This window comes from Streptosporangium sp. NPDC004631, assembly GCF_053601935.1.
The window spans coordinates 285,198-342,868 of the sequence record NZ_JBSGCR010000003.1 but is presented as its reverse complement, the minus strand read 5'-3'; the positions used below and the strand labels follow the sequence as shown (position 1 = coordinate 342,868).

50 protein-coding genes, 1 tRNA gene and 1 pseudogene (2 of these 52 cut by a window edge) are annotated in these 57,671 nt (G+C 71.5%); 35 read left to right on the top strand and 17 right to left on the bottom strand.

All coding sequences use genetic code 11. The features are described 5' to 3' along the window. A protein-coding gene (locus ACWEF2_RS04890; RefSeq protein WP_453811969.1) for a serine/threonine-protein kinase crosses the window boundary here: on the bottom strand, positions 1-1,147 show its 5' portion. Its footprint begins 524 nt before the window's first position; the window shows 1,147 of its 1,671 coding nt (coding positions 1-1,147); it begins with the start codon at positions 1,145-1,147; its stop codon lies off the left edge, out of view. Positions 1,148-1,332: 185 nt separating this feature from the next. Here ACWEF2_RS04890 and ACWEF2_RS04885 point away from each other — a divergent pair, with 185 nt between their 5' ends. Together ACWEF2_RS04885 and ACWEF2_RS04880 are read left to right on the top strand one after the other, a co-directional pair. Continuing rightward, positions 1,333-2,022 (top strand): response regulator transcription factor, encoded by a 690-nt coding sequence (locus ACWEF2_RS04885; protein WP_453811967.1) that lies wholly within the window; start codon positions 1,333-1,335, stop codon positions 2,020-2,022. 181 nt (positions 2,023-2,203) lie between these two features. Continuing rightward, complete coding sequence (locus tag ACWEF2_RS04880; RefSeq protein WP_453811965.1) at positions 2,204-5,536, top strand: DUF4153 domain-containing protein; 3,333 nt, start codon at positions 2,204-2,206, stop codon at positions 5,534-5,536. Between the two features lie 96 nt (positions 5,537-5,632). On the opposite strand, the gene ACWEF2_RS04875 is transcribed toward ACWEF2_RS04880, so the two are convergent. Next, on the bottom strand, positions 5,633-6,937 hold the full coding sequence (locus ACWEF2_RS04875) for a glycosyl hydrolase family 8 (RefSeq protein WP_453811963.1): 1,305 nt from the start codon (positions 6,935-6,937) through the stop codon (positions 5,633-5,635). Positions 6,938-7,369: 432 nt separating this feature from the next. Between ACWEF2_RS04875 and ACWEF2_RS04870 the strand changes: the two genes are divergently transcribed. Continuing rightward, positions 7,370-7,780, top strand: coding sequence for a Rid family hydrolase (locus tag ACWEF2_RS04870; RefSeq protein ID WP_453811961.1), 411 nt, complete (start codon positions 7,370-7,372; stop codon positions 7,778-7,780). Between the two features lie 30 nt (positions 7,781-7,810). After that, on the top strand, positions 7,811-9,022 hold the full coding sequence (locus ACWEF2_RS04865; RefSeq protein WP_453811959.1) for a hypothetical protein: 1,212 nt from the start codon (positions 7,811-7,813) through the stop codon (positions 9,020-9,022). Positions 9,023-9,097: 75 nt separating this feature from the next. On the opposite strand, the gene ACWEF2_RS04860 is transcribed toward ACWEF2_RS04865, so the two are convergent. Next, complete coding sequence (locus ACWEF2_RS04860) at positions 9,098-9,709, bottom strand: LysE family translocator (RefSeq protein ID WP_453811957.1); 612 nt, start codon at positions 9,707-9,709, stop codon at positions 9,098-9,100. A 67-nt stretch (positions 9,710-9,776) separates the two neighbouring features. On the opposite strand from ACWEF2_RS04860, the gene ACWEF2_RS04855 reads away from it, so the two are divergent. Further along, positions 9,777-12,575 (top strand): helix-turn-helix transcriptional regulator, encoded by a 2,799-nt coding sequence (locus tag ACWEF2_RS04855; RefSeq protein ID WP_453811955.1) that lies wholly within the window; start codon positions 9,777-9,779, stop codon positions 12,573-12,575. A gap of 319 nt (positions 12,576-12,894) precedes the next feature. On the opposite strand, the gene ACWEF2_RS04850 is transcribed toward ACWEF2_RS04855, so the two are convergent. Then, positions 12,895-13,263, bottom strand: coding sequence for a response regulator transcription factor (locus ACWEF2_RS04850; protein WP_453811953.1), 369 nt, complete (start codon positions 13,261-13,263; stop codon positions 12,895-12,897). 358 nt (positions 13,264-13,621) lie between these two features. On the opposite strand from ACWEF2_RS04850, the gene tnpA reads away from it, so the two are divergent. From tnpA to ACWEF2_RS04795, 11 genes are all read left to right on the top strand, one after another. Further along, a complete protein-coding gene (gene tnpA / locus ACWEF2_RS04845; protein ID WP_453811951.1) occupies positions 13,622-14,044 on the top strand; it encodes an IS200/IS605 family transposase in 423 nt (140 codons plus the stop codon). After that, complete coding sequence (locus ACWEF2_RS04840; RefSeq protein WP_453811949.1) at positions 14,037-15,221, top strand: RNA-guided endonuclease InsQ/TnpB family protein; 1,185 nt, start codon at positions 14,037-14,039, stop codon at positions 15,219-15,221. Before tnpA ends, ACWEF2_RS04840 begins: the two co-directional genes overlap by 8 nt. A 234-nt stretch (positions 15,222-15,455) precedes the next feature. Then, positions 15,456-16,514 carry an NlpC/P60 family protein gene (locus tag ACWEF2_RS04835; RefSeq protein ID WP_453811947.1) on the top strand — a complete coding sequence of 353 codons (1,059 nt, stop codon included), beginning with the start codon at positions 15,456-15,458 and terminating at the stop codon, positions 16,512-16,514. 93 nt (positions 16,515-16,607) lie between these two features. Continuing rightward, positions 16,608-16,679, top strand: a tRNA-Arg gene (locus ACWEF2_RS04830). A 609-nt stretch (positions 16,680-17,288) separates the two neighbouring features. Continuing rightward, complete coding sequence (locus tag ACWEF2_RS04825; protein WP_453811945.1) at positions 17,289-18,233, top strand: ABC transporter permease; 945 nt, start codon at positions 17,289-17,291, stop codon at positions 18,231-18,233. Then, the gene (locus ACWEF2_RS04820; protein WP_453811943.1) at positions 18,230-20,161 is read left to right on the top strand and encodes a dipeptide/oligopeptide/nickel ABC transporter permease/ATP-binding protein; all 1,932 of its coding nucleotides are present in this window, start codon (positions 18,230-18,232) and stop codon (positions 20,159-20,161) included. Before ACWEF2_RS04825 ends, ACWEF2_RS04820 begins: the two co-directional genes overlap by 4 nt. Beyond that, the gene (locus tag ACWEF2_RS04815; protein WP_453811941.1) at positions 20,158-20,946 is read left to right on the top strand and encodes an ATP-binding cassette domain-containing protein; all 789 of its coding nucleotides are present in this window, start codon (positions 20,158-20,160) and stop codon (positions 20,944-20,946) included. Before ACWEF2_RS04820 ends, ACWEF2_RS04815 begins: the two co-directional genes overlap by 4 nt. Then, the gene (locus tag ACWEF2_RS04810; RefSeq protein ID WP_453811939.1) at positions 20,943-21,758 is read left to right on the top strand and encodes an SDR family NAD(P)-dependent oxidoreductase; all 816 of its coding nucleotides are present in this window, start codon (positions 20,943-20,945) and stop codon (positions 21,756-21,758) included. Before ACWEF2_RS04815 ends, ACWEF2_RS04810 begins: the two co-directional genes overlap by 4 nt. Beyond that, complete coding sequence (locus tag ACWEF2_RS04805) at positions 21,755-22,537, top strand: SDR family NAD(P)-dependent oxidoreductase (protein ID WP_453811937.1); 783 nt, start codon at positions 21,755-21,757, stop codon at positions 22,535-22,537. The genes ACWEF2_RS04810 and ACWEF2_RS04805 overlap by 4 nt, the downstream gene beginning before the upstream one ends. Positions 22,538-22,542: 5 nt before the next feature. Continuing rightward, positions 22,543-23,361, top strand: a complete 819-nt coding sequence (locus tag ACWEF2_RS04800; protein ID WP_453811935.1) for an SDR family NAD(P)-dependent oxidoreductase — start codon at positions 22,543-22,545, stop codon at positions 23,359-23,361. 71 nt (positions 23,362-23,432) lie between these two features. After that, positions 23,433-25,106: a thiamine pyrophosphate-binding protein gene (locus ACWEF2_RS04795; RefSeq protein WP_453811933.1), complete on the top strand. Its 1,674-nt coding sequence runs from the start codon at positions 23,433-23,435 to the stop codon at positions 25,104-25,106. Here ACWEF2_RS04795 and ACWEF2_RS04790 read toward each other — a convergent pair. Further along, complete coding sequence (locus ACWEF2_RS04790; RefSeq protein ID WP_453811931.1) at positions 25,103-25,801, bottom strand: IclR family transcriptional regulator; 699 nt, start codon at positions 25,799-25,801, stop codon at positions 25,103-25,105. The genes ACWEF2_RS04795 and ACWEF2_RS04790 overlap by 4 nt on opposite strands. 97 nt (positions 25,802-25,898) lie before the next feature. Here ACWEF2_RS04790 and ACWEF2_RS04785 point away from each other — a divergent pair, with 97 nt between their 5' ends. The 13 genes from ACWEF2_RS04785 (at position 25,899) to ACWEF2_RS04725 (ending at position 42,598) form a co-directional block, all read left to right on the top strand. Then, a complete protein-coding gene (locus tag ACWEF2_RS04785; RefSeq protein WP_453811929.1) occupies positions 25,899-26,861 on the top strand; it encodes an MBL fold metallo-hydrolase in 963 nt (320 codons plus the stop codon). Beyond that, positions 26,854-28,473, top strand: coding sequence for an FAD-dependent monooxygenase (locus tag ACWEF2_RS04780; protein WP_453811927.1), 1,620 nt, complete (start codon positions 26,854-26,856; stop codon positions 28,471-28,473). The genes ACWEF2_RS04785 and ACWEF2_RS04780 overlap by 8 nt, the downstream gene beginning before the upstream one ends. Before the next feature lie 64 nt (positions 28,474-28,537). Next, a complete protein-coding gene (locus ACWEF2_RS04775) occupies positions 28,538-28,933 on the top strand; it encodes a Rid family hydrolase (RefSeq protein WP_453811925.1) in 396 nt (131 codons plus the stop codon). Positions 28,934-29,056: 123 nt separating this feature from the next. Next, on the top strand, positions 29,057-30,322 hold the full coding sequence (locus tag ACWEF2_RS04770; protein ID WP_453811923.1) for a 3-isopropylmalate dehydratase large subunit: 1,266 nt from the start codon (positions 29,057-29,059) through the stop codon (positions 30,320-30,322). Beyond that, positions 30,319-30,846, top strand: coding sequence for a LeuD/DmdB family oxidoreductase small subunit (locus ACWEF2_RS04765; protein WP_453811921.1), 528 nt, complete (start codon positions 30,319-30,321; stop codon positions 30,844-30,846). Before ACWEF2_RS04770 ends, ACWEF2_RS04765 begins: the two co-directional genes overlap by 4 nt. After that, on the top strand, positions 30,843-31,724 hold the full coding sequence (locus tag ACWEF2_RS04760; RefSeq protein ID WP_453811919.1) for an isocitrate lyase/PEP mutase family protein: 882 nt from the start codon (positions 30,843-30,845) through the stop codon (positions 31,722-31,724). The genes ACWEF2_RS04765 and ACWEF2_RS04760 overlap by 4 nt, the downstream gene beginning before the upstream one ends. Before the next feature lie 150 nt (positions 31,725-31,874). Further along, positions 31,875-33,437, top strand: a complete 1,563-nt coding sequence (locus tag ACWEF2_RS04755) for an ABC transporter substrate-binding protein (protein ID WP_453811918.1) — start codon at positions 31,875-31,877, stop codon at positions 33,435-33,437. Between the two features lie 29 nt (positions 33,438-33,466). Beyond that, positions 33,467-35,470 (top strand): oxidoreductase, encoded by a 2,004-nt coding sequence (locus ACWEF2_RS04750; protein WP_453811916.1) that lies wholly within the window; start codon positions 33,467-33,469, stop codon positions 35,468-35,470. A 59-nt stretch (positions 35,471-35,529) separates the two neighbouring features. Next, entirely contained in the window at positions 35,530-37,605 is a 2,076-nt protein-coding gene (locus ACWEF2_RS04745; protein ID WP_453811914.1) for a hydantoinase/oxoprolinase family protein, read from the top strand. Continuing rightward, complete coding sequence (locus ACWEF2_RS04740) at positions 37,602-39,473, top strand: hydantoinase B/oxoprolinase family protein (protein WP_453811912.1); 1,872 nt, start codon at positions 37,602-37,604, stop codon at positions 39,471-39,473. Before ACWEF2_RS04745 ends, ACWEF2_RS04740 begins: the two co-directional genes overlap by 4 nt. After that, a complete protein-coding gene (locus ACWEF2_RS04735) occupies positions 39,466-40,269 on the top strand; it encodes an alpha/beta fold hydrolase (protein WP_453811910.1) in 804 nt (267 codons plus the stop codon). The genes ACWEF2_RS04740 and ACWEF2_RS04735 overlap by 8 nt, the downstream gene beginning before the upstream one ends. Beyond that, a complete protein-coding gene (locus ACWEF2_RS04730) occupies positions 40,269-41,309 on the top strand; it encodes a phosphotransferase (protein WP_453811909.1) in 1,041 nt (346 codons plus the stop codon). The genes ACWEF2_RS04735 and ACWEF2_RS04730 overlap by 1 nt, the downstream gene beginning before the upstream one ends. Further along, a complete protein-coding gene (locus ACWEF2_RS04725; RefSeq protein WP_453811907.1) occupies positions 41,306-42,598 on the top strand; it encodes an aspartate aminotransferase family protein in 1,293 nt (430 codons plus the stop codon). The genes ACWEF2_RS04730 and ACWEF2_RS04725 overlap by 4 nt, the downstream gene beginning before the upstream one ends. A gap of 163 nt (positions 42,599-42,761) precedes the next feature. Here the strand turns inward: ACWEF2_RS04725 and ACWEF2_RS04720 are convergent, their stop codons facing one another. After that, entirely contained in the window at positions 42,762-44,060 is a 1,299-nt protein-coding gene (locus ACWEF2_RS04720; RefSeq protein WP_453811905.1) for a pyroglutamyl peptidase, read from the bottom strand. A gap of 101 nt (positions 44,061-44,161) precedes the next feature. Beyond that, complete coding sequence (locus ACWEF2_RS04715) at positions 44,162-44,380, bottom strand: hypothetical protein (protein ID WP_453811903.1); 219 nt, start codon at positions 44,378-44,380, stop codon at positions 44,162-44,164. Positions 44,381-44,462: 82 nt separating this feature from the next. Here ACWEF2_RS04715 and ACWEF2_RS04710 point away from each other — a divergent pair, with 82 nt between their 5' ends. Further along, positions 44,463-45,461: an RNA polymerase subunit sigma-70 gene (locus ACWEF2_RS04710; RefSeq protein WP_453811902.1), complete on the top strand. Its 999-nt coding sequence runs from the start codon at positions 44,463-44,465 to the stop codon at positions 45,459-45,461. Positions 45,462-45,580: 119 nt separating this feature from the next. Then, positions 45,581-46,036 carry a DUF6069 family protein gene (locus ACWEF2_RS04705; protein WP_453811900.1) on the top strand — a complete coding sequence of 152 codons (456 nt, stop codon included), beginning with the start codon at positions 45,581-45,583 and terminating at the stop codon, positions 46,034-46,036. Between the two features lie 186 nt (positions 46,037-46,222). Here ACWEF2_RS04705 and ACWEF2_RS04700 read toward each other — a convergent pair whose 3' ends face one another. Together ACWEF2_RS04700 and ACWEF2_RS04695 are read right to left on the bottom strand one after the other, a co-directional pair. Next, positions 46,223-46,369, bottom strand: a complete 147-nt coding sequence (locus ACWEF2_RS04700; protein ID WP_453811980.1) for a hypothetical protein — start codon at positions 46,367-46,369, stop codon at positions 46,223-46,225. Between the two features lie 38 nt (positions 46,370-46,407). After that, positions 46,408-46,737 (bottom strand): annotated as a pseudogene (locus tag ACWEF2_RS04695) (helix-turn-helix domain-containing protein); the annotation flags it as partial. 266 nt (positions 46,738-47,003) lie between these two features. Between ACWEF2_RS04695 and ACWEF2_RS04690 the strand changes: the two are divergent. Continuing rightward, on the top strand, positions 47,004-48,167 hold the full coding sequence (locus tag ACWEF2_RS04690) for a cytochrome P450 (protein ID WP_453811898.1): 1,164 nt from the start codon (positions 47,004-47,006) through the stop codon (positions 48,165-48,167). Between the two features lie 268 nt (positions 48,168-48,435). On the opposite strand, the gene ACWEF2_RS04685 is transcribed toward ACWEF2_RS04690, so the two are convergent. Genes ACWEF2_RS04685 through ACWEF2_RS04675 form a run of 3 tightly spaced genes read right to left on the bottom strand, consistent with a single transcriptional unit; the run spans position 48,436 to position 49,537 of the window. Beyond that, on the bottom strand, positions 48,436-48,825 hold the full coding sequence (locus ACWEF2_RS04685) for a hypothetical protein (RefSeq protein WP_453811897.1): 390 nt from the start codon (positions 48,823-48,825) through the stop codon (positions 48,436-48,438). Beyond that, the gene (locus ACWEF2_RS04680) at positions 48,822-49,232 is read right to left on the bottom strand and encodes a hypothetical protein (protein WP_453811895.1); all 411 of its coding nucleotides are present in this window, start codon (positions 49,230-49,232) and stop codon (positions 48,822-48,824) included. Before ACWEF2_RS04680 ends, ACWEF2_RS04685 begins: the two co-directional genes overlap by 4 nt. Next, positions 49,229-49,537 carry a hypothetical protein gene (locus tag ACWEF2_RS04675; RefSeq protein ID WP_453811893.1) on the bottom strand — a complete coding sequence of 103 codons (309 nt, stop codon included), beginning with the start codon at positions 49,535-49,537 and terminating at the stop codon, positions 49,229-49,231. Before ACWEF2_RS04675 ends, ACWEF2_RS04680 begins: the two co-directional genes overlap by 4 nt. Positions 49,538-50,184: 647 nt before the next feature. Between ACWEF2_RS04675 and ACWEF2_RS04670 the strand changes: the two genes are divergently transcribed. Both ACWEF2_RS04670 and ACWEF2_RS04665 read left to right on the top strand, forming a co-directional pair. Next, the gene (locus ACWEF2_RS04670) at positions 50,185-51,063 is read left to right on the top strand and encodes a hypothetical protein (RefSeq protein WP_453811891.1); all 879 of its coding nucleotides are present in this window, start codon (positions 50,185-50,187) and stop codon (positions 51,061-51,063) included. Between the two features lie 108 nt (positions 51,064-51,171). Beyond that, entirely contained in the window at positions 51,172-51,927 is a 756-nt protein-coding gene (locus ACWEF2_RS04665) for a GntR family transcriptional regulator (RefSeq protein WP_453811889.1), read from the top strand. A 71-nt stretch (positions 51,928-51,998) separates the two neighbouring features. On the opposite strand, the gene ACWEF2_RS04660 is transcribed toward ACWEF2_RS04665, so the two are convergent. Then, positions 51,999-52,343, bottom strand: coding sequence for a hypothetical protein (locus ACWEF2_RS04660; protein ID WP_453811887.1), 345 nt, complete (start codon positions 52,341-52,343; stop codon positions 51,999-52,001). 120 nt (positions 52,344-52,463) lie between these two features. Beyond that, the gene (locus ACWEF2_RS04655) at positions 52,464-52,760 is read right to left on the bottom strand and encodes a hypothetical protein (protein ID WP_453811885.1); all 297 of its coding nucleotides are present in this window, start codon (positions 52,758-52,760) and stop codon (positions 52,464-52,466) included. Positions 52,761-53,148: 388 nt separating this feature from the next. Here ACWEF2_RS04655 and ACWEF2_RS04650 point away from each other — a divergent pair, with 388 nt between their 5' ends. Beyond that, on the top strand, positions 53,149-54,264 hold the full coding sequence (locus tag ACWEF2_RS04650) for a DUF5685 family protein (RefSeq protein WP_453811883.1): 1,116 nt from the start codon (positions 53,149-53,151) through the stop codon (positions 54,262-54,264). Positions 54,265-54,267: 3 nt separating this feature from the next. On the opposite strand, the gene ACWEF2_RS04645 is transcribed toward ACWEF2_RS04650, so the two are convergent. From ACWEF2_RS04645 to ACWEF2_RS04635, 3 genes are all read right to left on the bottom strand, one after another. After that, positions 54,268-54,408 carry a hypothetical protein gene (locus ACWEF2_RS04645; RefSeq protein WP_453811881.1) on the bottom strand — a complete coding sequence of 47 codons (141 nt, stop codon included), beginning with the start codon at positions 54,406-54,408 and terminating at the stop codon, positions 54,268-54,270. Positions 54,409-54,507: 99 nt separating this feature from the next. Further along, on the bottom strand, positions 54,508-55,719 hold the full coding sequence (locus tag ACWEF2_RS04640; protein ID WP_453811879.1) for a PP2C family protein-serine/threonine phosphatase: 1,212 nt from the start codon (positions 55,717-55,719) through the stop codon (positions 54,508-54,510). A 402-nt stretch (positions 55,720-56,121) separates the two neighbouring features. After that, a protein-coding gene (locus ACWEF2_RS04635) for a DUF4407 domain-containing protein (RefSeq protein ID WP_453811877.1) crosses the window boundary here: on the bottom strand, positions 56,122-57,671 show its 3' portion. 955 nt of this gene lie beyond the right edge of the window; 1,550 of the gene's 2,505 nt are visible here — the last part of the coding sequence; the start codon falls outside the window, past its right edge; the stop codon is at positions 56,122-56,124.

Below are 57,671 nucleotides of genomic sequence, written 5' to 3'. Positions count from 1 at the left end.
ACGCGCCGGGCTTCTCGCTGAGCCCGGCGGGCACGGTCGGCTCGACCGGGGCCGGGGCCGTACGGTCCGAGACGAGGTGGACCACGCCCACGGTGGCCGCGATGACGGCCACCACCACGGCCACCTCGGCCGCGGCCCACAGCGCGGTGCGTCCCCGGCGTGTCCCCGGCGGGGCCGGAGCGGGGGCGGATGTGGAGTCGGCCGGCTGTGCGAGGAGGGCGAGATCCTTTCCGGGCGCGGGCGCGGGCGCGGGCGCGGGCGTTGGTGGGGACGGGGCGACCGGACGGCCGAGGGCGATCTCCTGGAGGGACCGGGCGACCTCCTCGAAGGGCGGCCGGTTCTCGGGCTGGGGGGCGAGCATGAGCATCAGCAGCGGGCCGAGCCGCCCGGCCCGCTCCGGTGGCCTGGCCGCTTCGGTGAGCACCCGGCCGATCGCCGCGATGGCGGTCTCGGCGGGGTGCGGGGGCAGGCCCTCGACGGCGAAGTAGAGCGTGGCGCCGAGGGACCACAGGTCGGAGGCGGGGCCGCCGCGCTCGCCGCGCAGGCGCTCCGGGGCGATGTAGTTGGGTGAGCCGACCAGGTGGTCGGTACGCCCGGCCGTCGCCTCGCCGCCGCCCTCGCCGTCGCTGTCGCCGCCGCCGTTGCCGTCGTCCTCTACGACGGCGACGCCGAAGTCGGTCAGGACGGCCCGGCCGGTCCGGGTGAGAAAGACACTGCCCGGCTTGACGTCCCGGTGCACCACCCCGGCGGCGTGCGCCACGGTGAGCGCGCTGAGAACCCCCGCGCCGATTCGAGCCACCTGGCGTACCGGCAGTGGCCTTCGCCGACGGACGGTCTGCTCCAGGGAGGCGCCCGACAGCAGCTCCATGACGAGCCAGGGCCGGTCCTCTTCGACGATCACGTCGTGGACCGTGACGATGGAGGGGTGTTTGAGCCGGGCGGCCAGGTTGGCCTCGCGGAGCGCGGCCGCGCAGACCTCCTGTCGCCCGAGGGGGGCGAGGTCCGGCGGCAGCCGTACCTCCTTGACCGCCACGTCGCGGCCGAGCAGCTCGTCGGCGGCGAGCCACACCGTGCCCGTACCGCCCTCGGCGAGGGGGTTGAGCAGTCGGTAGCGGTCCGCTAGCAGTCGAGTGTCGATCCCGTTCACCCCGTTCGCCGTCCCATCGCGGACAGAAACATAGTCACTTAGCGGCACATGGACCAATAAGTGAGATGACATGGTGGCCGTGGCCCCTGGCTTCGGTGAGAGGTTTCGCTTCGGGGCGGAGGGTGCGCAAAACCTTCACAATTCACCGGGGGTTGTCTGCACAGGTCCGGTCTACGCTGCGGGACATGACACCCCCTCAGCAACGACGTGTCCTGGTGGTGGAGGACGACGAGACGATCGCGCGGGCCGTACGGCACCGGCTGGCGGCGGAGGGTTTCGACGTCCAGGTCGTCGGGGACGGCGAGGGGGCGCTCGCCGCCCACGCCAGATCCGGCGCCGACGTGGTGGTGCTCGACCGGCTGCTGCCCGGCCTCGACGGGCTGGAGGTGTGCCGGCGGATGCAGGCGGCCCGGCCGGTGCCGGTGCTCATGCTCACCGCGCTGGGAGAGGAGACCGACCTGCTCGTGGGGCTCGGGGTCGGGGCCGACGACTACATGGCCAAGCCGTTCAGCATGCGTGAGCTGGTCGCCCGGGTGCACGCGCTGCTCCGGCGGGTGGAACGGGCCTCGCAGCTCGCCGTGGCGGACACCGTCATCCGCGCCGGAGACATCGAGATCGACACCGCCGAGCGCCGCGTCTACGTGCGGGGAGCCGAGGCGCAGCTCACCCGGACCGAGTTCGACCTCCTGTGCCGCCTCGCCGAACGGCCGGGGCAGGTGTTCGAGCGGGAACGGCTGCTCGCGGACATCTGGGGGTTCTCCGAGGCCGCCGCCACCCGTACAGTCGACAGCCACGTGCGCGCGCTGCGCCGCAAGCTCGGTCCCGGCGTCGTCAGGACCGTGCACGGAGTCGGCTACGCCCTCGTCCGCAGGTGAATCGGCCCCGTCGTCCCCCTGTCATCGGCCGGTGAGCACCGGGTGGGGGTGTGAACCGATCCGCGCTCCCGTCCGCAACCGGCTCCGGCCGCCCCGTCATCGGCCGGGGTGAGCGCCCGGTGGGGGCCGGGTGCGAACCGATCCGCGTTCCCGTCACTCGAACACTGGGATGAGTCAACCATTGAGACCCCTCGACTTCCTGGGCCGGATCAAGGTCAAGCTCGGCATGGTCATCCTGCTGGCCGTGGTGGCGGCGTTCGTGGTCAACGAGGTCGGCATCAACGCCGGTTACTCGCGCAACGTCCGTGTCGCGGTGGCCGCGGTCCTGGCCCTGATCATGGTGCAGCTGCTCGCGCGGGGGATGACCAAGCCGCTGCGCGAGATGGCCGCCGCCGCGCAGACCATCGCCAAGGGACGGTACGGCCTGCGCGTCTCCGCCACCTCGCGCGACGAGGTCGGCGAGCTCGCCCGGGCCTTCAACGCGATGGCGGCGGACCTGGGCGAGGTGGATCGGCAGCGGCGGGAACTGGTGGCCAACGTCAGCCACGAGCTCCGCACACCGATCACCGCGCTCCGGGCCGTGCTGGAGAACGTGGTGGACGGCGTCTCGACGCCCGACCCCGCCACACTGGGCACCGCGCTGGCCCAGACCGAGCGGCTCGGCCGGTTGGTCGCCCAGCTCCTGGACCTGTCCCGGCTGGACTCCGGGGCCCGGCGGATCGAGCTTGAGGAGGTCGAGCTCCGGCCGCTGTGCGAGCAGGCGCTGCGTGAGGCCGTACTCGCCAGGGACGGGGTCACGGCCCGCTGCGAGGTGCCCGAGGGGCTGAGCGCCCGCGCCGACCCCGACCTGCTGGCCCAGGTGCTGGCCAACCTGCTGGACAACGCGGTACGGCACGGCCCCGACCGCGGGGTCGTGGTGCTGGCGGCGGTCCGCGAGGGAGCCGGGGTACGGCTGCGGGTAACCGATTCGGGGCCCGGGATTCCGCCCGAGGATCGGGCACGGGCGTTCGAGCGCTTCTCCCGGCTGGACGCGGGCCGGGCCGCCGACGAGGGTGGCGCGGGGCTGGGCCTGGCCATCGTCAAGGAGATCGTTGAGCTCCACGGCGGGTCCATTCATGTTGAGAACGGCGTCGGTTGCCGCATCGCGGTAGACCTTCCAGAAAGGAGCGCCATGGGTACTTCGTCCGACCCCACTCCCACTCCCACTCCGGTCTCCGACTCCGCCCCGGTTCCTGACCCCGCCCCCATCCCGGTCCTCGCCCCCACCCCCGTCGCTGCTTCTGCTCCTGCCCCCACCTCTACCCCCGACCCCGCATCCCCGGCATCCGATGCCGCCGGAATCCCCTACGCCTCTCCCGAGATCCCCCCGGCTCCCCCGGTCTCTCCGCATTCGCTCGCCCCCGCGCCGCCCCCGCAGGGAGCCCCTCCGCCTTTCATCCACGAGCCCGTGCTGTACGCCGCGCCCTCCCGGCGGGCTCCGGGGCGTAACTGGGCGGGAGCGTTCGCCGGACTCGCCGTCGGCGGCTTCTTGGGGCTGTTCGGCGGCCTGGCGCTCGGAATGATCTTTGGGATCCTGGACCCCGTCCTGGGGGCACTGGTCGGTGCCGGTGTCATAGTCGCCGGAGGGTTCATCGGAACGGTCGTCGGCACCACCCCTTTTCCCTCCACAAACCCGGCAGCCCCCTCCGCCGGTCCGGGCGGTCCCTTCATGAATCCGGTCGGCTCTCCCACGGTTCCGGGTGGTCCCCTCACGAATCCGATCGGCCCTTCCACGGTTCCGGCCGACTCCCCTGTCCCGGCCGGCGGCAGACCGGTGGCACCCCACACGGGGACGGTGGCATACCCGGTGGGGCCCCCGGCTGGTCCGTCGCAGGGGCAGGCCGGAGGGGGACATGCTCCGGGGCCGGCCGTACCCGGCCCGGAGGGGGCGCGTCCGGCGCAGGGGGCGTCCGGTTGGGGAAGTGGGCCGCCGCGACGGGAGACGGTCCAGAGTGAGGGGGCGAGGGGCGGCTCTGCCGGGGGGTACGTGGCGCCGCCGGTGTTCCCCCGGCCGAACCTGCCGCCCACTCCTCGCTGGATGCTGCCGGCATGTGCCGCCGTCGGGCTGCTCGCGGCGCTGGCGCTGCCCTACAGCGACGTGGGGCTGGGGTTCGTGCTCGTCGCCGTAGCCCTGGGGGCGGCGGTCCTGCCGGCCGCGCGCAGGCGGATCACCCCGTGGTCGGCGGGGCTGGCGGTGCTCGCCTACGCACTGGTCGCCATGGCGATGTTCAGGGACGCCGACTGGCTCGTCGGGCCGCTCCTGCTCGCCGGGTTCCTGCTGGCCGCGCTCGCCTTGTCGGGGGCCGGGCGTGGCTGGTTCGGGATGGCCAGGGGGGGAGCGTCGGTGCTTCTGGGAGTGCTGCCGGTGCCGTGGTTCCTGGCGGCGCCGGTCAGAGACATGTCGCTACGCAGGAAGGTGGTGCCGGTGCTGCTCGGGGGCGGCCTGGCGCTCGTGCTGGTGCTGCTCTTCGGGTCGCTGTTCGCCTCGGCGGACCCCGTGTTCGCCAAGCTCGTCGAGCAGGTCTTCCTGGCGCAGGACTGGGCGCAGTCGATGCCGCTGCGGATCCTGCTGTTCGCGGGCTTCGCGGTGGTGGCCGCATCCGCCGTGCTCGTGGCCCTGCGGCCCGTGGCCCAGGTGCCCACCCCGGCTCCGCGGCTCACGGTGAGCCGAGGCCTCTGGGTGATCCCACTGATCGCGCTCAACCTGCTGTTCGCGGTGTTCGTGGCGATGCAGGTGACGGTGCTGTTCGGCAGCACCCGGTGGGTGGTGTCCGCGGCCGGCCTGACCTACGCCGAGTACGCCCGCTCCGGGTTCTTCCAGCTTGTCGTGGTCAGCGTGTTCGTGCTGGCGATCGTGGCCGTCGCCTCGTGGGTGATCGAGCTGCGGGGGCGGGAGCGGTGGCTGATGGCCGGGTTGCTCGGCCTGCTCTGCGCGCTGACCGTCGTCGTTCTGATCTCCGCCCTGCACCGGTTGGACCTCTATGTCGACGCTTACGGTTTCTCCCGCCTGCGTGCCACGGTGGAGGCGGTGATCTGGTGGCTGGGCGCGGTCTTCGCGCTGGTCCTGGCCGCGGGCGCGGTAAGGCTCACCCGGCATGGCCGCGCCGGATGGCTGCCCAGGGCACTGGTCGTGACGACCGGGGTGGCGCTGCTGGCCTTCGCGGTGTGGAACCCGGACCTGCGGGTCGCCGAGACCCAGGTCACCATCCGGGGGGTGGGCCGGCTCGACCAGGAGTATCTGAGGGACCTCGGGGCGGAGGCCGTACCGGCGCTGGACCGGCTGCCCGAGCCGACGCGCAGCTGCGTGCTGCGGAACCTCGTCGTGGTCGACCGCCTGCTCACCCCCGATCCGTGGAACGGCTGGAACCTCGCCAGGGAACAGGCCAGGGAGGTGCTTGAGCGGCGGCCGTACCGCACCGAGGTCTCCTGCTCCCCGGACTCCCTCTCCCGGCTGGACATCCCCAGCCAGAACTGACCACGATCCGGAGGATACGGCCTCCGCCGCCGCGGGAGCCGTACCGTTCCCGCAAGGTCAGATCTCACGAGGTCGGGCAGGGGCAGGCCGGTGGGGTCAGGGCACCCAGCGGTTGCCCGAGACGGTGATCATGACCTGGAGCTGGACGCTCGCGGCGAAGTAGTCGTTCGCGTCGAAGGTTGTGGCCGCCATGGTCTTCCACAGGGCGTCCAACCACGCCTGGCTGGACGGTTCGGTCATCGCGGCGACCGCGAACGGCGCGGTGAAGGCGGGCTCGGGGTCCTTGCCGATCGGCGTGCCGTCCAGCTCGTAGCCCGCCGCGATCCTGTCCGGATCGCCGCCGGTCCTGCCCTTGATCCAGGTGGTGAGTTTCCGTGCGGCGGCGAGTGACCTGGCGTCGCCGCTGGTCAGCGCGTCGTCGCCGATCCGCCACGGGTCGCGCAGCGCGTTCCAGTAGTAGGCGCCGTCGTGTCTGTCCTCCAGCGCCCTGCCCTTCACGGGACGGCCGTCCCTGACGAAGTCCGGCAGCAGGCCGGTGCCGTGCCGCGCCTGGAGGGAGGCGATCAGATCCTGGTGCGCGGCCCTGACGGTCGCCCAGCCGGGGTCGCCGGTGGCCTTCTCGAACGCACGGAAGCGGTCGATCATCCAGTCGGATGAGCGGCTGAGCCGGTGGAGCGGGTCGTCGGGGGTGGCCCAGTCGCCGAGCGTCAGCAGGTGGGTCTCCGCGTTGATCTCGGACGCCTTGACGGCCTCGATGCGCTTGACGGCGAGCCGCCGGTAGTCGTGGATCCCCGTACTGCCCCACTGGCGGTCGGCCAGCAGCAGGCCGTAGGCGACGTCGAGGTCGCCGTCGGTGGCGGAGTCGCCGCCGTTGACGCTCTTGCAGGAGGCGTTCTGCTCTGCGGCGAGCAGGTCCGGGTTGCCGCTGGAGGGGTGGGCCAGGACGTAGTCGACAAGGCCGTCGAAGATCTTCTTGGCGTCGGGGTCGGCTCCGGCCATGGTCGCGGTGATGACCATGCCGTAGCCCTGGGCCTCGGCCACGTACGGATGGTCGGCGTCGGGGGAGATCACCTGGAAGGAGCCGCATCCGTTCCTGACGAACGCGGCCTTCCAGCGGCCGTAGGCGTCGATCACCGTCCGGTCGAGCGTGGCCTGGTCCCCGCTGGGCCGCAGCGCCCCGGCCACGTAGCGGGTCGTGTGGGCGCCGAAGGGGACGGCCACTCCACCGGGGGCCGTCGTGCCGCGTGTGGGTTCGGTCCTGTCCGGGGCCGGCGTGCCCGAGGGGGCGCCGTCCGTGGCCGCGGGCGCGTGGGCGGAGGGGGACTCGGTGGCCGGTACGGCCGAGCACCCGGCCGCCAGCAGGGCCGTGGCGGCGAGGGAGGCGAGAACGCGGGTGTGCACGGTGAGATCCTCTCTGAGAGCTCTCCGGACTGACGGGAATCTCGTGACGCGGGCCACCGGAGAGCCGAGGGAAGGGGCGGAGGCGACGGCAGAGCGTACGAGACGCCCGTGGGGTGCGCCAAATTCCCGTCGACTCCCGATTCCCGCTGAACCTCCACCATGTTCCTCCCCGGTGACCCCGGTGACCCCGGTGACCCCGGTGACCCCGGTGGTCGGATCCGAGTGTGTCGTTCGATGTCCTGATCGGGACCGGCCCCGTCCGGCGGGCGGCAGCCGGTGGTCCGGCGCGATCGGCGGGGAACCGGTGGCGCCCGGTGTCCCACCCGCCTCCCACCCCGTGCGCCGCCTTCCACAGGTGAAGGCTCATGCCGGGGGTGGATGACGACTACGGTGTCGATCTGATGGCCACGTGTTTCCAATGTCCGATCACCGATGACACTGAGTGGGAGCGGTCACATGGGCGGCAGGCTGGAACCGCGGACGGACGAGGACGCGGCCCCCGTCGAGGCGTACTCGCGGGGCCTTGTGGTCGGCGATTTCGTCCACACCCCGGGCCTGGGCCCGCTGGACCCCAAGACCGGTGAGGTCGTCGGCGCGGACGTGGCCGAGCAGACCCACCGGGTGATGCGCACCCTCGGCGCGATCCTCGCGGCGCACGGTCTCGGCTTCGACGACGTGGTGAGGTCGACCGTCCGTCTGCGGTGTCTCAAGCGTGACTTCACCGCCCACAACGAGGCGTACAAGTCCTACTTCACCCAGCCGTGCCCGGTCCGTACGACCGTCGGCTCCGACCTGACGGACATCCTCGTCGAGATCGACTTCGTGGCCTGCAAGGCACGTTAGAGTCTGACCGACTGCGTGGGAGGACGGGGTTTGGACAGCTCGCTATACGTCTACGTCGAGGACGTGCGGGGGGAGGGCCTGTCGCTGGTCCTCGACCGGATCGCCGGATACGGCGTGGCGGGCGTGACCGTCGCCGCCACGTGCCGCCGCGCCCGTGACATCACCCCGCACGGCCGGCCCCGGGTGACGATCCGCGGGGACGGAGCGTACTTCTCCCCACCTCCGGACCTGTTCGACGGGCTACGCCTGGTCCCGCCCGTCCGGGACGGGGCCGAGGAGGAGCCACTGGCCGAGCTCCGGTCGGCCACCGCCGAGCGCGGCCTCAAACTGCACGGATGGACGGTCTTCCTGCACAACACCGCGCTCGGCCTGGCCAACCCCGACGTCACCGTGCGCGACTGCTTCGGAGACCGAGGCTCACCCGCCGACCTGTGCCCCTCCCACCCGGACGTCCGCCGCTACGCGGTCGCGCTGGGCCGGGCCGTGGCCAGGCAGGGGATGGACAGCGTGGTCGCCGAGGCGCTGCACTTCGGCGCCTTCGGCCACGGCCGACACCCCGAGCGCGGCTCCGTCCCGCTCGGGCCGATGGACGTGTTCCTGTTCGGTCTCTGCTTCTGCGACTTCTGCATGCGCCGGGCGATCGACCTGGGCGTCAACGCCGAGGTCGCGCGTGAGGAGTGCGCCAGGATCGTGGGGAGTGTTCTCGACGGCGATCCGCCCGCGCGGGGCGAGGTGACCCGGGCGGCGCTGACGGCCTACGCCGGACCCGAGGTGGTCGCCTACGCCCGAGCCCGCTCGGAGGCGGTGACCTCGCTGGTCTCCGAGGTCTCCGCCGCCGTCTCCGCCGAGGGCTCCAGCCTCGTCTTCCTCGACGCGACCGGCCTGGTGAAGGGCCACGCCGACGGCCTGCCCGCATCCGGGCTCGCCGCGCACGACTCCTGGCAGCTCGGTGTGGACCTGGTCGCCCTGGGAGACCTGGTGCCCGCGCTCGGCGTGCTCGCCTACGCCCACGACGTCGCCCGGGTCGCCGACGACGTGGCCGCCTATCGCCGCTCGCTCGGCAAGGGCAGGGAGCTGCGGGTCGTGCTCCGTCCCGGCCTGCCCGACACCGACTCGGCCGACCGGCTCGCCGCCAAGGTCCGGGCCGTGCGGGCCGCGGGGGCCGACGCGGTCGACTTCTACGCGTACGGGCTCGTGCCGTACCCGATCCTGGACCGCATCCCCGGCGCGCTCTCGGGCTGACCGGCTCCTGGGTCAACGGCCCGGACGGCGTGTTTCAGGTTGAGCGGCGGCACGTCTCAAGCTGAACGGCGCGTTTCAGGCCGAGCGGCCGGACAGCGCGGTCACCACGCCGAGCCCCAGATAGACCGCCCCGCTGAAGTAGCCCAGCACGTTCGAGTGGGCGCGCAGCCGGCTCCCGAGCGCGCCCGCGCCCGCGGCGTAGATCATGTCGGAGATCAGGCCGAGGATGAGCAGCGTGCCGCCCAGGACGACGATCTGCAACGGCACCGAACCCGCCTCGGGGTGCACGAACTGTGGCAGGAAGGCCAGGAAGAACAGAACCACCTTGGGGTTGAGCACGTTCACGACCACGCCCTCCAGGAAGATCGCCCGCAGCGGCTGCGGCGGGGTCTCCCGGGTGGTGAGCTCCTGCCTGCGGGTCAGTGCCCGGATGCCCAGATAGACCAGATAGACCACACCGGCCCACTTGATCAGGTTGAAGAGCGCGGCCGAGCGGGCGACCACGTAGGAGAGACCGGCCGCCGCCGCGGCGATGTGCACCAGGGTGCCCACCTCCACCCCGAACGCGCTCGCGATCCCGGCCGCCCGGCCCTGCGCGATACCCCGCGCGGCGATGTAGAGGTGGTTCGGTCCCGGGACCAGGACCAGGGCCAGAGATGCCACCATGAAGATCAGAAACGTGGACATGGAGATCACGGTTTCGACCCTAGGGCCACGTGGTCCCGGTGGTGAGGGCCATTGACGGGTGGCTTCGGTGAACCATTTCGATTCGCCGTCGGTGCGCCGTGACATACTCGCCGACGTGGGGCGGCAGATGGCACAGGGTGCTCTGATCGGACGGTCGGCCGAGCTCGACCGGCTGACCGCCGTGCTCGGCGCGGCCACCAGAGGGCTGGCCGGGGTCGCCCTGGTGGGAGGCGACGCGGGCATCGGCAAGAGCCGGCTGGTCGCGGAGCTGGCCAAACGGGCCGGGGACGACGGCTTCGCCGTACTGGTGGGACAGTGCGTCGAGCTCGGTGACGCCCTGCCGTACCTCCCGCTGGCCGACGCCCTGCGCGGCGCCCAGGGAGAGCTGCGTGCGGAGATCGACGCCCGGCCGGCCCTCGGCAGACTGCTGCCCGGAGGCACCGACCCCGGCACGGAGAGCACGTCGGGCCTGACCCAGCAGCAGCTCTTCGGCTCGATGCTCGGCTTCCTGGCCGCGCGGCCCGTGCTGCTGGTCCTGGAGGACCTGCACTGGGCCGACCACTCCACCCGTGACCTGCTGGCCTTCCTCAGCCGGATGCTGCAGACCGAGCGCGTCTGCCTGGTCGGCACCTACCGCACCGACGACCTTCACCGGCGCCACCCGCTCCGCCGGGTCCTCGCCGAGCTCAAACGCCTGCCGTCGGTGACGTCCATCGAGCTGAGCCCGCTCGACCGCGGTGAGATGACCGACTATCTGGTCGCCCTCGGCGGCGCCGACGCCCGGACGATCGACGAGGTCGTCGCCCGGGCCGAGGGCAACCCGTTCTACGCCCAGGAGCTCCTGGAGGCCGTGACCGAGGGCTGCTCGATGACCGACGGCCTGGCCGGGCTTCTGCTCTCCCGCGCCGAGCTGCTCCCCGACGCCGCTCAGCGGGTGCTGCGGGGCGCGGCCGTCGCGGGACGCCGGGTCGACCACGACCTGCTCCAGGAGGCTTCCGGCCTGGAGGACCTGGCCTTCGACGAGGCCATGCGTGAGATCGTCTCGCGAGGGCTGCTCCGCCTCGACGGGGAGTACGGCTACGCCTTCCGGCACGCCCTGCTCCAGGAGGCGGTCTACACCGACCTGCTCCCCGGTGAGCGGACCCGGATGCACTCGGAGTTCGCCCGCCTGCTCACCGCCCGCGAGGGCGCCGCGGCCGAGCTCGCCTACCACTATCTGGCGGGCCACGACCTGGCGGAAGCCATGTCCGCGTCGGTCGAGGCCGGGCGGAGGGCCGAGCGCCTCGGCGCTCCCGCCGAGGCCCACCGCCACTTCGAACGGGCGCTCGGCCTCTGGGACCGCGTCTCCGACGCCGAGAGCCTCGCCGGCATGGACCGCGAGCGGCTCGCGCTGCGCACCGCGGCGGCGGCGGCCGACATGGGAGACAACCACCGAGCCATCGCCCAGCTGCGCGATCTGCCCGCGTCCGCTGAGATCGGCGAACGACTCGCGTACTACCTGTATGACTCCGACGCGGCCGAGGCGGCGATCGTGGCCGCCGAGGCGGCCGTGGTGGCGGCTCCGCCGGGCAGCCCGGTTCTGGCCCGGGCGCTGGCCACCCTCTCCCGCACGGTCTCCTGGACCCCAAGGCACGCCGAGGCCAGGCCGCTGGCCGACCGCGCGCTTGAGGTCGCCAGGGCCACCGGGGCGAGTGACGCGGAGAAGGGCGCGATGATCATGCTGGCCTCCTGCGCGGAGTACGAAGGCGACATCCCCCTGGCGGAGAAGCTGTTCGGCTCCATCGCCTTCCAGGACTCCGGCGACCTGGCCATCGACCTGCGTGCGATCTTCCATCACGCCCGGATCCAGTACGAACGCGGCGCGATGGCCGGAGCCGCCACGACAGCGGAACACGGTGTGCGGCTGGCCCTGGAGACCGGCCTCTCCTGGAGCACCTACGGCACCGACCTGCGGTTTCTCCAGTTCATGATCCACTATATGGCGGGGGACTGGACACAGGCCTGGAGCATGGCCGCCGGATTCGGCGCGCGCGTCGGCAGGATCCCCGAGGCCATCCTCTCCTCCTTCGCGCTGTTCGTCGAGGTCGCCATGGGGGCGCCCGAGGTGGAGGAACGGCTGAACTGGCTGCGGCCGTTCTGGTCCGACTCCCTCGTCGCCTACATGTCCCGGGGCCTGGCCGCCGAGCACGCCCTCTGGCGGCAGGAGGCCGAACTCGCCCTGGAGCACACCACCGCGGTTCTCGACGCCATGGACCCCGCCGAGGTGGGCAACATCCGGATCGGCGCCGTCGCGCTCTGGGCCCTGGCCGACCTGGGGCGTGCGGACGGGGCCGACGAGTTCCTGGCTCGGGCGCGGGAGGCGGCCCGGGTCGGGATGGGCGTTGAGGGACAGGGCTGGATGGCCCGGGCGGAGGCCGAATGGCACCGCGCACACGGCCGCGTCGACATCGGGGCATGGCGCAGGGCGGTCGAGGTGTTCGACTCCGGCTTCGTCTACGAGGCCGCCCGCTCGCGGTGGCGGCTGGCCGAGGCGCTACTCGCCTCGGGAGACCGGTCCTCGGCGCTGAAGGAGTGGCGCCGCGCCGTCAAGGCCGCCACGTCGCTGGGGGCCCGTCCTCTGAACGAGGCACTGGCGGAACTGGGCCGTCGCGCCCGGTTCACCTCGGCTCAGCAGGGGGTGCTCACCGGCAGGGAACAGGAGGTGCTCGCCCTGGTCGCCGAGGGCCTGGCCAACCGGGAGATCGGCGAGCGGCTGTTCATCGCCCAGAAGACGGTCAGCGTGCACGTCTCCAACATCCTGGGCAAGCTCGGCGTCTCCTCCCGCACCCAGGCGGCGGCCGTGGCCCGCAAAGCGGGCCTGGTCTGACCGCGAGGATGTAGGCGACCGCCCCCCGGTCCACCTTTCTCAGGCCTCCCGGCTCCGTTCGCCCTCCTTTGGCCTTCCGGCCGCCCCGCCCGGTTCACCCTTCCCGGATCTCCCGGTCCGTTTCACCCTTCCCCGGACTCCCGGCCTGGTTCGCCTTTCTCAGGCCTCCCGGTCCGGTTCACCCTTCCCGGGTTTCCCGATCTCTTTTCGCCTCCTAGTCTCCCGATCCTTGTCCGCCGCCGGTACGGCGAGTGCTGTCACGGCCCTGGTCGGCGCCGATGAACGGCGTGCGACCCGGTGAACATCACTGGTAACCACGTCAGCCGCTGTGAGCGGCGAGGGCAAGGTCTCGGACAACCTGGATGAGCTCGGCAGGGTCGAACGGCTTGGTGAGGTAGGCGTCGACCCCGATGTCCATCCCCCGCCTTCTGTCGTCCTCCTGGGCCCGCGCGGTGATCAGGAGGACCTTGATGTGCCTGGTCTCCTCGTTGCCGCGCAGCTTGGTGGCCGTCATCCAGCCATCGAGCCTGGGCATCATCACGTCGAGGGTGATCACATCGGGCATCACGTCCAGTACCCGTTTCAGACAGTCCTGCCCATCCGATGCGGTCTCCACCTGAAACCCCTCCAGGGTCAGGTTGACCGCGATGAGCTGTCGGATGACCTCGTCGTCATCCACTACCAACACTTTGCCCAGAAGCTCGCCCACGGGCGTGAGGCTAACTCCTCCGGGCCCGGTCACGTGCGGTTTTCGACGGATGTCGCGCGGCTATCCAAGGACGACAGGTTTTCAACGATGGCGAGCTCCGCTGTTCCCTCCCCAAACCTTCGCGTCCCCCACCGCAGCCCCTCGGGCACCCCTCCGCTCCTCCGGCACCGCGCCGGTCTCCATCAACTCCTCCTGAGGGGGCCGTCGTCTTTAGGTGACGGGGGAATCGGGGGCGGGAGGGCCGCCAAGGCCCGAGCGTGCTCTGACCGGTCAGGTCTGCGCATCAGAGTTCTCCGTTCATCGCACGTTAGATAGATGACGCTGTTATAACGCTCGTGTGACTCGTCAGGTGCGCACCTCCCCCGGCGCGGCGTACGACCTCGGGTACCGCGTGGTGTGGTGCCCGAAGTATCGCCGCCCCGTTCTGGGCGGCCGTGTCAAAGACCGCCTGGAGGAGTTGATCCACGCCAAAGCCGCCGAGCACGGCTGGGAGATCGTGGCGCTGGAGGTGATGCCCGACCACGTGCACCTGTTCGTCAAGCCGCACCCGAAGAACTCGCCGTCGTACGTCGCCGGCCGGTTCAAGGGCTTCACCTCCCACCACCTGCGCGCCGAGTTCCCGCACCTGCGCTCCCAGCTGCCCACCTTGTGGTCACGGTCGTACTTCGTGGCCACGGTCGGCGCGGTGTCCGCCGAGACGGTGCGGCGCTACATCGAAACGCAGTACGAGCGCGTCCCCAAGGAGGGCGATCGTGCGTAGGTCGTTCACGTTCCCGCTGCGCCCGACCGCCAAGCAGACGGCCGCGCTGACGGCGTGCCTGGACGATCACCGCGCCCTGTACAACGCCGCGCTGGAGCACCGCCGTACCGCCTACGCCAAGGCAGGCGTCACCGTCCGCTACGGCGACCAGTCCGCTGATCTGAAGCACATCCGCGCCGCCGACACCGACGGTCAGGGCCGGTGGTCGTTCTCCTCCCAGCAGACCACTCTGCGCCGCCTGGACAAGGCGTTCGCCGCGTTCTTCGCCCGCGTCAAAGCCGGGCGCACGCCGGGCTTCCCCCGCTTCAAGGGCAAGGGGTGGTTCGACACCGTCGAGTGGCCCAAAGACGGCGACGGCTGCCGGTGGGACTCCCGGCCCGAACACCCGTCCGCGACGTTCGTGCGCCTTCAGGGCGTCGGCCACGTCCGTGTACACCAGCACCGCGCCGTGCGCGGCACCGTCAAGACGATCAGCGTGAAACGGGAGGGCACCCGCTGGTACGTGATCTTGTCGTGCGACGGCGTGCCCGCCGAACCTCTGCCCGCGACCGGCGCGGTTGTCGGGATCGACATGGGCGTCGCGTCGCTGGTCATCACCTCTGACGGCGAGTACTTCGACAACCCGCGTCACCTGGCGGCCTCCGCCGACCGGCTCGCCGACGCGCAGCGGGACCTGGCCCGCAAGAAGCGCGGCTCCAGGCGCCGCCGCAAGGCCGCCGCCCGGGTCGCGGCCCTGCACGCCAAGGTGCGCCGTCAGCGCCTGGACGGCGCGCACAAGGCCGCCAACGCGTTGGTGCGCGCCTACGACGTGATCGTGCATGAGGATCTGCGGATCACCGGCATGACCCGGTCGGCGTCCGGCACGATCGACGCCCCAGGGCGGAACGTCGCCGCCAAGTCCGGCCTCAACCGTTCGATCCTGGACGCGGGCTGGGGGGTGTTCCTGACGATCTTGTCGTACAAGGCTGAAAGCGCCGGTCGAGAGCTGATCGCGGTGAACCCCGCCCACACCTCCCGCACCTGCCCGCGCTGCGGGCACCGTGCGAAGGAGAACCGCGTCAGCCAGGCCGAGTTCCGGTGCGTGTCGTGCGGGCATGCCGCGCACGCCGACGTGAACGCGGCGATCAACATTCTCAGGGCAGGGCTTGCCCTTCGCCGGGCCGCGCAGGCGGCTTAGCGAGAAGCCGCTCCCTTCAGGGAGCGGAGGAGTCACCTCCTCCGGTACTTTCCCAGCCGGTCTCCACCTCACTTCGGTGCTTCCCCCTCCGCCTCTCCAGGGCTCCCTCCTCCACTCTCCCGGGGCTGTGGACAGCCCGAAGTTTTCCCCAGAACCGGATTCGGCTCCTTGCCGATCACGCCGTCTCGCCGATCCTGGGGCCTCGATCGTTCATCGAGCCCAGGGAGGCCATGCGTGATCACAACACTCATCACCGTCACCGTCCTCACGGCGGCCCTCGCGGGGGTCCATCAGGCGTCGGCGACCCACCCCTGCCCGACAGCCGCCACCCACTGGATCAGGCTGCTCTCCGGAGCCGGGTTACCGGACGGCGTCCGGAGACGGTTCGAAGACAACGTCCACATCGCGCCGACCACCGGCCGGGAGACCAACCAGGTCGGCAAGGCCGGCGGAAGCCCTGAGAACACTGAAATCGACAAGGACGACAAGGCCGGGGGGATCGGCGAGGTCGACGAGAGCGGCGAGGAGGGCAAGATCGGCGGGTCCGATGAGACCGGCAAAACCGGCGAGGTCGAGGAGAAGGGGGAAACCGGCGAGGTCGGAGAGATCGACGAGGCCGGCAGGGCGCCTTCCGGGCGCAGGCCAGAGACCGCCTCCGCCACCGCCGCAAGCGGCACCCCCCGCCACCCCCTCGGCCGCACCTTCAGCGGCATCCCCAACCCCGGCCGCGTCCGCGGCGCCCCCTGCGGTGACACCTCCGACGGGGATCACACGCAGCCGGTCGGTGCCGCCACCTCTTCCGAACCCCCTTCCTCGGAGAACGGGGAGAACGGGGGCGTCGCGGGGGCCGCCGACAGGGTGGTCCGCCTGTCGGTCACGTCCCTGCGGCGCTCACGCCGGCTCTTTCCCGGGCAGCTGGCGGCCGCTGCTGCGCTTCGCCAGGTTGGCAGGCCGTACGTCTGGGGCGGTGGTTCAGGCACAGGTCCGACCGGCGGCGGCTTCGACTGCTCGGGGCTCGCCCTGCACGCCTGGTCGAAGGCGGGGGCCAGGCTCCCTCACTACACCGGCAGCCAGTTCAGGCAGGGTCTCCGGGTGCCGTTCTCCCGGCTCCGTCCCGGAGACCTGGTCTTCTTCGGCGGGGGCGTCGGAGACCCCACCCACGTGGGTGTCTACCTCAAGAACGGCATCATGGTCCACGCCCCCAAGACCGGCGACGTGGTCAGGGCGACGAAGTTCACCACCTCCGCCTACTACCGCGCCCACTATCGCGGAGCCGTCCGCCCGGAGTCCTGACCTCCCCGGTGACAGCCGGTGCCCCCGAGATCACCTACTTCGCGCTTCGAGTGTCGGTTCCCCTCCAGATGCTGGTAACCTAATCACTCGTTGGCCCCCTTAGCTCAGGGGATAGAGCACCGGCCTCCGGAGCCGGGAGCGCAAGTTCGAATCTTGCAGGGGGCACCCAAGCCAGGTCGGTCCGAACACGGGCCTGACCTGGGGTCGGAACGCCGAAACGGGCGGGACTCCAGTTTCACTGAGTCCCGCCCGTTCTCGTTGCGCTCGCTGCCTGTGGGCCGGTCGTGGGCCGACTATGGGCCGGTTGAAGAAGACAGTCCGCCCTGGGCCACCTCGGCCCCGTCGACGACGGGCAGTAACCCGACAAGGCGCTACTCGCCGCGTAACAGCCGGTGTCCGCACTTCGGGGGAGGCCCCCGGCCTCGGGAACTTCACGAGCTCCAGCATGTCTCCTCCACCATCGCGATCAATCTGATCCGCCTGGACGACTGGGGGAACGGCCGCCTCCTCGACCGAGGCCACACACGTCACCCGCCGGTGGCCCCGGCTGCCTTGGGCACCCCTGGCGCGCCGCGGGCCGGGCCGCCTTGATCAACCTGTCGTGTCACACGCGACACGACAGCAACAAATCTATATTCGGATACTCGTTGTGCATAGCGAGAAATTCGCGTACCGTCGGCCTCACCTTTCCGGCTTGTCCGGATCAGGAGCCCGGGTGTGTGCCTGGGCGGCGACACCGATGTCGAGGCTCAGCAGGGAGGTGAGGGGTGCCCCATGATCCGCGCCGTCCTCGTCCGGCTGCTCACCACGGCCGGCCTGCTGGTCGTGGTCAGCGTAGGGACATTCATCCTCGTCAAACTCGCTCCGCAACGGCCGGAGCAGTTCATTCTCGGTCCCGACGCGCCGCCCTCGGCGGTCGCGGCGCTCCACCGCGAGCTTGGGCTTGGCGACCCATGGCTGTCCCAGTTCTTCACCTGGTTCAAAAACGCCGTCATCGGTGACCTCGGCACCTCGTGGGTGAGTGGGCGTTCGGTGTCCAGCACCATCGCCACAGCCGCCGTGCCGACGATGACGATCCTGGTGCTCTCGCTGGTGTGGTGCGTGCTCGCGAGTCTCGCCGTCGGCCTGTTCTCCACCCTCAACCATGGCGGTGTCGTCGACCGTGTGCTCAGCGCCCTGTCCGCCGTCCTTCACGGCACCCCCGGTTTCTGGCTGGGCATCCTGCTCGTCACGGTGTTCGCCCTGAACTTCGGCCTGTTTCCCGCTACCGGGTTCGTCAGTCCCGCCGAGTCCCTCACCGGAGCGTTCCAGTCGACGCTGCTGCCGAGTCTGGCCCTCGGGCTGTCGAGCGCCTCGGTGGTCGGGCGGTTCCTGCGGGCCTCGATGATCGGCGAACTCGGCAAGGAGTATGTCCGCTCGGCCATCGGCCAGGGCCACAGCCGCTGGTACGTCCTACGCCACCACGCGCTGCGTAACGCCCTCGGCCCGGCGATCACCCAGGTTGGCTTCCAGGTGGTGGTGATGCTCAGTACCGCCGTGGTCATCGAGCGGGTGTTCGGCATCCCCGGGCTCGGCTCCCTCGCGGTGACCGCCGCGGCCCAGAACGATCCCCCCACGCTGATGGGCACGGTTGTCACTTTCGCGCTCATCGTGCTCGTGGTGAACATCGTGGTCGACCTGCTCTACAGCTGGGCCAACCCGAAGCTGAGGAGCGCATGAGCGCCGACGCCGGCTCCCTCGCCCAGGTCGGGCGGATGTTCCGCCGCAACCGTGTCATCGCCTTCGCCGGCGGAGGTCTGTTCCTCGTCCTGGCCCTCGGCCTGCTGGCGCCGTGGATCGTTCCCTATGACCCGGTGGCCCAGGACCTGTCCTCCTCGATGCTCACGCCGAGTCCGAGCCACTGGCTTGGCACCGACGACCAGGGCCGCGACCTGTTCAGCCGTCTGCTCTACGCCGTGCGCATCGACTTCCTCGTGGCGATCATGGCCGTGACGATCGGCGTCGTGGTGGGCACGCCCCTCGGCATGCTCCTGGGCGGCTCGCGCCGAGGTGTCGACCGGGTCGGCTCGATCTTCGTCGACGCCGCGCTCGCGGTGCCGCCGCTGGTGTTCGTCCTGGCCGTCGTCGCCATCACCGGCCGGGGCCTGTTGCCCGCCATGGTCGGTTTCGGCCTGGTGTTCGCACTGCCGATGCTGCGGGTGATCCGCGGTGAGGTGTTGCGGGTGCGGCGAGAGGTGTTCGTCCGCGCCGCCCACGTCACAGGGCTGTCCCACCGGAGGGTGCTGTGGCGGCACGTGTTCCCCGAGGTGATCCCGGCGATCATCGTCCAGATCACCGTGCTGTTCCCCGCGGCGTTCCTCGTCGAGGCGTCCCTGAGCTACCTCGGCCTGAGCGTTCAGCCGCCCCAGGCGAGCCTCGGATCGATGCTCCAGAGCGCCCAGCAGGTGGCCCTGTCCGCGCCGTGGCAGGTGATCGCGCCCGGCCTGGCACTGCTGGTCATCGCGGTGCTGTTCAACCTCATCGCCGACTCGCTCAGCGAGGAGCTCACCCCGCGTCCCTCGGTGGCGCACCTGCTGCGCACGGCCCGGGGCCCGCGCTTCGTCCCCGCCCCCGACACGGCCGCCCGGTCGGACGCCGACCCGGCCCTGGTCCTTGAGGACGTCCACATCTCCATCGACGCGCCTGCCGGGCCGCGGCCCGTGGTGCGCGGGGTGTCGCTCAGCGTCGGCCGTGGCGAGATCGTGGCGCTCATCGGCGAGTCCGGCTCCGGTAAATCGCTCACCGCGATGACCCCGCTCGCGCTGCACCCCGCGGCGGCCCGGGTGGTCGGCGGCACGGTGCGCGTGCGGGGGCACGAGGTGGTCGGCGCGACGGCGGAGCGGCTGCGCGCACTGCGCGTCCACGAGGTGGGGCTGGTCCAGCAGGACCCCCTGGCCTGTCTCGACCCCAGCCACACCGTCGGCGAGCAGGTGACGGCGGTGTTGCGCCTCACCCAGGGCTTGCGCGGCAAGGCGGCCCGCACCCGCGCGGTCGAACTGCTCACCGAGGTGGGGATCACCCGCCCGGACAGCCGCCTGAGCCAGTTCGCCCATGAGCTGTCCGGCGGTATCGCCCAGCGGGTGATGATCGCGATGGCCCTTGCCCGTGACTCCCAGCTCATCGTCGCCGACGAGCCGACCAGCGCTCTCGACGCGACCCTGCAGCGCCAGGTCCTCGACCTGCTGCGCGGCCTGCGCGACAGCAAGGGGATCGGGATCCTGCTGGTGACCCACAGCATGGGCGTGGTGTCGTACGCCGCGGACCGGGTGTGCGTCATGTACGCCGGAGAGATCGTGGAGAGCGGGCCGACCGCCGAAGTGCTGGCCCGCCCGCGTCATCCCTACACCCAGGCCCTGCTCGCGGCCGTGCCGCGCAATCGGCCCCGCACCGAGCGGCTCCCGGTGATCCCCGGCGAGGCGCCCAGCCTGACCGCGGCGCCGGTTGGCTGCGCCTTCGCGCCACGCTGCTCCGTGGCCGTGGCCTCCTGCACCGAGGGGGACGTCCCGGTGTTCCGTGACGGCGAGCACACGTGGAAGTGCCCGCACGACGAGCGCGCCTGGAAGTTCATGCGTGACAAGCGCGACCAGATCCGGGAGGCGAGCGCGTGAAGCCGTTGCTGGAGATCGACGACTTGGTCGTCCGTTACCCTCACCGGCGTGGCGGTGCCGAGCCGCCCCCGGCGGTGGACGGAGTGACCCTGCGGGTGCGCGAGGGCGAGGCCGTCGGCCTCGCCGGCGAGTCCGGGTCGGGCAAGACGAGCACCGCGATGGCCGTGCTCGGGCTGGCCCCCATCACCGGTGGCACGGTCACCGTCGGTGACTGGGAGGTGCATCGCTTCGGCGGCACCGTGCCCCCGGCGTACCGGCGCGACGTCCAGGTGGTGTGGCAGGACCCCTACGGTTCCCTCACCCCGCGCATGACCGTGGGCGGCATGCTCGCCGAGCCGATACGGCTGCACTTCGGGCTCAGGGGGCCGCAGCTCACCGCCCGGGTCGAGGAGCTCCTGTCGCAGGTGAACCTGCCCCGGGAGAGCGCCCAGCGCTATCCGCACGAGTTCTCCGGCGGACAGCGGCAGCGGGTCGCGATCGCCCGGGCCGTCTCGATCCGGCCACGGCTGATCGTCCTCGACGAGCCGGTCAGTGCCCTCGACGTGCTGACCCAGAGCCAGATCCTCGCGCTGCTGGAGGAGCTGCGCGAGGCGACGGGCGTGGCCTATCTGCTCATCTCCCACGACCTCGCGGTGGTCCGCTATCTCACCGAGCGCGTCGTCATCCTCCACGGCGGGAAGGTCATGGAGGAGGGGCCGGTCGACCAGGTGTGCGACGCGCCCCGGGACGCCTACACCCGCACGCTCGTGGGGTCGGTCCTCGACCCCGAGGTGCGTGCCTCGTGACCGGCGCGCCCCCGCCCGCGACGCAGGACGGGCCGCTCACCGCGCTGTCGGGACGCCACATCCTGGTCACCGGCGCGGCCAAGGGCATCGGCCGTGCCACGGCCGAGCTCCTTCTCGACCACGGTGCCGTGGTCACCGCGGCCGACCTGGACGAGCGGGTTCACGAGCTCGCCGCCCGCGGCGCGCTGACCGCGGTCGGCGACGTGAGCGACCCGCGGACCGTCTCCGGCCTCGTGGGCCGCGCGGTGTCGGAGCTGGGTCCACTCGACGGCGCGGTCGTCAACGTCGCGATGTCCCGGTACGGGCCCATGCACGCGCAGGAGCCGGAGGACTTCGACTTCACCATCGCCGGAACGCTGGGCACCGCCGTCGTGGGCTTGCGCTGCGTGCTCGACGGGCTGGCGCCCTCGGCCTCGGTGGTGCTCGTCTCCTCCGGTGGCGCGCTCAAGGGCGAGCCCCGGCGAGGTGCCTACGGTACGGCCAAGGCCGGGCTCGACGGGTTCGTCCGCGCGATGGCCGTCGACCTGGCACCCGCGGTGCGCGTCAACGGGGTCTCCCCGGGCCCGATCCGCACCGATGCCAACGTCAGGGCGCGTGCCGAGCACGGTGAGCGGGCGGCCGCCCGTCGCACGCCGCTGGCCAGATGGGGCGAGGCCCATGAGGTGGCCCCCGTCATCGCGTTCCTGCTCTCGCCGGCGTCGGGCTACGTCGTCGGCGCCATGGTCTCCGTCGACGGCGGTCTGGCCGCCGGGAGCCAGCTTTTCCCGCCTCTGCCGCGACTGTCGGCCGCCGCGCCACGGGAGGACGCGTGAGCGCCGTGAACCGGCCCGCCGGCGGCCCGGCCATCGTCACAGGCGCGGCCACGTCTCTCGGCCGGGCCACCGTGCGCCGCCTCGCGCGGGCCGGCCGCGGTGTCGTGGCGGTCGACACGTCCGCCGTGGAGCCCGATGCCCTGGTCGCGCCGGGCGGGTCCGGCGACCAGGTGGCCGTGTTGGTCGCGGACCCGGCCGACCCCGGCACCGGCGAACGCATGCTCGCCCTGGCCCGGCGGCGGTTCGGCACCCCCGAGAGCCTCGTGGTGGTCACGGAGCACCGGGCGCGGAGCCGTTTCTCCGGGCAGGCCGCCGACGCCCTGCGCGCCATGGCCGGCGATGCCCTGGCGCCCGCGCACCGCGGGCTCCGAGCGGCGTACGAGGGCCTGGCCGAGGGGGGCGGTGTGGTCTTGACCCATGGCGGCCCGGGCGCCGGCCACGCCGGGGAGGCGTGGGCGTTCCAGGTGGTCCGCGACGCCCTGGCCAACCTTGTGCGCGGCGCCGCGGTCGAGATGTGCGAGCGCGGCATCCGCGTCAACGGTGTGGCGCCCGGGCTCATCGACCACGGGCGGGACGCCGTCACGCCGGGCCGCCCCGGCGACCGCGCGGTCCCGCTCGGCCGTCCCGGCCGGCCCGAGGAGGTCGCGGAGGTCATCGCGTTCCTCTGCTCGGCCGACGCGGGCTGGGTGGACGGCGTGGTCATCCCGGTCGACGGCGGCCTGCAAGCCGCCGGACTCGGCCTTCCCGGCCTGCCGCGCACCGACGACTCCCAGGAGTGATACCCATGGGCACCGACATCTCCGCGCCGAGAGGCCGTTTCGACTCCAAGGTGGCCGTCGTCACCGGCGCCGGCACGGGGCTCGGTGCCACCTTCGCCGCGCATCTGCACCGCGAGGGCGCCCTCGTGCACCTGGCCGACATCGACGAGCGGGGTCTGGCCGACAACGTCGCGGCGCTCGGTGAGCGCGCCGTCGCCCACCACGCCGACCTCACCGACGAGTCGGCCGTGGCGGCCATGGTCGCACGGGTCCTCGAACTCCACGGGAGGATCGACGTTCTGGTCAACAACGCCGGCGGCGAGCCGCTCTCCGCGACCGGCCGCATGCCCGGTTCGTATCCCGACATCGAGAACGTCGACCTTGAGCACTGGCAGCGCACCTTCGACATCAACCTGCTCACGACGCTGCTGTGCTGCAAGCACGTCGTGCCCGCGATGCGCCGCCAGAGCTATGGCCGCATCGTCAACATCTCCTCGGGCGCCGCGACCGGCACCTCGCACCAGGGGGTGAGCCGGGCGTACAGCAGCGCCAAGGCGGGCGTGCTCACCCTCACCCGCCACCTCGCCCGTGAGGTCGGCTCACACGGTGAGATCACCGTCAACAGCGTCGTCCCCGGGCTCATCCTGTCCAAGCCGATGCTGCGGCGTTCGTTCGCCGAGATGCCTCCCGGGCGGCGCGAGGGCCTGGTCGCCAAGACCGCGCTGGGGCGCCTCGTCGAGCCCGATGAGATCGCCCGCGCCGTGAGCTTCCTGTGCAGCGACGACAGCAGTGGCATCACCGGCCAGGCCCTGTGGGTCAACGCCGGCTCCTACATGGTGTCCTGACCCGCCCCCGCGAAGCTCGGCCGCCGTCGCCCCGGCCGGACGCCCCAGGCCAATCCGTAATCGGAGGAACTGTGAGCCCCACCGTCAACGAGATGATCGCTCATGAGCTCGCGCAGCTCGGTACCCGGGCCTGCTTCGGGCTGATGGGAGAGGACACCGCCCACCTCACGGCGGCCCTGGTGGCCGAGGGCGTGCGGTACTACTCCGCGCGGCACGAGGCGATCGCGGTGGGCATGGCCGACGGGTATGCCGCGGCCACCGGCCGGCTGGGCGTCTGCGCCATCACCCGTGGTCCCGGATTCCTCAACGCGCTCACCGCCGCCACCACCGCCGCGCGGGCGCACCTGCCACTACTGATCATCACCGGTGAGGCCCCGACCAAGCGCTGGTACCTTCCGGACCTCAAGGTCGCCGACCAGCGGCGGGCCGCCGAGGTGGCCGGTCTGGTGTACGCCGAGGCGCGCACGGCCGACGAGGTCCCCGACGCTCTGCGGTCCGCGCTTCAGGCCGCGCTGTCCAACCGGGCCGCGGTGCTGTCGGTGGTGGCCAACGTGTTCGACGAGCCCGCGGGGAAGGGCTGGCCGCTCGGGGAGATCCGCCCTGACGCGCTTCCGTCCGTGGCCCCCGACGCGGCCCTCGTTCGGCGGACGGCCGCGCTGTTGACGTCGGCCGAGCGACCCCTGCTGCTCGCCGGACGCGGTGCGCTGCAGCCGGGGGCCCGGGAGCTCATGCTTGAGCTCGCCGAGCGCACCGGCGCCCTCGTCGGCACCTCGGTCCCGGCCAAGGATCTGTTCCTCGGCAGCCCGCTTGACGTGGGGGTGCTCGGCGGGTTCACCAGCGAGCCGTCCGGTGAGGTGCTGGGCGACCTCGACTGCGTGCTGGCGGTCGGCGCGAGCCTGACAGACTTCACCAGCGCCGAGCGCACCCTGTTCCGGCAGGCGACGACGGTGCAGGTGACGGTGGACGCCGACGCCTTCGACGCCTACTACCCCGTGGAGGTCAAGGTCCACGCCGACGCGGTGTCGATGCTTGAGGCGTTGCTCACCGCGATCCCGGCGCGGCACGCCGGGCCCACGCCGGCGCTTCACGCGCCCGAGGTCCTGGCCCGGTTGTGTGCCCCGCGGTACGACGGGCCCGATGAGAGCGACGGCACCGGGGTCGATCCGCGCGTGCTGCTCAGCACCCTTGACGCGATGCTGCCGCGGCGGCGCCAGATGGTGCTCGACCTCGGACGCTTCAGCGCCGGGCCGATGCGCTACGTGCGCACCAGTGGGCCGCGCAGCTCGCGGTTCGCCGCCGACTTCGGGGCCATCGGCTGTGCCCTCGGCCCGGCACTGGGCACCGCGGTGGCCTGTCCTGACTCGCCGACCGTCCTGTACGCCGGTGACGGCGGGTTCATGCTGACGCTGTCGGACCTGGTCACGGCGGCTCGTTACCGCCTCCCGCTGGTGATCGTCGTGATGAACGACCGCGCCTTCGGTGCCGAGCGGAACGTCCTCGCGGCACATGGGTTCTCGCAGGAACTGGCCGAGCTGCCCGACACGGACTTCGCCGCCGTCGCCAGGGCGATGGGTCTCGACGCGGCCACGATCCGTTCGGCCGACGACCTTGGCGCCCTCGGCGAGCGCCTGGCCCACCTCGACGGACCGCTGCTGCTGGACTGCAAGCTGCGCCCGGACCGCCCGGTGCGTTACTTCAAGCTGCCCGGCGGCCCGAAGACCGAGGCCGGGCCGGTAGCCGGTTAGGCGAGCTCGGCGGCGATCCGGTCCGCCGCGACCTTGACCTCGGCTCCGATTTCGGGGTGGTTGCACTGGCTGTCGAGGCCCACGACCGCGATCGCGCCGGCGAGCTCGCCCCGGCTGGTGATGGGCGAGGCCACGGCGGACAGGCCGGTGATGACCTCTCCGGAGGACGTGGCGTACCCCCGGGCGCGGCAGAGCGTGACCTCGCGACGCTCCCCGTCCCGGGGTGGCTCGCCGGCCAGCAGTGCCACCCCGGGGGCGCCGTGGTCGATCGGGTGGCGGGTGCCGGGGCGGTAGGACACGTGGGCGGTGGAGTACCGCGGCTCGACGCTTGAGATCGTCACGGCCTCCTCGCCCTCGCGCACCACGAGGAACGCCGTCATGCCGACGGAGTTGGCCAGCGCGATGAGCTCGGGCATGGCGGCCGCCTGCAGCGGGCGCGAGACGCTGCGGGCCAGCACCGACAGACCGAACCCGGGCTCGTAGCGGCCCCCGGCGCGGCGCCGGACGAGCCGGTGGTCTTCCAGCGTGCGGAGCATGCGATAGGCGATCGAGCGGTGCACGCCCAGGCCGATCGCGAGGTCTTCGAGGCTCTGGGGTTCGTTCGCCTCCGCGACCGCCTCAAGCAGCCGGATGCCCCGGTCGAGGGTCTGCGAGTGCGGCGCGGTCGCGGGGGAGTCCTGTCGGGGTCGAGCCATGACGAAGGTTGTCCTCACTGTCGAGACTGTCGAGCTGTTTTACGATACGATCTCTATCATAGAGAGAAATATACCGACTATAGAGAAATGAGCAAGTGTGGTTAAGTCATTCGCGTCGTCCACGGACCTCGCCGACAAGACCGAGAACCTGGAAGTGCTGGCCGAAGGCGTCTACGCCCTCACCGCGGAGGGCGACCCCAACGTCGGGGCCATCGAGGGTGAGGACTTCGTCGTGGCCTTCGAGGCGCGGGCCACGCCGGTCGCCGCACGCGACTGGCTGACCCGGCTGAGGGAGCACACCGACAAGCCGGTGCGCCATCTGGTCCTGTCGCACTACCACGCGGTGCGGGTGCTCGGGGCGAGCGCGTTCCAGGCCGAGTCCGTCGTGGCCCACGAGGCGACCGCGCGCCTCGTGGCCGAGCGCGGCATGGAGGACTGGGAGAGCGAGTACCGCCGCATGCCCAGGCTGTTCAAGGAGCCCGGCTCGATCCCCGGACTGACGGTCCCGGACATCACCTTCACCGACCGCATGACCATCGACCTCGGCGGCGACCGGGGTCCGCTCGTGCTCCAGTACTGCGGCCGCGGCCATACCGCCGGCGACATCGTCGCCTGGCTGCCCCGGCGGCGGATCCTGTTCGCCGGTGACCTCGTCGAGGCGCGGGCGGCTCTCTACACCGGTGACGCCTTCCACCGCGACTGGTCGGCGGGTACGCTCGACACGGTGGCGGCGCTCGGTGCCGACGTGCTCGTCGGGGGCCGGGGCGCCGTCGCGCGGGGCTCGCGGGAGGTCGGCGCCGCGATCGAGCAGACCCGCGACTTCCTCACCGTCATGCTCGCCGAGGTGGGCCGCGTGCACGCCGCCGGCGGCGGCGTCAAGGACGCGTTCGAGTCGGCGCACGCCGCGCTCGAACCGCGCTACGGCACCTGGCCGATCTTCGAGCACACCATGCCCTTCAACGTCCAGCGGCTGTGGGACGAGTTCGACGGCATCGACTGGCCGCGGATCTGGACCGCGGAGCGGGATCGCCAGGTGTGGGACCAGATGCACGGTGACTGACGCAGACACCCCGTCCGCTCGTGTCTGTGACCCCGTGGTGGTCGTGGGCAACGGGCCGGTCGGGCAGACCGCCGCGCTCCTGCTGGCCCGCTGGGACATCCCCGTGGTTCTGCTCGACCGCCGGGACGAGCGCGATCTCGTGGGGTCCAAGGCCATCTGCCAGCAGCGCGACGTCCTGGACATCTGGGAGACCGTCGGTGCCGGGTACGCCATCACGCGCGAGGGCGTCACCTGGACCAAGGCCCGCACCTTCTACCGCGACACGGAGCTGTTCTCGGTCGACTTCGTCGACTCCGGAGGCTCGCCGTTCCCGCCATTCGTCAACCTCTCGCAGGCGCGCACCGAGGCACTGCTCGATGAGCGGATCGCGCGGCACCCGCTCATCGACGTGCGATGGTCGCACACCGTGGTGGCGCTCGATGAGGATTCCGGCGGACTCACGGTGCGCGCCACGACTCCCGAGGGGGAATCCCTGCTGCGGACCCCGTACGCCGTGGTGTGCGCCGGTGCCCGCGGGGACGAACTGCGCGGCCTGCTGGGGGTGAGCTTCGAGGGGAAATCTTTCGGCGACCACTTCCTCATATGCGACATCCGCACCGAGATCCCCGGTGACGCCCAGGAGCGGCGCTTCCACTTCGACCCCAGCTGGAACCCGGGCCGTCAGGTGCTCATCCACCCCTGCCCCGACTCCACCTACCGGATCGACTGGCAGGTGCCGGACGATTTCGACCTTGAGGCGGAGCGGGCGAGCGGGGCGCTCGACGCGCGGATTCGGATGATCATCGGTGAGCGGCCCTACGAGATCGTCTGGATGTCGGTCTACCGGTTCCATTCGCGCATGGCCGACCGGTTCCGGGTCGGGCGCGCGTTCCTGGCGGGCGATTGCGCCCACCTGATGGCGCCGTTCGGCGCCCGAGGGCTCAACTCCGGTGTGCAGGACGTCGAGAACCTCGCCTGGAAGCTCGCCTTCGTGCTGAGGGGCTGGGCGCCGGAGGCGCTGCTCGACACCTATCACCTTGAGCGCTCCGACGCCGCGAGGGAGAACCTGGAGGTCACCGGCGCCACCATGCGCTTTCTGGTGCCGCAGACGGACCGCGAGCGCGACCGGCGCCACACCTGGCTGGAGGCCGCGGTCGACGACCCGCGGGCGCTGGTCAAGGTCGACTCCGGACGTCTGGCGGAGCCCTTCTGGTACGTGGACTCCCCGCTGACGGTCCCCGACCCCAGCCGGCCGTTCGCCGGCCGGCCGCCCAGCGGCTCGGCCCCGCCCCCCGCGCCGGGGGTCCTCGTGCCCGACGTGCGCGTCGGCGTACGGGGGCGCCCGGAGGTGAGGCGGCTGCGCGAGATCGTCCGAGGGGGCCTGCTCGTGCTCCTTGAGGAGGGGCTCGACGCCGAGGAGGTCCACCTGGCCGTCAAGGAGGCCACCGACGTCCCCCTGCAGGTGCACGCCATCCGCGATCTGGGGGGCGGTGTGCTCTCCGGGGCGCTGCGGAGCCGGCCGGGCGAGGCGTGGCTCATCCGGCCCGACGGCCATGTCGCGGCGGTGCTGTGGCAGCCCGACGCGGCGGCCCTGGCGGGCGTCGTCGACCGCGTGCTCGCGCGGCACCACTGACAGCGGCCGCGGCTCTCAGCGGCAGGCATACCGGGCGTGCCCGGACGCGAGACAGGACGCATCCATGAGCGGAATCGAGATCCAGCGCGGCGGCGTGCTCACGCACCCGGCCTTCCACCCCGTCATCTCGGTCTCCGGGCCGCGGCGGTGGCACTTCCTGGCCGGCCGCTGCGCCGTCGACGACCGGCAGCGGCCCATGCACGTCGGCGACACGCTGGGCCAGGTGCGGCGCATCCGGGAGATCGTCGACGCCGAGCTGGCCGCCGTCGGCGCCACCTGGGCCGACGTGGTCTACCAGCGCATCTTCGCCGTTGACCCGCAGGGATACCTGGAGAAGGCGGCCGAGGTGCTGGCCGAGGCCTACGCGCCGCACCTGCTCGCGCCCGGCACGCTGGTGGGCGTCACGGCGCTCGCGCGGCCCGAGTTCCTCGTCGAGATCGACGTGCTGGCGATCACATAGTAAGACGAATAACTCGATATTGGAAAAGTGATTGTAAATAGTGAATATCTCCGGTAGCGTCCGACCACACGATCGACCAGCAGCCGGGACGACTGCCCTGGAAACTCGGAGGGTGACCGCACCGTGAGCGGCCTGGGAATGACTCAGAAGATCCTCGCGCGCCATGCCGGCCGGGAGTCGGTGCGCGCGGGCGAGATGGTCGTCGTGCCGGTCGACACCTCGGTCGTGCTCGACCTCAACTTCTACGACGGCCACTGGCTGGAGCCCGCCCGCCTGGCCGCCCCCGACCGCGTCGTCGTGGTGTACGACCACGTGGTCCCGGCCCCGAGCCGCGCCGTGGCCGACTTCCTGGAGCGCGGGCGGGCCTTCGTCCGGCGCCACGGGATCACCCGCTTTCATGACGTCGGCGGCGACCAGGGCATCTGCCACCAGCTCATCGCCGACGTGCCCTACGCCCGGCCCGGCGAGATCCTGGTCTGCTGCGACAGCCACACCTGCAGCGCCGGTGCCCTCAACTGCGCGGCGCGCGGCATCGGGGAGGTCGAGCTCACCTATGTGCTCGCCACCGGCTCCACCTGGTTCGTTCTCGGGGAGACCGTGCGCTACGAGTTCCAAGGGGCGCTGCGCCCGGGCGTGCACGCCAAGGACGTGTTCCTGCACATCGCCCACCACCACGGCGGACACGTCGGCCGGAACATGGAGTTCGGCGGCCCGGGGCTGGCCTCGCTCACCATGGACCAGCGCCGCACCGTCGCCACCATGTGCGCCGAGGTGAGCGCGGACTTCGCGGTGTTCGAGGGCGACCAGGTGCTCGCCGCCCACCTGCGGGCGCGCGGGGTGGAGCCCGACTTCGTGATGCCCGACGAGGACGCCGAGTACGCGGCGGTGCGGGTCCTGGACCTGGCCGAGGTGGAGCCGATGGTGGCCCGCCCGCACCACGTCGTCGACAACACCGCCCGCATCCAGGACGTGCGCGGCACCCGGGTCAACCGCGCCTTCATCGGGTCGTGCTCCAACGGCACCATCGAGGACCTGCGCCAGGCCGCCGAGGTACTGCGCGGCCGGCGGGTCCACCCCGACGTGAGCCTGCTCGTCACGCCGAGCTCCCAGGCCGTCTACCGGCAGGCCGTGCTCGACGGCACCGTGCGGGCCCTCATCGAGGCCGGCGCACTTGTCACGACCTCCTCGTGCAGCATGTGCGCGGGGCACATCAACGCCCTCGGCGGCGGCGACGTCTGCATCTCCTCCAGCACCCGCAACTTCATGGGGCGGATGGGCAGCCCGCAGGCCCAGATCTACCTCGCCTCCTCGGCGAGCGTCGCGGCCGCGGCCGTGACCGGGGAGATCAGGGACCCGCGCGAGGCGCTCGCGGAGGTGCCGGCCCGATGACCGCGCCACCGCAGCAGATCCGGGGCCGGGTGTGGGTCTTCGGCGACAACGTCAACACCGACCTCATCCAACCGGGACACGCCCTCGTCGGCGACATCGAGCAGGAGGGCCGGTACGTCTTCGAAGCCAACCGCCCCGGCTGGGTCGACCTGGTGCGACCGGGGGACGTCGTCGTCGCCGGCCGCAACTTCGGCACCGGGTCGTCGCGCCCGGCCGCGCGGGCCTTGCGCCGGGTCGGGATCGCCGCCCTCGTGGCGGAGTCGATCAACGGCCTCTTCTTTCGCAACTGCGTCAACTACGGCCTGCCGGCTCTGCAGAGCCCCGCGGTCGCGGGCATGTTCACCGAGGGCGACGAGGCGGTCGTCGACGTGACCACCGGCCTGCTCCGCAACGCCACCACCGGAGCCGTCGCGCAGGCCGAGGCCTGGGCGCCGGAGCTGGTCACCATCCTCCGGGCGGGCGGGCTGATGGGCCTGCTCATCGCCGAAGGACTCATCCACGCACACGGTGAGGAAAGATCATGATGGCACCCGCCCCGACCCCCAGCGAGCGGCTCGGAGCCCTGCTTGAGCAGGACGCCCCGGTCTTCGCCGGAGGCTGTTACGACAGCCTGTCCGCGGCCGTGCTTGAGCGGGCCGGTTTCCCGGCGCTGTTCGTCAGCGGTGCCGGCGTCTCGGCCAGTGTGATCGGCATGCCCGACCTCGGCCTGCTGAGCCTTGAGGAGCTGGTGCGCACCGCGCGCAACATCATCAACCGCTCCGCCGTCCCGGTCGTCGTCGACGCCGACACGGGGTTCGGTAACGAGCTCAACGTCACCCGCACCATCCGCGAGCTCGTCCGCGCGGGCGCGGCGGGCGTCATGCTTGAGGACCAGACCTCGCCCAAGCGCTGCGGGCAACTCGACGGCAAGGACGTCGTCGACGCCGACACCTTCGTCCGCAAGATCGCCGCAGCCGCCGACGCGCGCGGTGACTCGGGCATGAAGATCATAGCGCGCACCGACGCGCTCGCGATCCACGGTTTGGAGGAGTCGCTCAGCCGGGTCCGGCGCGCCCACGACGCCGGTGCGGACATCACCTTCGTCGAGGCGCCGCGCACCGACGACCAGGTGCGTGAGATCGGCGGCCGCAGCCCCGGCTGGCCGATGTACGGCCTTACGGGGAGCATCGTGCCGTCCTACGGCCGCGACGAGCTGCGCGAGCTCGGGTTCCGGTTCGTCACGCTGCCCGGTGTGGCCCTCATGCCGATGATCTCCGAGGTCGGCAAGGCGGCGAGGGCCGTCCTGCGGACCGGCAGCCACGACCCGCTGGACGCCTACGACATGGTGCCCCGCGACATCTTCGAGACGGTCGGGCTCGGCGAGTGGCTGAGTCTCGGCAAACGTCTCTCCGAACCACGCTGACAGGGCCCACCCCGGTCGAGGGTCAACCCGCACCCCCGCCCACCGGCCGGTCGCCCGACCGGCATCCCGCGCAACCGCTCGGCACATCCCTCCTCACACCTCCACACCGGCCCACATCGTGCGATCAATATCCGAAGGGTGGTCGAAGTCATGAGCTGGACCAACAGATCGTTCCAAACGTCCCGGGGCGCTTCTCCGCGGCGCTTCGCGGAGCTCACCTCGGTCGTGGCCGCGGTCGCCCTGCTGGCCGCCTGCGGCGGCGCGGGCACCGGCGCCACCGACGGCGGTGCCGCAGGCAAGGAGATCGTCGAGGCGTCGCAGACCGGCGTCACCTCCTTCGACCCGCTCACCGCGACCCCCACCGAGGTCCACTACCTGCGGCCCGTCTACGACACGCTGGTGCAGCAGGTGACCTCCGACAAGTACGGCCCCGGCCTGGCCACCGAGTGGAAGATCACCGACGGAGGCAGGACGGTGGTCTTCACGCTCCGCGAGGGGGTCACCTTCAGCGACGGCACCCCGTTCAACGCCGACGCCGTCGTCGCCCACTTCAAGCGGGGCATGACCACGGAGACGTCCCCCTACGCGCCGATCTTCGGCAAGATCGCCACTGTCGAGGCCTCCGACGCCAAGACGGTGACGCTCACGCTCAAGGAGGTGTTCCCGCCCTTCATCGACCGGATGGCCTACAGCCCCGGCATGATCGCGAGCCCCAAGGCCGACCCGCAGAAGCTGCGCCTGCAGCCGGTCGGCACCGGGCCGTGGGTCCTCGACCCCGAGACCCAGCCCAACACGGCGTATGTCTACACCAAGAGCGCGAAGTACTGGGATCCCTCGGTCCAGAAGACCAGCAAGATCACCATCAAGCCCATGTCGGAGCCGGCGGCACGTTCCAACGCCCTGCTGAGCGGCCAGGTGGTCGCGGCCCAGGTGGCCGAGCCCGACATCGCGGGCCTGGAGAAGAAGGGCCTCAAGGTCGTCCAGACCGACCGGGTCACCCTGATCTTCTCGGTGATGGACCGAGAGGGCGAGGTCGTGCCGGCGCTCAAGGACCCGCGGGTGCGCGAGGCGCTGTCGATCTCGCTGGACCGCAAGGCGATCATCGACACGATCTACTACGGCAAGGGCCAGCCGATGGCCACCTACCCGGAGGACCGGCTGGGCCACAACGCCGCCACCACCGAGGCCAACGCCTACGATCCCGCCAGGGCCAAGAAGCTGCTGGCCGAGGCCGGATTCCCCGACGGCTTCTCCTTCGAGTTGCCCTCCTTCGGCGCCAACCTCCAACTCGCCACGGCCCTGGTGGGCCAGTGGGCCAAGGTCGGCGTCAAGGCGAACATCAAGGAGGTCGACCTCGCGGCGTACCGCCCGCTGCTCAACGACCGCAAGGTGCCGGTGGCCGTGTTCGGCTACGCCAACAACGTCGCCTACCAGTTCTACCTCGACTTCGCCTCGCCCACGGGGATGAACAACCCGTTCCGGGTGAAGTCACCGGAGGCCGACGCGACGGCCCACCAGATCGCGGCCCTGGCCGACCCGGCCGGCGCCGAGGCCAAGGAACTGTACGCGAAGCTCACCGACGGGGTGGCCAAGGCCGGCACCTACATCGTGGGCATCAAGTACATCCAGCAGGGCGCCCCCAAGGGCCTTGAGGGCAACTTCGACTGCGACTGCAGCATCCTCCCCGAGCCGCGCGGCATGATCCTCAAGTAGCGGCCGGTTATCGGCGAAAACGGACCAACATGACGATCACCTATGCGAGGCTGTTCGCGCCGATCCGCATCGGCGGGGTCGAGCTGCCCAACCGCGTGGTTCAGCCGGCGCACACCCGAGGTTTCGCCGAGCACGGCCGGGAGACCGAGCGCGACATCGCGTACTACCTGGAGCGGGTTCGCGGCGGCGCGGGACTGGTGTACGCCGGCGGGCGGGCGGTGCACCGCACGTCCGACGCGCTGCGCCACGCGGCCTCCGCGCACGGCGACCTCGTACGCGCCGACCGCGCGGTCACCGGTGCGGTCCACGCGGCGGGCGGGCTCATCTTCGCCCAGCTCAACCACTTCGGTGTCAACGCCTCCAGTGACGGCGTCGACGGACTGCATCCGCTGTGGGGCGCGTCGGACGTCCCCTCGGCCAAGCACGGCATGGTGCCGGTGCCCATCGCGGCCGGTCGGATCGACGAGCTCGTCGGCGCGTGGGCGCGGGCCGCCGCGGCGGTACGCCTCGGCGGCTACGACGGCCTCGAACTGCTCATGGGCCACGGTTACCTCGTGCACCAGTTCCTCTCGCGCCTGCACAACCGGCGCGAGGACGACTACGGCGGCTCGCTGGAGAACCGGGCCCGGCTCGGCTGCGAAATCCTCGCGGCCGTGCGGCGGGCCGTGGGCGACGACTTCCCCCTGGGGGTGCGGATATCGCTGCAGGACAGCGAATTCGAGCTCACCTTCGACGAACTGGCCGAGGCCGGCAGGCTGTTCCACGAGGCCGGAGCGCTCGACTTCTACCATCTGTCCGGCGGCACCCCCATGCTCGGCGACGGGCCGTGGGGGGCGACCGCGGAGCTCGGCGGCCGGTTCCGCGCCGTGGCCGGCGGGGTGCCGGTCATGCTCTCGGGAGGCATCCTGCGCCCTGAGCAGGCCGAGGCGGTGCTCGCCGCGGGCCATGCCGACCTGCTGGCACTGGCCAGAGCCCAGATCGCCGATCCGCACTGGGCGGCCAAGGCCCGAGAAGGCCGGGCCGAAGAGATCACCCACTGTGTGCAGGCCAACCAGGGGTGCTTCGCCCGGGCCCGCCGCGAGCTGCCCATGTCGTGCACCGTCAACCCGCTGGCCGGGCGTGAGCGCCGGTACGCCGAGGTGACCACCGCCGCGGCGCGCCCCGCGCGCTGGCTCGTCGTCGGCGGCGGCCCCGCCGGGCTCAAGGCGGCGGCCACCCTGGCCGGCCGGGGTCACGACGTGAGCCTGGTGGAGGCGGGCCCCGAGCTCGGCGGCCAACTGCTGCTCGCGCGGGGCCTCCCCGGTGTCGCCGGCCTCCTGCAGGCGGTGGACGACCTCGCCGGCGCCGCCGCGCGCGCCGGCGTACGCGTCGGGCTCGGCACCCGCGTGGACGTGGCCGATGTGCTGAACCGGGACGATCTCGACCGGATTCTCGTGGCGACCGGAGCGGTCCCGGACCGGTTCGGTTACGCGAGTTGCCGGCCTCACCGCCAGGCGATACCCGGCCACGACAGACCTCACGTCCATACGGGTTTCGACGCGTTGCGCGGCCGCGTCCCGGCCGGCTCGCGGGTCCTCGTGCTCGACGACGACGGCGGCCGTTACGCGGCGGCGGTCTGCGAAAGGCTGCTCGCCGACGGCTCGCGCGTGGAGGTCGTCACCGCCCGTCCGGCACTCTTCGAGGGGATGGCCGCGACCCTCGACCAGGCCGCGGCGTACGCGCGGCTCATGGGGAGCGGGCTCACCGGCCACACGAACACCTGGTGCGACCGGCTCGACACCCCGCGCCTCATGCTCGCCAACGTCCACACCGGTGAGCTCCGGCGGGGCCCGGAGGCCGACCACGTGGTCCTCGCCTCGCGGCGCCGGGCCGACGACGCCCTGTTCCACGGGCTCGCCGCGGCGCTCGGCCACGACCGCGTCGTCCGCGTGGGCGACTGTGTGGCACCGCGCCGGCTCGACCACGCCCTCTACGAGGGCCACGCCGCGGGCCTGGAGATCGACCCTCTGGAACTGGAGGGGGTGCCCGTGTGAAGAGCACGTCCGAGACCCCCGTTACCCGTGGCTCCCACCCGTCCGAGAGGAACCGCAGTATGACAACAGCCCGGTACGCGCTGGCCATCGACGTCGGCGGCACGTTCGTCGACGTGACCCTGTGCAACCTGGCCGACGGGCGCCGCCGGGTCGACAAGGTGCTCGAATCCGAGGGCCCGCTGGAGGGCTTCGTCTCGGCGGTACGCAGGATCCTGGCCATGGCCGAGGTGCCCGCGGCGGAGGTGTGCCGGGTCGTGCACGGCACGACGCTGTCGACCAACACCATTCTGGAGCAGAGCTCCGGGCTCACCGCGGTGGTGACCACCGAGGGGTTCCAGGACGTCCTGGAGATCGGTCGCCACGACGCCCCGCGAGAGGGTGACATCAACCGCTGGCTCAAGCCGCGTCGCCCGGTGCGTCGGCACCAGATCCTCACCGTCCGCGAACGGGTCTCCTACGACGGCACCGTCGTCACGCCACTGGACGAGGCCGAACTCGACCGGCTCGTGGAGGGGGTGCGCGCGCTGGCGCCCGAGAGCGTGGCGATCGTCCTGATCAACGGGTACGCCGCGCACGAACACGAGCGGCGCGTCCGCGACCGCCTGAGCGCCGAGTTCCCCGAGCTGCACCTCAGCGTCTCCCACGAGGTGCTGCCCCAGATCGGCGAGTACGAGCGGACGTTCGCCACGGTCCTCAACGCCTATGTGCAGCCCAGGATCACGACCTACCTGTCCGCGCTGCGCCGTGAACTCGACGCGCTCGGGGTCGAGGCGCCGCTGTACGTCATGTCCTCGGACGGCGGCATCCTCTCAGCCGCGGAGGCCGCCGACTTCCCCATCAACACCGTGCTCTCCGGACCGGCCGCCGGCGCCGCCGGAGCCACGGCATACGCCTGTGACCTCGGCTTCACCGAGGTGGTGACGCTCGACGTGGGGGGCACCAGCAGCGACCTGGCCTGCGCCGAGGGAGGCAGGGTCGACGTCACCGCGCACGGCGAGATCGGACCGTTCCCGATCGGCGTGCCCGTGCTCGCCATCCACACCACCGGCGCCGGGGGCGGCAGCATCGCCGAGCACGCCCACGACCGGTTCACGGTCGGGCCTCGCAGCGCGGGCGCGCAGCCCGGCCCCGCCTGCTACGGCGGCGGCGGAACCCGCGCGACCGTCACCGACGCCCTGCTGACCCTCGGCTGGCTGCCACAGCGGATCGCCGGCGGCGTCGTCGAGCTCGACGCCGGGGCCGCCGAGAGGGCCCTGCGGGACACCCTGGCCCGCACCCTCGGGGGGACCGCGGTCGACGCGGCCTCGGGAGTGGTGCGGATCGCCAACTCCCACATGGCCAACGCCATTCGCCAGGTGTCCACCGAGGCCGGCCGCGACCCTCGCGACTACACGCTGGTCGCCTTCGGCGGCGCGGGCGGGCTGCACGCCGTACCCGTCGCGCAGCAGGCCCAGCTGGCCCGGGTCGTGATCCCGCCGCACTCCGGCGTGTTCACCACCGAGGGGCTGCTGGCGGCCGACCTGACCCGCTTCTTCGTGCACTCGTTCCCGAGCCTGCCGCGGCTGGGCGGCATCGACCTGGACGAGCTCGCGCGGGTCTTCGACGAGCTTGAGCGCAGGGGACACAAGTGGCTCGACAACGACCCGCTGGTCGAGTCACGCTCGCTCACCAGGCTGCTGGACCTGCGCTACCTCAACCAGAGCTTCGAGCTGCGGGTGCGCGTCCCGTCCGGTCCGCTCACGCCCGAGGTGCTCGGCCAGGCGGTGGAGGACTTCCACACGAGCCACACCGAGCGCTACTCCTACGCCATGCGCGACGTCGAGGTACAGCTCGTGCACGCCCGGCTCGCGGTCTCCGGCGTTCTCCCGCACCCCCCTCGCGGGAGGATCGCCGGCCGTGCCGAGGGCGACGCGGCCCTGCCGGGGCGCGACGTCCACTTCCACGAGACCGGCTGGGTGCCGGCCCGGATCTTCGACCGTGAGCGACTCGCCGGCGGCCAGAGTGTCGCCGGGCCCGCCGTGATCCAGGACTACGACTCGACGATCACACTGCCCCCCGGATCGACCGCTCAGGTGCTCGATGACGGCGGCCTCCTGGTCGACCTCACAACAAACGCGGGGGGTGGGAGCCGATGACCGCGGCGATGGACGGCGCCCCCGGAAGGACCGGCATGCAGACCCTGGACCCGATCACCCGCGAGGTGCTCTACAGCGGCCTCAAGGCGGCCGTGCGCGAGATGGAGGGACACGTCGAGCGGACCGCGATGTCGCCGTCGTTCAAGGACAAGAAGGACTACTTCGTCGGCATCAGCGACGCGTCCGGCCGACTCGTGCACGCCCTGCTCGGGCTGTCCGGCGCGGGACTCGTGGCCCCCGTCCTCGACGGGTTCCCGACGGCCGGCATGCGGCCGGGAGACCTGTTCTTCTACAACGACCCCTACGGCACCGCCGGGGCGGTGCAGCACCTCCCCGACGCCGTGGTGGTACGGCCGTTCTTCGACGACGAGAACCGTGTCCTCGGCTTCGTGACCGCCTACGGTCACGTGGAGGACGTGGGCGGATCACAGCACGGCAGCCTGCCCGCCGACGCGACCGACGTGTTCCAGGAGGGCACGGCGTACCCGCCGATGCGCGTCGGCGCCGACGACGAGGTCTTCGACTGGTTCGTGCGGCTGCTGCGCCGCAACTCAAGGGCGCCGGAACTCATCGCCGGCGACCTCGGTGCCCTGGTGGCCGCCTGCCGGCTGGCATCCGAGCGGGTCGCGGCCCTCGTCGGCCGGTACGGCCGGCAGGCGTTCCTCGACACGGTCGAGTGGGCCATCGGCATGACCGCCGACCGGGTGCGGCGGGTCCTGGAGGAGCGCGTCCCCGACGGGGAGTATCACGCGACCGACCGGCTCGACGGCGTCGGACCCGACGGGCGGCCCCGCCAGGTCGTGGCCACGCTGCGCAAGCACGGCCACGAGCTGGAGCTCGACCTCAGCGGGACCAGCCCCCAGGCGGCCGGCCCGATCAACTACATCGCCAACCTCAGCGGCGTGCAACTGCTCTTCGCGCGCAACCTGCTCGTCTACGACCCGCTGCTTGAGACCAACGAGGGCATCCTGGCAGGCTTGACGCGCCTCACCACCGCGCCGGGCACCCTGGTCGACCCGACGTTCCCCGCCCCGATCGGCTTCCGCTCGCAGACCAAGTCCCGTCTGCAGAACGTTCTCGCGGCGCTGCTGGCCGAGGCGACGGGCGGCCAGATGACCGCCCCGATGCCCGTCTACGTGACGTGCTCGTTCCGCTTCCCCGGCATCCCCGGCGAGCGGGGCCACTACTCCGACACGGTCGGGGTCGGCATGGGCGGGCGGCCGTTCGGCGACGGCCCGGACGTCGTCTACGGCATAGGACAGCGCAACTACCCCGTCGAGATGGTCGAGCCCGGCCACCCGCTGCGGGTGGAGGAGTACTCCATCGCGGCCGGCACCGGCGGCGCGGGCCGGTTCCGCGGCGGCTGCGGTGTGCGGCGGCGCATCCGGGTGTTCGCGGACTGCGTTCTCTCGCCGCGCATGGGGAACACCGAGATCCGCTCGGTCGGGCTCAACGGCGGCCGTCCGGGCAGCCTCGGCTCGGTGACCATCGAGCGGGCCGACGGCTCGGTCGAGGCCGTGCCGGGCATCGCTGCCGCGATCCCCCTGCGGGCCGGCGACATCGTGTGCCTGCAGACCGCCGGCGGCGGCGGGTGGGGCGACCCGCTTGAGCGCGCACCGCAGGAGGTGCTGCGTGACGTGCGCGAGGGGTTCGTGTCGGCCGAGCGCGCCTGGGAGGACTATGCCGTGCGCATCGTCCGCACGGACGGCGGGCCGGCCGTCGACGAGGCCGCCACCGCGGCAGGACCACGCGGTGCCCGTGACGCCGTAGGGGCACCGGACGGCGAGGGCGGCTCAGGCGGCGCGGCCGGTACGGGCGGCGCGGACGGGCTCGTCGGCCAGACCAAGGAGAGGAGCACAAATGCCTGAGGTGAACGTGGGCGGACGCCCGCTCTACTACGAGGTCCACGGCGAGGGCGAGCCGATGCTCTGCCTCGGCGGCTGGGGGTCGATGACGGGCGAGAGGTTCTCCTCGATCCACGCCCGGCTGCGCGACCGGTACCGGATCATCGTCGCCGACTACCCGGGCATCGGCGCCTCCACCGACCCGGGCACCATGCCGGGGACCGCCCCGTACGCCACCATGCTCGGGGGCCTGCTCGACCACCTCGCCCTCGGCCCCGTCCACGTCCAGGGCAAGGGCGGACTCGGCGCGGGCGTCGCGATGCACCTGGCCGCGCGGTACCCCGACGCGGTGCGCTCGCTCGTCGTCTCGCAGGGCTGGATGGCGCCCGAGCCGTACCACCACATGCAGCAGGAGATCTTCTACCTGCTGCTGCGCGACGCCGGGTTCGACGCCTTCCTCAAGGCGGCGATCGTCTTCGGCTACCTGCCGGAGTACGTCAACGAGCGGCTGCGCGAGGACCGGGGCGCGTTCGACTTCTGGAACCCGCTGAGAGACCGCCGCGAAGCCCATCTCGCCCTGGTGCGGGCCGTCATGGAGCACGACGCCACCGATCGGCTGGCCGCCGTCAAGGCGCCGACCCTCGTCGTCTACTCCGAGCACGACGCCATGGGCGGCCGGCGCCTGGCAGCCGAGGTCGCCGCCGGCATCGCGGACGCGGTCCTCCACGAGATCCCCGACGCCCCCCACGTCATACGGAGCGTCCCCGGCGCCGACGAGGCCTACTCCCGCGTGGTCGACGAGTTCTTCCGAGAGCACTGATGGCGCCCCGCGCGGTCCCGGACGACCTGCGGGAGACGGCCGCCCCCCCTGTCGACGCGGCGGCCGCGACCGAGTTCGCGCACCGGGTCCTGGGCGAGCCGATGGCGGCCCGTCCGCTGCCGGGCGAGCGCGACCGCAACGTCGCGCTCACCGGGGCGGACGGCGGCCGCTGGGTGCTCAAGGTGAGCCGCGTCGAGGACGCCCCCGCCGTGGCCCTGCAGATCGCGGCGCTGACCTGGCTCGGACGGCGCGACCCGGACCTCCCCGTCCCACGGTTGCACCCCGCCCTCGCCGACAGCCCCGAGGGGGTGCGGTGGCGCCCCGGTCCCCACGCGGGGGAGTGCGTCGCCTGGGTCTGCTCGCTGCTGCCCGGCCACTCGGTCGACCGGGCGCCGGCCGGTCCCGGCCTGCGCCGTGACATCGGCCGACGCCTCGGGGCACTGGACGTCGCACTCGACGGCTTCGACCACCCGTACGCCGCGCGCGAACTCGCCTGGGACGCCGGCCGCGCCCAGCGGATGCGCTGGACGGCGGCGGCACTGGCCGACCCGGATCTGCCGCTGGCCGCGCTCGACCACGCGCACGCGCACCTGTGGCCGGGGCTGGAGACCCTGCCCGCACAGGTCATCCACAACGACGGCAACCCTCAGAACCTGCTCGCCGCCGACGGCCGCCTCAGCGGCATCATCGACTTCGGCGACATCCTGCGCGGCCCGGCCGTCCAGGACCTGGCGACGGCCGCGGCCTACCACTGCGACGCCGCCGAGGATCCGCTGCTCGGCCCCGGTGACCTCCTCGCCGGCTACCACGAGGTGCGGACGGTCACCGAGCGGGAGGCGGCGGTCCTCTACGACCTCATGGTGTCGCGCCTGGTGCTCGTGGTGTCCATCGCGCGGTGGCGGGCCTCGCGGCAGCCGTGGAACAGCGCCTATCTGCTGCGCAACAACGCGACGGCCTGGCGCAGCCTGCGCCGGCTGTGGGAGCTCGGCTGCGCCCGCGCCGGCGACCGGTTCGTCGACATGGTCAGGAGTCCGCGTTGAACGCCGCACCCGTCCCCGCCGGGCTCTCCCCCGAGGACGCCGCCCTGATGCGCCGCAGGCGAGAGGCGCTCGGCGGCGCCTACCGGCTGTTCTACCGCCGCCCGGTCCAGGTGAGCCGGGGCGAGGGCGTGTGGCTCTACGACCGCGACGGTGAGCCCTATCTGGACGCGTACAACAACGTGGCCTGCGTGGGCCACGCCAATCCGCGGGTCGTCGCGGCCATGGCCGGGCAGGCCGCGGTGCTCAACACCCACACGCGCTACCTCGGCGACGAGGTGGTGGACTACGCGGAGCGTCTCCTTGAGCTCTGTCCGCCGGAGCTGAGCCGTGTCATGTTCACCTGCACCGGCAGCGAGGCCAACGACCTCGCGTGCCGCGTCGCCATGCAGGCGACAGGGGGGCGCGGTTTCATCGTGACCGACAACGCCTACCACGGCCTCACCGCCCTCCTGGCCGGGCTGTCCCCCTCGCTCGGCCTGCCACCGGACCCGGCCGTGCGCCGGATCGCGCCGCCCGAGCAGGACGGCGCGGACCCGCGGGAAGCCGCCGCCGCGTTCGCCGGTCGGGTGCACTCGGCCGCGGCCGAGCTCGCGGCACAGGGGATCCCGGTGGCGGGGCTCATGGTGGACACCATCATGTCGAGCGACGGCATCCTGCCAGGGCCGCCCGGGGCGCTGGCGGCCGCCGCGGACGCGGTCCGCGCGCACGGAGGACTGTTCATCGCCGACGAGGTGCAGGCGGGGTTCGCGCGGGTGGGCACGCCGTTCTGGGGCTTCGCCCGCCACGGCCTCGTGCCCGACATCGTCACCATGGGCAAGCCGATGGGGAACGGCTACCCCATCGGGGGAGTGGTGATGCGCGCCGAGCCGGCCGACGGGTTCGGGGCCGCGTCACGCTACTTCAACACCTTCGGCGGCAACGCCGTCGCCGCGGCCACGGGCATGGCGGTCCTCGACGAACTGCTCGACCGGCGACTGCCGGCCTCGGCAGACGAGGTCGGCGGCCATCTCGCGGCGGGCCTGCGATCCATCGTCGAGCCCGGCGGCCTGGGCTCGGTCCGGGGCGCCGGGCTGTTCCTCGGGGTGGAGCTGGCGGACCGCCCCGGCCTCCCCGCCCCGCGGGCCGCGGCCGCGATCGTCGAGGGGCTGCGGGAGCGGCGCACGCTCATCGGCACCAGCGGCCCGGACGGCCGGACCCTCAAGATCCGGCCCCCGCTGGTCTTCGAGCGCGAGCACGCCGACCTGCTGCTGGAGCGCCTCGCCGAGACCGTGGCCGCCCTGGACGCATAGAACGGGAAATTCCGACCCGGCAAAGGGGCGAGGATGCCCACGACCGGTCCGTGACGACCCACCTGGACACCCTCTTGACCGCACCACAGGGTCTGTCCCCTACCGGGGCCGGGATGAAGGTGTCCAGGTGGGTCGTCGCATCAGGGCAAGGACGCCCCGCTGTTCACCTTCCGGCGGGATCGGCGTCGGCCGCCACGAGGATGATCGAGCGGACCTGGTCGACGATGTCCAGCCGGTTGCGCACGAACTCGGGATCGGTGACCGTGCCCGTCGCCGGATCGGTGTTGCCCGCGCCGAACGTCAGGACCGGGGTGTGCACATGGCCGCCCGGGATGTCCAGGCCGAGCCGGTCGCGGAGCAGCGTGGCACGGTAGGCGATCTCGTTGGACAGGTAGTTTCCGCCGCCGCCGCCGCGCGCGGCGGAACCCTCGGTGGGGCCGTCCGGCCGTACCACGGGATCGGCCGCGCCCGCCGGGATCTCCGTCACCGGGGTGTTGTCGTACACCGGGAAGCGGCCCGTCGAGGCGGCCAGGATGTCCTGGTACGGGAGCGTGGTGACCGTCCACTGGGGCTGCCGGGCGGGGGCGGACACGGGAACGAGGCCCGTCGACGACAGGTTCTCGTTGTCCGGGAAGCCACCCCGCCAGGCCCCGTTGAAGCGCTCGACGTCGATCCGGCCGACCCGGCCCTGGCTGACCGTCGCGAACAGGTCGGCCCGCGGCAGGTGCGGGCGCAACGTCCGTTCCACCGTGCCCTCCGCGAAGTCGCCCCAGCGGACCGGGAACATGGCCGTCTCGATCCTGATCGGGCCCGCGTCCGTCCGCACGGTCGTGCCGTCGAGCGCCAGCGCGGTGGCCCCGGAGGGGTTGCTGATCCGGATGTCCCGGTCCAGGGTGAACGGGTCGAAGCCGGTGACCAGCACCCGCTTCACGCCCTTCCCGCCGGGAAGGCGGATGGTGTCCTGACCGCGGGAGCCGCGCTCCAGCCCGTCGAACAGCGCCTCGCGCCCGGCACCGGAGAGAGCGAATGCGGGCTGCCACCGCCGCAGCGCGCCGGTCATCCCGAGCCGTGCCCAGTACAGCGGCCGGTCGTCGTCCCGGCTCAGGTCCCCGCCCGGAAGCCCGCGCCCCTGCGCCCGATCGACCGCGCGCCGCCACAACCGCCGCCCGTGCTCGGCGACGACCCGCTCCGCCTCGGGGTATGAGCTCGTCCCGCACAGGGCCCGCGCGAACCGGGAGGCCACCGCGTCGAAGCCGGAACGCCGCAGGATCTCCTGCGGTACGGCCTTCGCGAGGCGCTGCTCCTCGACGGTGAGCGCCACCGACGTGTTCGCACAGTCCGCGGTCTTCGCGGTCTCTATGGTCTTCGCGGCCTCCGCGGCGAGTGCGGGCACCGTTGCCGGTCCCGCGCTCACGATGATCGAGACGACGGAGACGGCCAGCCCTACACGCAGCCCTCGCACTCGGATGTCCTCTGTTCGTCGGCAACGGTCAAGGGACAAGTGTTCATCCCACCCTGGATCTTGACAAGAGAAACTGACGGGGAAAGGCAGAAATTTGTGGATCAGGGATACTGTGGCCGGCCCCGTGCGTAGCCGCCCGACTGAGCCGGTTGCAGCGGTGCGCCGATCGTCTCGTCGGCGCCGTCAAGGCGATGCTCGATGTCGGGGCATCGCTGGAAGAGGCCGGCCTGGCCGACGTCGACCTGTCGCCCGGAGTCGCCGAACTCCTCGCCGTACCGCGCGTCGTGCTCCGCCACCGGATCCGTCACCGGATCAGCCATGCCGACCGACCCTGGTGATGAGTTGTCGCGCCCGTACCCGTCACATCTACGACGGGACACGACGAGGCGGAAGGATGACGTGATGAGTGCGGACACGCGGCTGGAGGAGCTGGGCGTGAGCGGGCTGGGCGAGGTCGACGAGCCGACGTTCTCGGGGCTGGCGGAGCGGCACCGGCGGGAGCTGCACGTGCACTGCTACCGGATGCTCGGGTCGTTCGAGGACGCCGAGGACACCGTGCAGGAGACGTTCCTCCGTGCCTGGCGGCGGCGGGAGACCTTCGAGGGGCGGTCGACGTTCCGGGCCTGGCTGTACCGGATCGCTACCAACGCCTGCCTGGACCTGCTCGCCAAATGCCGCCCGGAGCCTGCGACCGGCGGCGAGGTGCTGTGGCTGCAGCCCTACCCGGACCGGCTGCTCGACGAGCTGCCCGCGGGCGACGCGGACGAGCCGGAGACCGTCGCCGTCGCGCGGGAGACGATCGAGCTGGCGTACCTGGTCGCAGTCCAGCACCTCGCGCCGCGCCCGCGGGCCGTGCTGATCCTGCGGGACGTGCTCGGCTGGCCGGCGAAGGACGTCGCGGAGCTCCTCGGGGACTCCGTCAACTCCGTGAACAGCGCGCTGCAGCGGGCCCGCGCCGGCATGCGGGAGCACCTGCCCGCCGAGCGGCAGGACTGGACCGGCGGCGAGGAGGACGCCGGGACACGCGAGCTGGTGCGCCGCTATACCGACGCCAGCGTGGCCACGGACGTCGACGGGCTCGCCGCACTGCTGCGGGACGACGTCCGCTGCTCGATGCCGCCCACGCCGGGCCTGTACGTCGGCCGCGACACGGTGGTGAACGACTGGGTCGAGAGCGGCTTCGAGGGCATGAAGCACCTGCGCGCCGTCCTCACCTCCGTGAACCGGCAGCCCGCCGTCGCCTTCTACCTCCGGCGGAAGCGGGAGGGCGCGTACCTGCCGCTGACGATCGACGTTCTGCGCGTCACCGGCGGGGCGATCACCGAGATTGTCACGTTCCACGACGACCAGTTCCCTCGGCTCGGGCTGCCGGAGCGCCTGCCGGCGGACGGCACGGAGTAGTCCCGGTGCGGAAACCCGGCCGTCGCACGGCGAGGGTGCGCATCGTCACCCCCAGGGCCAGGACCGTCACATGCCGGTCAACACACCCCTACGCCAGTCACCGAATGATGGAGGATGACATGAACAGCATGAATGACACCGGGGGCGTCGCAGGCCCGGCATCGGGCCAGACCAGCCACACTCACCGGCTCCGCGGGCTCGCCGGCACCGGCTTCGCTGCCACGCTCGCAGCGATGGTGGCCACCACCCTCGCCGCTGCGCTTGCCCAGGCCGTCGGCGTCGACTTCGAGGTCCCCGATGGTGGCGAGACGATCCCGTTGTCCGGGTTCGCCGTGGTGACCGGCTTTTTCTCGGTCGTGGGCATCGTCATTGCCGTCGCTCTTCTTCGTTGGAGCGCTCGCCCCGCCGAGCGATTCATGTGGACGGCAGTGTCGCTGACCGCGATCTCGCTGGTTCCGCCCCTCCTCTCCGGGGCAAACACCGCCACCACCACCGCCCTCCTCGGGCTACACCTCGTCCCTGCGGCGGTGATTATCCCCACCCTGGCGCGGAGCCTCCGCACCCGGACCGATTGACGATCCCGCAACGGGACAACGCGCGGCGCAAGAGCGTGCGCGACCGCACTAATGTGGCCCCCGGTGCTACCACCCCCATTCCAGGTTTCTTACATAATCACAGTTATGTCCAGGCGGTGGAATGCCGGCCGGGAACAGGATCACCGGTCCCGCGGATTCATGACCGGCCCGAAAACGACGACACCCTCAGGCGGAGAGCTCCGCTCGGGCCTTGACCAGTGCGGCCTCCTGGATCTGTTTGTACTGACCGATCTGTGGCTCCCACTCTTTGAGCAACTCCTGCTGATAGGCAGCGAAACGGGCGCGTTCCACCCGGGACTTACTGGTTCGCACACTGCATTCGGCGTCCGCCGTCGCGATGCGGATCTCCTCGGGATGCGCCTGCCGTCCAGGATCACGAAGGCGTACCCGGCGCGCTTGGCCGCGCGCGACACCTGGTCCAGGCGGGGAGAACGCCGGGCGAGCAGGGTGACGGTCTCACCGACGTAGCGCCAGGCGGTGGCCGTACCGACGCCGAATCCAGCGGCGGGTTCGGCGAACGTCTCCCCTTTGCGCAGGTGGACCAGGACGAGCAGGGCCTGCCGGCCGGGACCGAGCCGTCGCCACGGCGAACCGATCGCCTTGCGGTGACGGCGGATCACGCCTGCCGGATAGGTCAAGGTCCGGCGTGACAACGGCAGCGCGGCACGATAGAAAAGCACACGAGCCTCTGGCGTGATGGTTGATCTTGGTCGACAACCCTTCTACCAGGGGCTTCTCTACTTGTCGATCAGACATCGCACCCGTAACAGGCCATGACCTGCGACTTCAGGTTGAAAAAGGCTCACTTGGGAACTGACCGAGAAATCGGCAATCAGGACGGCAGGGTGCTCGCACCGACGATGCCGCTCATGAAAGACGAAGTTGCCTACTTGACGCGATTGTCCCGTGCTTTCGCACGCCTCGACAAAGGGAGCTGATAGCCGACATGTCCACCGTCGATTCGTCGCAACACCAGAGTGAGCGCGAGATCCCGGAGATCGGGCCGGTGAGACGTTACGCGCTGCCGTCCGGCGAGGAAGGTTACCTGGTGACGCGGTACGAGGACGCCCGGCGCGTCCTGGCCGATCCGGTCTTCAGCCGGGCCGCCACGCTGGAACCCGGTGCCCCCCGCTACGCGCCGCGGGCCTCACTGGGAGTGCCCGACAGCCTGCTCGACATGGACGCGCCCCGTCACACGAGGCTGAGAGGCATCGCCTCCCGAGCCTTCACCCGCCGCCGCGTCGAGGCCATGCGGCCGGGCATCCAGCAGGTCGTCGACCAATTGCTGGACGACATGGCCGCCTCCGGACCGCCTACCGATCTAGTGGAGGCGTTGTGCGCGCCCCTGCCGATCACGGTGATCTGCCAGTTGCTCGGCATACCCTATGAGGACCGCGTGACCTTCCGCGAATGGTCTCAGGCCATGTTGTCGGTCACGGATTCGCCCGAGGCGGTGTTCGGGGCGGCCAAGAACCTGCGTGCCTACATGTCCGACCTGGTTGCCGCCAAGGCCGCCAAGCCGGGCGACGATCTGCTGAGCAGCCTGTCGTCTGCAGGCGAAGAAGGAGACGCGCTCACCGGCCCTGAACTGGTCAATCTCGCGGTCGTGCTTCTCGTCGCGGGACACGAGACCACGCTGAGCCAGCTCGCGGCGAGTGTGTACGCGCTGCTGTGCCGACCGGAGATGTACGCGGCGCTCCGGGCCGATCCGTCGCTCGTCCCCTCGGCGATGGAAGAGCTCTTGCGCGTGCACCCGGCTGTTCCCCAGTTACTCTTCCGGGTCACCACGCGCGACACCGAGGTTGGGGGCGTGCGCATTCCCGCGCGCAGCGGAGTGGTGATCTCGGCGGTGGCCGCCAACCGCGACAGCGCGGCCTTCGCCGACGCCCACGAGATCGATTTGGGCCGCAGTGACAACGCCCATGTGAGCTTCGGCCATGGTCCACACTTCTGTCTGGGCGCGTTACTGGCCCGTATCGAACTTCAGGTGGCGATGGCCGGGCTGGTGAGCCGATTCCCGAACCTGGAAATCGCCGCTCCTCCTTCGGCGATTCCCTGGCGGACCGGCCATCTCGTCAGCGGACCTATCACGTTGCCCGTGACGTGGTAGAGGGCTGGTCCAGGGTGCGGTGGTCATGGGCGTCTGATCAGGTGCAGGTGGCCGAGCGTGGAAGAAGGCGTGGTCTGGCAGGTCAGTCTGGTCGGCGCATAGGAGGGCCTGGTTTTCGGCTTCGGGGCCCTCAGGGCGGGTGTGGTCGCCCGGAGGTCCGGCGGGACAACCCCTGAGGAAGATGGAGGGCTGTCCCGCCGGAAGCGGGGTAGAGCGGGGGGTACGGCCGGGCGGGGGAGAGGGATGCTCCCCCGCCCGGCCGTACCGGCTATCGGGGAGTGGGCAGAGGCGGGAGCGGGCGAGTGACCCGGCAGCGCAGGGCCAGTTCGGCCTGAAGGTCTTCGGCGGAGCCGCGCAGCATGGTGGGCCGGAACCCGGCCTGCTCCTGCTGAGGGGTGAGGGGTTCGCGGTAGAGGGCGAACCACAGCGGGATCGACAGGTCGGCCACGCAGACGATCTTCCAGGTGGGGAAGGCGTCGGCCAGGGCCGCCCGCTGGGCCTCCCAGGCCTCCCGGATGCGCCGGTCCTTGTGTTCCGGGGGCTGCCTCTCCTCGTTCTCCCCGGGCGGTCCGTTCTCCCCGTTCTCCTGGGATTCTCGGGGTGTCCGGGCTTGGTGTGCCTTCCGGCGTGGGCCGGGAGGGGGCGCGGCGGGGGTCATGCGGCGCTCCCTTCCGGCGGGTAGGGCAGAGCGCCGGCGGGCTGTACAGCGCGGCGGGTGCCGGGGAGGCGGGGGCGTCGCCGTACCTGCTGGGGGAAGGGGGCGGCGGGGGCCGGGGACGGAGCGAGGGGAGCGGTCCGGAGGGCCGCCGCAGCCTCGGCGTGACGCATCCGTTCCTCCAGGCCGTCGGCGGTGGGGTCCTCCACCATGACCGGCTCGGGCGCCGGCCAGGCGGCGAGGGCGTAGAACCGGCGGCTGCCGGTGCCGTAGAGCACCACCCACCCCGGATACGCCCGGCCCAGCCGCTCGGCCTGGTCGCGGGCCGGGCCGTCCCACAGTCGCCGGTGCACGGGGGCGTACGGTCGCCCGGCCCGGTGCCGCCCGATGGCGCGGGGCTGCCCGATCACCGGTTCACCCGCCCGGATGCTCTCCCGGACGTGGCCTTCTTGTCAGCCGTCTGCCCGGCCCCGGTCTGCTCGGCGACCCGGTCGGGGGCGGCCTCCACGTTCCGGGCCGCCTCCTCCTGCCGCTCGACCTCGGCCCGAAGGGCGTCGAAGGTGTCGCCGTCAACCGTGCGGAACGGTGGGGCGTACCACTCCGATTCCCCGGGAAACGGCTGCACCCGGCTGGCCCAGAACCGCCCGGCGTCACTGCGGATCACTCGCCACCCGGGGATGGTCGGTGAGGGTGCGGTGGCCCTACCATCACTCATGGGTCGCAGCTCCTTTGCGATCAAGGAACCCCGTATGGCCTGTCCGCCTGCGGGGTTCCGCTTTTTGTGGGGGCTGCGCCGTCGGCACAGCGAATCCATCAGAACGCCGCACGGTCGTCATCCGGTAGAGGAGGATGAAGGGAGAAAGCGGATCCCCTCACGTCTGCGAGGTGATTATGAATGCGTTTCTTCCGGCTTGGGCCCGGCGGCTCAAGAGTGAGCGGCATGAGCGGTGCTGGTCGCAAAAAGAGATGGCTCGCCGTTTGGCCGAGGTCGCCGCTGAGCACGCCGATATCAGCCTGCCCAGCCGGGAGTCCTTGACCCGGATGCTCCGTGAGTGGGAATCCGGTAGGACACGCCCTCGCCTCCCTTACCCGCGACTGCTCGCCCTGGCATTCGGCCTTACCGAAGCCGAACTATTCGGACAGCCGGACATATCCGAGAACGACTCCGGCGAACCGAGAGAGCGTACCCTCCCGGTAAAAGCCTCAACGCGGGACGAGGATGATGAGATGAAACGCAGACGACTCATGCGGGATGCCGCTGTTGTCGCGGTCGGGGGAGTGATAGGGCCCACACTGACCACTCTGACCGATGCCTGGCAGGCGTCCCAGCCGCGCCTCTCCGGGGCGAGCGTGTCACGGGGGATGATCGACGACTGGGAGGACGCCGCCGACGCGCATGCGAAGGCCGCCCGTATCGAGCCGCCCGCCGTCGTTCTCGCCGCGCTCGCCGCCGACTTCGCCGAGATGGCGCCCCATCTCGCCCGTCGGCAGCCTGACGCGGTACGGCGGGACCTCACTCATGCCGCCGCCCGGCACGCCGCTTTGATCGCCGGTAAGTGGACCGACATGGGCAATCGCCGGCAGGCGCGTCGTTGGTGGGGCACGACGCGAACGCTCGTCGACGAATCCGGCGATCGCCTGCTCGCCTCCTGGCTGCGCAGGCGTGAAGCTCTGCATCGGGGCGGCGATCCGGCGGAGGATCTCGCGGAGGTTCTGTCGATCGCTCAGGAGGCTCGCCGCCTGGCCGGTCAGCGGCCAAGCGCCCCGCTGGTGGCCGCCGTCGCGGAAGAAGCGATGATTTTTGCGACAATGGACCGTTATGGGGAGGCGGTCATGGCGTTGCGCGCGGCCGATGACATATTCGACCGGCTTCCGGGTGCGGAGGGACGTTTCCGGAGCGTGGAGCGAGAACTCCGCTACGGGCGTAGCCTGATCTACAGCCTTGCCGGTCACGAGAGAAGCGCCGAGAAAGCGCAGGGCAGCGCCGAAAAACTGTATTCATCGGGAGATCAGACCCTGCCTCGGGTTCGCCTCCATCGGACCATGCTGCACGCTCGTACCGACCCGGCGGAAGCCGTAGACGAGGCTTTCCGGATTGTGGCCGATATTCCGCCCAAGCGTTGGCTTATCCGCTATGCGGCTGATGTTCAGCGTGTGATCAAGACGCTTCCCGAGCCTGCCCGCGCCCTGCCCGCCGTTCGGGAGTTGCGTGCGTTGGCCTTTGGGGACCGCTCGGTCTGAGCCGGAAACGACGGCGCCCCGCCCTTCCTGCCGTTAAAGGACATTTCCATAGTCGGTTTCAGGATTCTGCCGTTCGCAAAGATCTCCACGGAGAGAAGGAGGAAGTCGGTGCGGGGCCATGCCTACGAGCACGTCGCAGCCGAGCTGCGTGAGGCAATCCTCCGAGGCGACCACCCTCCTGGCACCCGACTGCCCAAGCACGCCGACCTCGCCGAGCGCTATGGCGTCTCTGAGATCGTCATCCGTAAGGCCGTCGACGACCTGAAGAACCGGGGACTCGTCGAGACGCGAGGCCGGGGCGGCACCACGGTCCGAGAGCGCCCGCCCGTCCGCCGGATCTCGATGGACCGCTATCACGCGGACGCCGGCCCGCAAACCGTGCCCCAGACTTCCTTCACACGGGACGCCGGTGTCGTGTGGTCGGAATACCGGCTCGACAAGGCGTACCGATGGATAGCCGCCGACACCTCCCTGGCCGGTCTGTTCGGGGCCGATCCCGGATCCAGGGTGCTGGAGCGCAGGTTCGTCTTCTATGCCAAGGGTGTGCCCTCTCAGATGTCACGCTCATGCCTGCTGGCCGCCGATGTCGAGGGGACCGCTGTGGCCGACCCCAAGCACGAACCCTGGCCCGGGGGAAACATCGGCCAGCTCAGGAGCCTTGACATAGAGGTGGATGAGGTCATCGAGGAGACGGCCGTACGGATGCCCACCGCCGAGGAGAGCGCGATCCTCGCGATTGGCGGCGGAGTGCCGGTGTTCGCAATCACCCGGCGCATGCTCAGCCGGGGACGGGTGGTTGAGGTGGCCGATCCGATCGTCATCCCAGGAGACCGTGCGGTCCGCGTTGACAGGATCCTCCTGTAAGCACCGACGATCATCTGATGAGCGCGAAGCCCATCATCTCGAAGTGTCCGTGGAGGTGACGGGACCGGCGCTCATCGCGGGCGATTTCTGATCCTTTCGATGGTCGTCACGCCGAGGATCGCTGCGACAGAGCCGACGGCCAGGCCTACGCCGGTGGACACGGCGCCGAGCCAGAGCGGATCCTGCGGTGTGCCGCCCCAGACTCCGACGATGAGTTCGGTGGTGAGGTGTGTGCCGGCGATCCACAGGTAGAGGAAAGCCATGATCTTGACGGTTCTCCATCCCCACCGTGCTTTCGTGGCCTCGGTGGTGGGGGGCGGTGGCTCGTTGGAGGTCCACGTCATGGCGTCTTGAGAGCCGCGCCAGTCGGTGAGGATGTCGTCAATCGCGGCCGGCGTCTCGCCGGGGTCGCGCACGAAGCCTCCTTGAGGGGGGCGGTCCGAGGGTACGGCTCGCCTTTCCGGGACCCCTCGAAGGGTATGTCCGGCTCGTCAAGAAAGGGCGCCCTCGCATTGTGGGGGCGTCCGCCGTGGGGGTCAGGTCGGCATTGGGGGCGGGGGCTCGGTCGCAGTCCCGGTCGGCTCGGGAGGCGCCGGTTCGGGAGGCGGCGTTGTCCTCACCCGGGCCGGCTCGACCGGTTTCGCCGGATGGTCCGGCTCGCCTGCCGGGGCGACGGCCAGCGCGACGATGATGATGAGGGACACCACCGCTCCGCTGATGCCCGCCTTGACCTTCATCGGGACTCTGCGGTGGTGGGAACGTACCCTGATCATCCGGCCGTCGGCCAGCCTCCGCCAGTGCGCCGCGACCCGTGTCAGTCGGTCTTTGGGCATGCCCGGACCGTATAAAACCTCTTGGGGCGGGTCAGGTGCCGGAAGGGCGGGAATCTCATATCCGCCGGGTGACCGAAGGTAGTCGCGGTGGTGCGGCGCCGCGTCAGCGTGTGGGCGAGGTCCCTGGCGGGAGGGCGGACGGCTCGCGCGGCCAAGTCTCCTGACGTCCGCCGGGGGTGACGGTGAGGCCGAACTCCTCGTGTTCCGGCCGCCCACGCCCGTCCCACCATGGATGCTCGGGGTCCACAGGTGTCCAGACGTAGCCGTGATCCATCCCCTTCCCGGCCGAAGAGTCCCGGTGGTCTCGCCGTGGGTGGCTTCATGGGGCGTCTGCAAGTGGGTGACAAGTGGGGGCTGGCAGGGTGGGCGTCGGCCATATGTCGGCCATATGGGGAAGGGACGTATGTTCGGGATTGTTCGCCCGTGTCGGCACGGAATGTGCGGCGGTCTTTTCAAGGAGTGGATGGCGCATCTGTGCGGGCTCTGCCTGGCGCTCAGGGATGAGCACGGGCACGCCTCCCGGCTGGTGACCAACTACGACGGTCTGCTGGTGTCCGTGCTCACCGAGGCGCAGGCGCCGGAGTCCTCCCCGCACCGGCGTGCGGCGGCCTGCGCCCTGCGCGGGTTCAAGGGCGCTGACGTCGTCGAGGCCGAGGGGGTACGGCTGGCGGCGGCGGTCTCGTTGATCCTGGCCGCAGGCAAGGTCAGGGACCATGTCGAGGACGGCGACGGCGTCTACGCCCGCCGGTTGGTGGCGGCGGGGGCGGGGCGGGTGGCCGCCCGCTGGTCGGCCGCCGGGACGGGGACGGCCGCCGCCCTCGGGTTCGACCCCGCTCCGCTCCTTGGCGCGGTCGAGGAGCAGACCCGGCTGGAGCGCCTGCCGGACCCTGGCCTTCTCCAGCTCACGGCTCCCACCGAGGTCGCGGTCGCCGCCGCCTTCGGGCACACCGCCGTCCTCACCGGCAAGCCGCACAACCGGGAGGCGCTGGAGGAGGCCGGACGCTACTTCGGCCGCCTGGCGCACCTGCTCGACGCGGTCGAGGACCTGGCCCGCGACCGCGTCCGCGGCGCCTACAACCCGCTGACGGCCTCGGGCACGGACCTGGCCGTCGCGCGGCGCCACTGCGACGACGCCCTGTACGGGTTGCGCCTGGCGGTGGCCGAACTCGATCTTGAGCGGCGCGGGCTGGTCAACGCGCTGCTGGTCGGTGAGACGGGGCGCGCCGTCGATCGGGTCTTCGGCGAGGCCAAGCGGGAGAGGCCCGGGGCGCCGCGTGATCCGCGGTTGAAGCCCGACCCCGGCGGGTTGTTGTCGCTGCTGTGTGGGGCGGCGGCCTGCTGTACCTGCGGGCTGTACCGGCCGCCGTGGGATGAGGAGCGTCACAAGTCGTGCGGCGAGCGCTGCGACGCCAGTGGCTGCGACGGCTGCGGGCAGTGCGGCGACGGTTGCTCCGGGTGTTGCGAGTGCTGTAGCTGCGACGGCTGCGCCTGCGGTTGCGACTGACGCCTACGGCGTCCGCGAGCAGTTCCCCATGTCCACGGCGTAGCCGTTGCGGCGCACCTCTTCGAGGTCGCGCATGGTCTGGTCACGGTCGACGACGGCGTGCCGGTGGCCGCGGTGACCGGCGAGGGCGACGATTGAGGTCACCGCGACCGGGACGACAGGGAGATCGGGCCGGGGCGGAAGAGCTTTCGTGGAGGGCGGCGTTTCGGAGTCGCCGGCGCATGAGGTGGACATCGGGGACGGCTACGGCATCCGGGGCCAGACGTAGCGGGTGATCTCGATGACACGGGCCACCACCACCGTCACGTCGTCGCCGGTCGAGCGCCGGTAGGCGGCGTCCAGCAGTGCTCCGGCGCACAGGTGGGCAGGAGCGTCGAAGTGCCGCCTCACCACGCTCTGGACGTCGGGGAACGCGAGCACGTCGGTCAGCCCGTTCGTGACCACGATGATCAACGTGCCCGGCTGGATGTCGATCATGTCCACGTCGCTGTGCAGCGTCTCCTCGGCGCCGACCGCGCGTAGCAGTGGTCCCGTGCCGAAGCGGTGAGGTGTGGTCAAAATCCGGCCCTCCCCCGGGCCGGTGAACGCGTAGACGGCCCCGCTGCCCACGTGGGCGAAGGCCGCGATCCATCTGCCGCCGGTTTCGGCCAGGGTGACCAGGTCCAGCGTGGTGGCCATGCCGATCAACTCCGGGGCGTCACGCCCTTTCCGCCGCAGAGCCTCGTTGGCGACCTCAAGGCTGTCCTGCAGCCCGCGCAGTGGATCAGGTGGGCTGCCCGCCTGGTCCCCCACCACCGCGCCGAGAGCCAGCGCCGACGCCCAGCGGCTCTCGGTCGCCGCCGTGACCCCGTCGGCGACCGCGATCAGGCGATCCTGTATCAGGAAACCGTCCGCGTTCTCGCCCCGGGCTCCCGCGTTCGTACGGCCGGCCGCGTCGAACACCAGGGCACGTGAGGGAAGCGGCCCCGTGGAGTCGGGAGCGGGAAGAGACCGGCCCATCTCCTCCGCGCCCCGATCGTCCTCCGGGAACGGGTCGTTCACCGTGTCCCGGTGCTCCTCCGCGTCCCGGTGGTTCTCCGTGTCTTGGCGGTTCTCCGCGAACGGGTCGTTCACTGTGTTCCGGTGGTTCGCCGTGTCCTGGTCGTCCACCGTGTCCCGGTGGTCCGCCACGTTCCGGCCGTCCACCGTGACTCCGCTGTCCGTCGAGGGCGGGGTGTCCGCTGCTCCCTCCGGTTCCGCCGTCTCCTGGAGGTCGCTGTGTCCTCTGCGTACTCCGTGTCGGCCCGCGCCTTGTCCGGCCGTGTTCTCCCCCGTCCCGCTCTGTCCGGCCAGGCTCTGCCCGGCTCGGCCCCGCCCGGTGGATGAGAGCGCCGGGCGGTTCATCCTGAACACATAGGTGGAGATCCCCACGATCACCACTGCGGTGGCGGTCGAGGCCGCGAGAATGGCGAACATTCACCTCACCGCCGAAGCGGGCAGGGGTGGAACGGAAGCGGGCAGAGGGGGAACGGTGGTCAAGGGGGTTGGGGCGGGCGGAGCCGCCGGAGCAGCTGAGGCGGTGGCAACCGGGGCCGGCATGGGGCCTCCTTGGCCTGTTGTGCGTCTTCAGTGAATTCGTCCCAGGGACCTCCGGGGACTTCCCGAGATCTCTGGGGGCTCCGGAGATCCCGGGAAGTTTTCGGTGACCCCATGCCCCCGAGGTCTCAGGACTCCACGACCCCAGAGGTCTCAGGACGCCGTGGCCCCCTGGGGGCTCAGGACCCCTGGGACCTCACAGGCCCCAGGGGAACTTGGGGGAACTTGACGACCTCCGGGGGCGTCCGCTCCGTGAGGTCGTCGCGGACCCCCGACGTGCTGTCACGGCCTGTCCGGGGAGTCCTCGCTCGCGGGGTGCTCTCCGTGCTCGCGGCCGGCCGCCGACGCTGTCCGGGCGACCGCCACCAGGCGGTCCTCCGGGACGCCGCGGGGCGGCTGGGCCTCGTCTCCCTCCCGTGGGCGGGCTCCCGTGACGTCGTCGCCCGCGGGTGAGCACGTGGTTTCGAAGCCCACCCGCATGTCGGGCGCGGTGGCGATCAGCCCGTTCAGCCTCTCCCTGGCCCAGCTGAGTGCTGTGGTGGGAGTGAGGCCCTCGGGGGCGCGGTCGGCGGGCCGGTGGCTGAGCCATTGGCCGATCAGCAGTCCCAGCTCCTCGGGCAGGCCGGGGACGAGCCGGTCGGCGCGCTCCGGCCGTACCCCGGCCTCCATCAGGCGGCGGGCCTGCAGGATGTCGGCCTTCCTGTCGGTCCCGACCTCGCGGCGGAGCGGTGCCATGCCGGTCAGCAGCCAGTAGGCCAGGGCGCCCACGCCGTACAGGTCGGACAGGCTGTTGGGCGTGATGTCGCCGTCACCCAGCTGCTCGGGGCTGGCGAACCACTTCGTCCCGCCGGGGAAGATGGTTGACACACTCTGGCCCGCCTCGTGCAGCTGGGACATCCCCCAGTCGATGATCCTGATGTTGCTCTGACCGTCGAGGACGATGTTCTGAGGTTTGACGTCCAGGTGGATGATCTTGCTCATCGCCGCCGCCTCCAGCCCGGCCAGCACCTGGTCGAGGACCCAGAGGCTCCACTTCAGCGGCACGCCCGCGCCTTTCAGCCGCTGGACGTACATGTTGAGGCTGCCCGGCCGGTACAGCGGCGAGATGAGGTAGACGGCCCTCGATCTCCGGTCCTGGCCGGAGTCGATGATCTCCCCGATGTGCGGATTGCTCAGCCGCATGCCCCGTACCTCCCGCAGGAACGTGCGGAACCGCTTCGGGTCGTTCTGAGCCTGGTGAAACACCTTCGCCACCACGGTCCTGCCGGGGTTGGTCAGCTCGTACGCCTTGTAGAGCGTGGCCATGTCGCTGGAGTCGGCGTTCAGCGACCCGTAGACGCACCACCTGTCGTTGAGCACCATGATCGGCGTGTGGTCGTGGCCGCTGGGCGTGGACGGCTGGTAGAACGCCTGTCCGTTGGACTCCGGCTGCCGGGGGCCCGGCCGCGGGGGAGGACCGGCCTCGTCGAACCACATCGGGGCGGTGGGGCCGGGGGCGTCCGCGGGACGGAAGGGAGGTGACGGCTTCTGCCGCTGGGCGCGAAGCCAGTCCTTGATCGTCATCTTGGCCAGCTCGTGCCGGGCCTCCAGCCAGGCCTTTCTCTGCTCGTGCTCGTAGGCGACGGCCTGCAGCGCCAGCTCGCCGTCTCCCCGGTGACGGACCAGTTTGCCGTTGAGCAGGACCTGTTCCCGGTCGTTGCCCTCCAGCTGGTCGCTGCGCACCCGCTGGTCGTGCACGCTGCGCTTCAGGGTGGCCTTGAGCAGCACCGGCGCGAGGTCGACGCCGAGCAGGAGCAGGGTCAGCAGGAGGCGCCAGACCAGGACCTCGCCGT

Coding starts and splice junctions, on each gene's coding strand:
- ACWEF2_RS04885 (WP_453811967.1), top strand. CDS start 1,333: ATGACACCCCCTCAGCAACGACGTGTCCTGGTGGTGGAGGACGACGAG.
- ACWEF2_RS04870 (WP_453811961.1), top strand. CDS start 7,370: ATGACACTGAGTGGGAGCGGTCACATGGGCGGCAGGCTGGAACCGCGG.
- ACWEF2_RS04860 (WP_453811957.1), bottom strand. CDS start 9,709: ATGTCCACGTTTCTGATCTTCATGGTGGCATCTCTGGCCCTGGTCCTG.
- ACWEF2_RS04825 (WP_453811945.1), top strand. CDS start 17,289: ATGATCCGCGCCGTCCTCGTCCGGCTGCTCACCACGGCCGGCCTGCTG.
- ACWEF2_RS04820 (WP_453811943.1), top strand. CDS start 18,230: ATGAGCGCCGACGCCGGCTCCCTCGCCCAGGTCGGGCGGATGTTCCGC.
- ACWEF2_RS04800 (WP_453811935.1), top strand. CDS start 22,543: ATGGGCACCGACATCTCCGCGCCGAGAGGCCGTTTCGACTCCAAGGTG.
- ACWEF2_RS04790 (WP_453811931.1), bottom strand. CDS start 25,801: ATGGCTCGACCCCGACAGGACTCCCCCGCGACCGCGCCGCACTCGCAG.
- ACWEF2_RS04775 (WP_453811925.1), top strand. CDS start 28,538: ATGAGCGGAATCGAGATCCAGCGCGGCGGCGTGCTCACGCACCCGGCC.
- ACWEF2_RS04765 (WP_453811921.1), top strand. CDS start 30,319: ATGACCGCGCCACCGCAGCAGATCCGGGGCCGGGTGTGGGTCTTCGGC.
- ACWEF2_RS04760 (WP_453811919.1), top strand. CDS start 30,843: ATGATGGCACCCGCCCCGACCCCCAGCGAGCGGCTCGGAGCCCTGCTT.
- ACWEF2_RS04755 (WP_453811918.1), top strand. CDS start 31,875: ATGAGCTGGACCAACAGATCGTTCCAAACGTCCCGGGGCGCTTCTCCG.
- ACWEF2_RS04750 (WP_453811916.1), top strand. CDS start 33,467: ATGACGATCACCTATGCGAGGCTGTTCGCGCCGATCCGCATCGGCGGG.
- ACWEF2_RS04745 (WP_453811914.1), top strand. CDS start 35,530: ATGACAACAGCCCGGTACGCGCTGGCCATCGACGTCGGCGGCACGTTC.
- ACWEF2_RS04740 (WP_453811912.1), top strand. CDS start 37,602: ATGACCGCGGCGATGGACGGCGCCCCCGGAAGGACCGGCATGCAGACC.
- ACWEF2_RS04735 (WP_453811910.1), top strand. CDS start 39,466: ATGCCTGAGGTGAACGTGGGCGGACGCCCGCTCTACTACGAGGTCCAC.
- ACWEF2_RS04730 (WP_453811909.1), top strand. CDS start 40,269: ATGGCGCCCCGCGCGGTCCCGGACGACCTGCGGGAGACGGCCGCCCCC.
- ACWEF2_RS04715 (WP_453811903.1), bottom strand. CDS start 44,380: ATGGCTGATCCGGTGACGGATCCGGTGGCGGAGCACGACGCGCGGTAC.
- ACWEF2_RS04710 (WP_453811902.1), top strand. CDS start 44,463: ATGAGTGCGGACACGCGGCTGGAGGAGCTGGGCGTGAGCGGGCTGGGC.
- ACWEF2_RS04705 (WP_453811900.1), top strand. CDS start 45,581: ATGAACAGCATGAATGACACCGGGGGCGTCGCAGGCCCGGCATCGGGC.
- ACWEF2_RS04690 (WP_453811898.1), top strand. CDS start 47,004: ATGTCCACCGTCGATTCGTCGCAACACCAGAGTGAGCGCGAGATCCCG.
- ACWEF2_RS04685 (WP_453811897.1), bottom strand. CDS start 48,825: ATGACCCCCGCCGCGCCCCCTCCCGGCCCACGCCGGAAGGCACACCAA.
- ACWEF2_RS04675 (WP_453811893.1), bottom strand. CDS start 49,537: ATGAGTGATGGTAGGGCCACCGCACCCTCACCGACCATCCCCGGGTGG.
- ACWEF2_RS04670 (WP_453811891.1), top strand. CDS start 50,185: ATGATCGACGACTGGGAGGACGCCGCCGACGCGCATGCGAAGGCCGCC.
- ACWEF2_RS04655 (WP_453811885.1), bottom strand. CDS start 52,760: ATGCCCAAAGACCGACTGACACGGGTCGCGGCGCACTGGCGGAGGCTG.
- ACWEF2_RS04650 (WP_453811883.1), top strand. CDS start 53,149: ATGGGGAAGGGACGTATGTTCGGGATTGTTCGCCCGTGTCGGCACGGA.
- ACWEF2_RS04640 (WP_453811879.1), bottom strand. CDS start 55,719: ATGTTCGCCATTCTCGCGGCCTCGACCGCCACCGCAGTGGTGATCGTG.